The 54,694-nt window shown below is 47.5% G+C and carries 45 protein-coding genes; 28 read left to right on the top strand and 17 right to left on the bottom strand.

The window, feature by feature from the left end; translation table 11 throughout:
* The 3 genes from QUA42_RS08855 to panB all read left to right on the top strand — a co-directional run.
* The coding region (locus QUA42_RS08855; protein WP_333136947.1) for a tetratricopeptide repeat protein at positions 1–503 on the top strand (503 nt) is incomplete at its 5' end.
* A gap of 122 nt (positions 504–625) precedes the next feature.
* A complete protein-coding gene (locus QUA42_RS08850; protein WP_333136946.1) occupies positions 626–1,042 on the top strand; it encodes an aspartyl protease in 417 nt (138 codons plus the stop codon).
* A gap of 232 nt (positions 1,043–1,274) precedes the next feature.
* Positions 1,275–2,051: a 3-methyl-2-oxobutanoate hydroxymethyltransferase gene (panB, locus tag QUA42_RS08845; RefSeq protein WP_333136944.1), complete on the top strand. Its 777-nt coding sequence runs from the start codon at positions 1,275–1,277 to the stop codon at positions 2,049–2,051.
* Between the two features lie 61 nt (positions 2,052–2,112).
* Here panB and tatA read toward each other — a convergent pair whose 3' ends face one another.
* Positions 2,113–2,304, bottom strand: a complete 192-nt coding sequence (gene tatA, locus QUA42_RS08840; protein WP_333136942.1) for a twin-arginine translocase TatA/TatE family subunit — start codon at positions 2,302–2,304, stop codon at positions 2,113–2,115.
* Positions 2,305–2,432: 128 nt separating this feature from the next.
* On the opposite strand from tatA, the gene QUA42_RS08835 reads away from it, so the two are divergent.
* The 4 genes from QUA42_RS08835 (at position 2,433) to QUA42_RS08820 (ending at position 7,012) form a co-directional block, all read left to right on the top strand.
* Positions 2,433–3,170: a phycocyanobilin:ferredoxin oxidoreductase gene (locus tag QUA42_RS08835; protein ID WP_333136940.1), complete on the top strand. Its 738-nt coding sequence runs from the start codon at positions 2,433–2,435 to the stop codon at positions 3,168–3,170.
* 71 nt (positions 3,171–3,241) lie between these two features.
* Positions 3,242–4,885, top strand: coding sequence for an HlyD family efflux transporter periplasmic adaptor subunit (locus tag QUA42_RS08830; protein WP_333136938.1), 1,644 nt, complete (start codon positions 3,242–3,244; stop codon positions 4,883–4,885).
* A 171-nt stretch (positions 4,886–5,056) separates the two neighbouring features.
* On the top strand, positions 5,057–6,217 hold the full coding sequence (devC, locus tag QUA42_RS08825; RefSeq protein ID WP_333136936.1) for an ABC transporter permease DevC: 1,161 nt from the start codon (positions 5,057–5,059) through the stop codon (positions 6,215–6,217).
* 72 nt (positions 6,218–6,289) lie between these two features.
* Positions 6,290–7,012 carry a DevA family ABC transporter ATP-binding protein gene (locus QUA42_RS08820; protein ID WP_333136934.1) on the top strand — a complete coding sequence of 241 codons (723 nt, stop codon included), beginning with the start codon at positions 6,290–6,292 and terminating at the stop codon, positions 7,010–7,012.
* A gap of 17 nt (positions 7,013–7,029) precedes the next feature.
* Here QUA42_RS08820 and QUA42_RS08815 read toward each other — a convergent pair whose 3' ends face one another.
* Positions 7,030–7,941, bottom strand: a complete 912-nt coding sequence (locus QUA42_RS08815; protein ID WP_333075052.1) for a hypothetical protein — start codon at positions 7,939–7,941, stop codon at positions 7,030–7,032.
* Positions 7,942–8,260: 319 nt separating this feature from the next.
* Positions 8,261–8,503: a hypothetical protein gene (locus QUA42_RS08810; RefSeq protein ID WP_333136932.1), complete on the bottom strand. Its 243-nt coding sequence runs from the start codon at positions 8,501–8,503 to the stop codon at positions 8,261–8,263.
* Between QUA42_RS08810 and QUA42_RS08805 the strand changes: the two genes are divergently transcribed.
* Complete coding sequence (locus QUA42_RS08805; RefSeq protein WP_333136930.1) at positions 8,480–10,537, top strand: DNA polymerase III subunit gamma/tau; 2,058 nt, start codon at positions 8,480–8,482, stop codon at positions 10,535–10,537. The genes QUA42_RS08810 and QUA42_RS08805 overlap by 24 nt on opposite strands.
* Here QUA42_RS08805 and QUA42_RS08800 read toward each other — a convergent pair.
* The 4 genes from QUA42_RS08800 to tig all read right to left on the bottom strand — a co-directional run bounded on the left by QUA42_RS08800 (position 10,477) and on the right by tig (position 15,130).
* Positions 10,477–11,298: a GNAT family N-acetyltransferase gene (locus tag QUA42_RS08800; protein WP_333136929.1), complete on the bottom strand. Its 822-nt coding sequence runs from the start codon at positions 11,296–11,298 to the stop codon at positions 10,477–10,479. The genes QUA42_RS08805 and QUA42_RS08800 overlap by 61 nt on opposite strands.
* Before the next feature lie 26 nt (positions 11,299–11,324).
* Entirely contained in the window at positions 11,325–12,668 is a 1,344-nt protein-coding gene (clpX, locus tag QUA42_RS08795) for an ATP-dependent protease ATP-binding subunit ClpX (protein WP_333041646.1), read from the bottom strand.
* Positions 12,669–12,677: 9 nt separating this feature from the next.
* Positions 12,678–13,367, bottom strand: a complete 690-nt coding sequence (clpP, locus tag QUA42_RS08790; protein WP_333066788.1) for an ATP-dependent Clp endopeptidase proteolytic subunit ClpP — start codon at positions 13,365–13,367, stop codon at positions 12,678–12,680.
* Between the two features lie 347 nt (positions 13,368–13,714).
* Positions 13,715–15,130 carry a trigger factor gene (tig, locus tag QUA42_RS08785; protein ID WP_333136927.1) on the bottom strand — a complete coding sequence of 472 codons (1,416 nt, stop codon included), beginning with the start codon at positions 15,128–15,130 and terminating at the stop codon, positions 13,715–13,717.
* A 678-nt stretch (positions 15,131–15,808) separates the two neighbouring features.
* Here tig and QUA42_RS08780 point away from each other — a divergent pair.
* From QUA42_RS08780 to QUA42_RS08765, 4 genes are all read left to right on the top strand, one after another.
* On the top strand, positions 15,809–16,012 hold the full coding sequence (locus tag QUA42_RS08780) for a hypothetical protein (protein ID WP_333136925.1): 204 nt from the start codon (positions 15,809–15,811) through the stop codon (positions 16,010–16,012).
* 132 nt (positions 16,013–16,144) lie between these two features.
* Positions 16,145–17,188: an aspartate-semialdehyde dehydrogenase gene (locus QUA42_RS08775; RefSeq protein WP_333136923.1), complete on the top strand. Its 1,044-nt coding sequence runs from the start codon at positions 16,145–16,147 to the stop codon at positions 17,186–17,188.
* Between the two features lie 107 nt (positions 17,189–17,295).
* The gene (gene dapA, locus QUA42_RS08770) at positions 17,296–18,219 is read left to right on the top strand and encodes a 4-hydroxy-tetrahydrodipicolinate synthase (RefSeq protein WP_333136921.1); all 924 of its coding nucleotides are present in this window, start codon (positions 17,296–17,298) and stop codon (positions 18,217–18,219) included.
* 267 nt (positions 18,220–18,486) lie between these two features.
* The gene (locus QUA42_RS08765; protein WP_333136919.1) at positions 18,487–20,370 is read left to right on the top strand and encodes a ribonuclease J; all 1,884 of its coding nucleotides are present in this window, start codon (positions 18,487–18,489) and stop codon (positions 20,368–20,370) included.
* Between the two features lie 227 nt (positions 20,371–20,597).
* Here the strand turns inward: QUA42_RS08765 and QUA42_RS08760 are convergent, their stop codons facing one another.
* From QUA42_RS08760 to QUA42_RS08750, 3 genes are all read right to left on the bottom strand, one after another.
* The gene (locus QUA42_RS08760; RefSeq protein ID WP_006632924.1) at positions 20,598–20,873 is read right to left on the bottom strand and encodes a MoaD/ThiS family protein; all 276 of its coding nucleotides are present in this window, start codon (positions 20,871–20,873) and stop codon (positions 20,598–20,600) included.
* Positions 20,874–21,008: 135 nt separating this feature from the next.
* Positions 21,009–22,307 (bottom strand): threonine synthase, encoded by a 1,299-nt coding sequence (gene thrC / locus QUA42_RS08755; RefSeq protein WP_333136917.1) that lies wholly within the window; start codon positions 22,305–22,307, stop codon positions 21,009–21,011.
* 486 nt (positions 22,308–22,793) lie between these two features.
* Positions 22,794–23,054 (bottom strand): MoaD/ThiS family protein, encoded by a 261-nt coding sequence (locus tag QUA42_RS08750; protein WP_333136916.1) that lies wholly within the window; start codon positions 23,052–23,054, stop codon positions 22,794–22,796.
* Positions 23,055–23,548: 494 nt separating this feature from the next.
* On the opposite strand from QUA42_RS08750, the gene QUA42_RS08745 reads away from it, so the two are divergent.
* On the top strand, positions 23,549–23,836 hold the full coding sequence (locus QUA42_RS08745) for a hypothetical protein (protein ID WP_333041628.1): 288 nt from the start codon (positions 23,549–23,551) through the stop codon (positions 23,834–23,836).
* A 527-nt stretch (positions 23,837–24,363) separates the two neighbouring features.
* Here the strand turns inward: QUA42_RS08745 and QUA42_RS08740 are convergent.
* Positions 24,364–25,740: a cytochrome P450 gene (locus QUA42_RS08740; protein WP_333136914.1), complete on the bottom strand. Its 1,377-nt coding sequence runs from the start codon at positions 25,738–25,740 to the stop codon at positions 24,364–24,366.
* A gap of 138 nt (positions 25,741–25,878) precedes the next feature.
* Positions 25,879–26,484 carry a hypothetical protein gene (locus QUA42_RS08735; protein WP_333136912.1) on the bottom strand — a complete coding sequence of 202 codons (606 nt, stop codon included), beginning with the start codon at positions 26,482–26,484 and terminating at the stop codon, positions 25,879–25,881.
* Positions 26,485–27,164: 680 nt separating this feature from the next.
* On the opposite strand from QUA42_RS08735, the gene QUA42_RS08730 reads away from it, so the two are divergent.
* The 5 genes from QUA42_RS08730 (at position 27,165) to QUA42_RS08710 (ending at position 32,747) form a co-directional block, all read left to right on the top strand.
* Complete coding sequence (locus QUA42_RS08730) at positions 27,165–27,773, top strand: COP23 domain-containing protein (protein ID WP_333136910.1); 609 nt, start codon at positions 27,165–27,167, stop codon at positions 27,771–27,773.
* A gap of 132 nt (positions 27,774–27,905) precedes the next feature.
* Positions 27,906–28,397 carry a serine protease gene (locus QUA42_RS08725; protein WP_333136908.1) on the top strand — a complete coding sequence of 164 codons (492 nt, stop codon included), beginning with the start codon at positions 27,906–27,908 and terminating at the stop codon, positions 28,395–28,397.
* On the top strand, positions 28,394–29,617 hold the full coding sequence (locus QUA42_RS08720; protein ID WP_333136906.1) for a COP23 domain-containing protein: 1,224 nt from the start codon (positions 28,394–28,396) through the stop codon (positions 29,615–29,617). The genes QUA42_RS08725 and QUA42_RS08720 overlap by 4 nt, the downstream gene beginning before the upstream one ends.
* A 210-nt stretch (positions 29,618–29,827) precedes the next feature.
* Positions 29,828–32,068 (top strand): phosphoketolase, encoded by a 2,241-nt coding sequence (locus QUA42_RS08715; RefSeq protein WP_333136904.1) that lies wholly within the window; start codon positions 29,828–29,830, stop codon positions 32,066–32,068.
* Positions 32,069–32,147: 79 nt separating this feature from the next.
* Complete coding sequence (locus tag QUA42_RS08710) at positions 32,148–32,747, top strand: Uma2 family endonuclease (RefSeq protein ID WP_333136902.1); 600 nt, start codon at positions 32,148–32,150, stop codon at positions 32,745–32,747.
* A 596-nt stretch (positions 32,748–33,343) separates the two neighbouring features.
* On the opposite strand, the gene QUA42_RS08705 is transcribed toward QUA42_RS08710, so the two are convergent.
* Complete coding sequence (locus QUA42_RS08705) at positions 33,344–34,162, bottom strand: methyltransferase domain-containing protein (protein ID WP_333136900.1); 819 nt, start codon at positions 34,160–34,162, stop codon at positions 33,344–33,346.
* A 306-nt stretch (positions 34,163–34,468) separates the two neighbouring features.
* Here QUA42_RS08705 and QUA42_RS08700 point away from each other — a divergent pair, with 306 nt between their 5' ends.
* The 7 genes from QUA42_RS08700 to QUA42_RS08670 all read left to right on the top strand — a co-directional run bounded on the left by QUA42_RS08700 (position 34,469) and on the right by QUA42_RS08670 (position 47,222).
* Complete coding sequence (locus tag QUA42_RS08700) at positions 34,469–35,140, top strand: response regulator transcription factor (RefSeq protein WP_333136898.1); 672 nt, start codon at positions 34,469–34,471, stop codon at positions 35,138–35,140.
* A complete protein-coding gene (locus QUA42_RS08695; protein WP_333136896.1) occupies positions 35,140–37,095 on the top strand; it encodes a CHASE2 domain-containing protein in 1,956 nt (651 codons plus the stop codon). Before QUA42_RS08700 ends, QUA42_RS08695 begins: the two co-directional genes overlap by 1 nt.
* A 181-nt stretch (positions 37,096–37,276) precedes the next feature.
* Positions 37,277–38,050, top strand: coding sequence for a DUF928 domain-containing protein (locus tag QUA42_RS08690; protein WP_333136894.1), 774 nt, complete (start codon positions 37,277–37,279; stop codon positions 38,048–38,050).
* Positions 38,051–38,077: 27 nt separating this feature from the next.
* Positions 38,078–40,894: a CHAT domain-containing tetratricopeptide repeat protein gene (locus QUA42_RS08685; RefSeq protein ID WP_333136892.1), complete on the top strand. Its 2,817-nt coding sequence runs from the start codon at positions 38,078–38,080 to the stop codon at positions 40,892–40,894.
* 427 nt (positions 40,895–41,321) lie between these two features.
* Entirely contained in the window at positions 41,322–42,107 is a 786-nt protein-coding gene (locus QUA42_RS08680; protein WP_333136890.1) for a calcium-binding protein, read from the top strand.
* Positions 42,108–42,491: 384 nt separating this feature from the next.
* Positions 42,492–44,210, top strand: a complete 1,719-nt coding sequence (locus QUA42_RS08675; protein ID WP_333136888.1) for a S8 family serine peptidase — start codon at positions 42,492–42,494, stop codon at positions 44,208–44,210.
* 318 nt (positions 44,211–44,528) lie between these two features.
* Positions 44,529–47,222, top strand: a complete 2,694-nt coding sequence (locus QUA42_RS08670) for a CHAT domain-containing protein (RefSeq protein WP_333136886.1) — start codon at positions 44,529–44,531, stop codon at positions 47,220–47,222.
* Positions 47,223–47,376: 154 nt separating this feature from the next.
* On the opposite strand, the gene QUA42_RS08665 is transcribed toward QUA42_RS08670, so the two are convergent.
* Together QUA42_RS08665 and QUA42_RS08660 are read right to left on the bottom strand one after the other, a co-directional pair.
* A complete protein-coding gene (locus tag QUA42_RS08665; RefSeq protein WP_333136884.1) occupies positions 47,377–49,335 on the bottom strand; it encodes a cation:proton antiporter domain-containing protein in 1,959 nt (652 codons plus the stop codon).
* 492 nt (positions 49,336–49,827) lie between these two features.
* Positions 49,828–51,108, bottom strand: coding sequence for a GH25 family lysozyme (locus QUA42_RS08660; RefSeq protein WP_333136882.1), 1,281 nt, complete (start codon positions 51,106–51,108; stop codon positions 49,828–49,830).
* Between the two features lie 113 nt (positions 51,109–51,221).
* On the opposite strand from QUA42_RS08660, the gene QUA42_RS08655 reads away from it, so the two are divergent.
* Entirely contained in the window at positions 51,222–51,716 is a 495-nt protein-coding gene (locus tag QUA42_RS08655) for a DUF427 domain-containing protein (RefSeq protein WP_333063476.1), read from the top strand.
* Between the two features lie 398 nt (positions 51,717–52,114).
* Complete coding sequence (locus QUA42_RS08650) at positions 52,115–53,227, top strand: diguanylate cyclase (RefSeq protein ID WP_333136880.1); 1,113 nt, start codon at positions 52,115–52,117, stop codon at positions 53,225–53,227.
* Between the two features lie 18 nt (positions 53,228–53,245).
* Here QUA42_RS08650 and QUA42_RS08645 read toward each other — a convergent pair whose 3' ends face one another.
* On the bottom strand, positions 53,246–53,485 hold the full coding sequence (locus QUA42_RS08645) for a helix-turn-helix transcriptional regulator (protein WP_333041566.1): 240 nt from the start codon (positions 53,483–53,485) through the stop codon (positions 53,246–53,248).
* A gap of 150 nt (positions 53,486–53,635) precedes the next feature.
* On the opposite strand from QUA42_RS08645, the gene QUA42_RS08640 reads away from it, so the two are divergent.
* Positions 53,636–53,815 carry a hypothetical protein gene (locus QUA42_RS08640; RefSeq protein ID WP_333136878.1) on the top strand — a complete coding sequence of 60 codons (180 nt, stop codon included), beginning with the start codon at positions 53,636–53,638 and terminating at the stop codon, positions 53,813–53,815.
* A gap of 106 nt (positions 53,816–53,921) precedes the next feature.
* Here the strand turns inward: QUA42_RS08640 and QUA42_RS08635 are convergent, their stop codons facing one another.
* Positions 53,922–54,587: a class I SAM-dependent methyltransferase gene (locus QUA42_RS08635; RefSeq protein WP_333137019.1), complete on the bottom strand. Its 666-nt coding sequence runs from the start codon at positions 54,585–54,587 to the stop codon at positions 53,922–53,924.
* Positions 54,588–54,694: the final 107 nt, after the last annotated feature.

Below are 54,694 nucleotides of genomic sequence, written 5' to 3'. Positions count from 1 at the left end.
TAGCTATTCACCTCAACAATTTAGCCCAACTTTATAAATCCCAAGGAAGGTACTCGGAAGCGGAACCGCTGTTTTTGGAAGCTGTGGAAATAGGTAGGCGATCGCTTCCTGAAGACCATCCCAGTTTAGCTATTCACCTCAACAATTTAGCCCAACTTTATAAATCCCAAGGAAGGTACTCGGAAGCGGAACCGCTGTTTTTGCAAGCATTGGAAATAGACAGGCGTTCGCTTCCTGAAGACCATCCCAGTTTAGCTATTGACCTCAACAATTTAGGCGGACTTTATGAATCCCAAGGAAGGTACTCGGAAGCGGAACCCCTGTATTTGCAAGCTGTGGAAATTTTTCGCAGCAAGTTGCCTGCAAACCACCCCAACATTCAGGTTGTGTGGAAAAATTATGTTGGGCTGTGGCGTCAAGGAATAAGTAAAGGACATTTGACATTTGATCAATTGCAAAAACATCCTTTCGGGGAACAGTTATTAGCAGAACTTCAGGAATAAATTAAAATATCGCTCTCAGTTACAAATATTGTTAAAATGTCCAATATGCAACCGAGATTGTAGATAATAATTTAGTCAAAAAGAAACGGAAACATTCTATAGCAAAACAAAAGGATAAAAAAATGGGCAGAGTCACCGCAACAATAACCGTCACCAATCACATCGATGAAATTCTGGGAGAAAGAGGGTTCATCCCCGCAGAGCAAATACGCTCTATCACCATCGATAACGTCTTAGTCGATACAGGAGCAACTCGACTCTGCTTACCAGCAGATATTATCAGTCAGTTGGGTTTGCCAATGCTAGGTGAAATCGACGGATATACGGCAATAGGAACCAGAAATTTTCGTCTGTTCAAAGATGTCACTCTTGCGGTAGCTGGCAGGGAAGGCAGGTATGATTGTGTAGAAATTCCTGCAGGAGAAGAACCTTTACTCGGCTTAATTCCCCTCGAAGATTTGGGTTTAGAACCAGACTTGAAAAATCAGCGGTTGATTGTTTTGCCAGCAGAGGGAAGCCAAAGTTATATTCGGGTGTAAAATTCCTCTGGTTTTTGCCATAAATACACTGCCCATTGTCTTTTAGTCTCGCGTTGCGCGGACTGAGGATGAGGGGGGCGGGTTTACTATATACTTAGTTTTAAACATAGATGGTTGGTAAAACCCGCCCCTACATCGCGCAAATTGTACAGCGCAAATTATACAAGGACGAATTAACCGGATTTGATATAATTAGTAATACCCAAAAATAATATTATATTTTTGCACTAAAATGTCAGTCACTACTCATCAATTAATACAGTGGAAACAGCAAAGGCGACCAATTGTGGCACTGACAGGTTATGATTATGCGATCGCCCAACTACTCGACCAAGCAGGCACAGACATCATCCTAGTTGGCGATTCCCTCGCAATGCCAGTCTTAGGCTACGAAACAACCCTACCCATAACCCTCGATGAAATGCTGCACCACGCTAAAGCAGTGCGCCGTGGTGTTAAACAAGCATTAATTGTTGTCGATTTGCCGTTTTTGACATACCAAGAAAGTCCCCAGCAAGCCATCCACTCTGCCGGGAGAGTTTTGAAAGAAACCGGCGCTCAAGCTGTAAAATTAGAAGGTGGATATCCAGCAATGGCCGCCACAGTTTCGCAGCTAACATCCGCCGGAATTCCGGTGATGGGGCACGTCGGTTTAACTCCGCAGTCGGTACACCAACTCGGCTACAAAAAACAAGGAAAAACGGCCGAAGCAGCCGATCGCATCATAGCAGAGTCGATCGCGCTTCAAGAAGCCGGTGCCTTTGCGATCGTGCTAGAACACATTCCCGCAGACTTAGCCGCTCAAATTACCCAAAAATTAACTATTCCCACCATTGGTATCGGCGCCGGGCCGCACTGCGACGGCCAAGTTTTAGTTACTTCCGATTTGTTGGGACTTTCCGAAAAACAGCCGCCTTTTGCTAAAGCTTACGCCAATTTGCGAGAAACAATTACCCAAGCTGTGAAAGATTATTCCCTTGAAGTTAGAGAAGGCAAATTTCCCGAATAGGTTCGTAGTGAGGGCTTGAAACCTTAAAAATGAGGACTAAAATCCTCACTACAAACCTAATTTACACTTTCGGCTGACCCTCTTCCTCTTTATCCTTCTCAACAGCTTCATCGTCAGATTGACCAACCCCTTCCTTAAAACTCCGCAGCGTTTTGCCCAAAGCATTTCCCAACTCAGGAATCTTCTTGGGGCCGAAAATTAGTATAGCCACCACCGCAACAATGCCCATTTCAGGCAATCCCAGACCAAACATACAAAATCTCCTGTAAAACTTGCTCGATCGTAAGTCAATCTACTGATATTGTTAAAGTATCTACCTTTTTTCCTGCATCTTGCAACAGTAGAATCAAGTTTTATTAAGCTATCCCCCGATAAATAAGAATGTTAGAAATATCCCAGCCTTCTCTGCGCGACCAACAGCACCATCTCATCCGCGATTTAGCAGACCGGATGGAAGCAGTATGGCACCGCTATCTCGACCTCGAACCCTACCACCTGCCCGCTGAGTTGGGATACGTAGAAGGCCGCTTGGAAGGAGAAAAACTGATCATTGAAAACCGCTGCTATCAAACGCCCCAGTTCCGCAAAATACACCTCGAACTCGCTAAAGTCGGGCCCTTGCTTGACATTCTGCACTGCGTGATGTTTCCCAGACCGAATTATGCTTTGCCGATGTTCGGTACGGATATCGTAGCAGGCAAAGGCCAAGTTAGCGCCGCGATCGCAGACCTTTCTCCCCTCAATCGAGATCGAACTTTGTCGGAAACCTACCGAACCCAACTGGAAATATTGCCGCTCAAGCAATTTTCTTGTCCCCGGCAAATTCCCGAATGGGGGGATATTTTCTCAGAATTTTGTCTGTTCGTGCGGCCAGAGTCGATCGAAGAAAACAATCGGTTTTTGGATATTGTTGAATCCTACGTTGAAATTCACTGCAAACAGGCAGTCGCTTCCGAACCAGTCTCTGCCGCCGAAGCATCGGAAATTCTAGACGCTCAAATTTACTACTGCACCCAGCAGCAGCAAAACGACAAAACCCGCCGCGTACTCGAAAAAGCTTTCGGTCAAGATTGGGCCGAACATTACATGACCGAGGTGCTTTTTGATATCCCTAAATAGCTGAAATTGGTTTACAATACTTCACAGTGGGTGGAAAAAACTTAATCAGGAAATCACCTACTTTATAAGTCATGGGAAAGGAATCACCGGTCAAGGATAAATCATTTTTAAAACCCCCAGGACGAGGAATCATCGGTTTAGCGATCGTCGCCACTCTTATTACCACAGGAGTCGGTTTTTGGCAAGTATCTCAAATTAGAAAAGCCGAAGAGTTAAAGGCAGCGGCTGCAACGGCTGCTGCAACTCCCGCCTCCACCCGCACCAGCGTTACCGCTTTGGGTAGGTTGACTCCGCAGGGTGAAGTGATCAAATTGTCAGCCCCTTCGGCGTCGGAGGGAGCAAGAATTGAACTGTTGCAGGTGGAAGAGGGCGATCGAGTCAGTCAAGGACAAATCATAGCAGTTCTCGATACGCGCGATCGGCTCCAAGCAATCCTCCAACAAGCCGACAAAGAAGTCAAAGTCAAACAAGCAGAATTAGCGAAAATTCTAGCAGGCGCAAAAACAGGCGTTGTTGGCGCTCAAAAAGCAGAAGTTGGCAAGTTTGAAGCACAAGTGCAAAGGGAAACCGAAGCCGAACAAGCTAATGTCGCCCGCTTAGAAGCTCAACTGCGAAGAGAAACCGAAGCCGAACAAGCTAACGTTGCCAAATTCGAGGCACAACTCCAAAGAGAAACCGAAGCCGAACAAGCTAATCTTGCCAAATTTGAGGCACAACTCCAAAGAGAAACAGAGGTGCAGCAATCTAAATTGGCTAGGCTAGAAGCTCAATTGCGCGGCGAAATTGCCTCTCAAAACGCTACAGTCGATCGGCTAAAAGCCGAATTAACCAACGCCGAAGCTGAGGAACAACGCAATAAAGAACTCTCAGAAACTGGGGCAATTTCTGCTTCCGTCTACGACACCAAACGCTTAGCAGCAGAGACGGCTCGCCAGAGAGTAAAAGAAGCGCAAGCTGTATTAGAAAAAACAGTGCAAACAGTGCAAGAGCAAATAGTCGAAACCAAAGCAACAATCAAACAAACAGTAGAAACAGGCAAGCAGGAAATCAATCAATCCCGAGCGAATCTCCGACGCAAGTTAGAAACAGGCAGCCAGGAAATTAACCAAGCCAGAGCAACCTTAAATCAAAAGATAGAAACCGGTAGAGAACAAATCAATCAAGCCGAAGCAATACTCAAACAAAAAGCAGAAACTGGCCAAGAACAAATCAATCAAGCCAAAGCAAATCTAGACCAAATTTCCGAAGTACGTCCCGAAGACGTGCAAGCCGCCCAAGCCGCCGTCGAAAGTGCGATCGCCACCAAACAAAAAGCTCAAGTAGACTTAAACTTAAGCTACGTCAAAGCACCCGTATCTGGCTACATCCTCAAAGTTCACAGCCGACAAGGAGAAGCTGTCAACACTCAAGACGGAATCGTAGAACTAGGCGGCACCGATCAAATGTACGCCGTAGCAGAAGTTTACGAAACCGACATCGCCAAAGTGCGAAACGGCCAGCGCGCAACAGTCACCAGCCCGGTTTTTGCAGGCACTTTGGAAGGAACAGTCACTCGCATCGGCAAACAAATCGGTAAAAAAGATGTCCTCAATACGGACCCCGCAGCCGACACCGATGCGAGAGTTATCGAAGTAAGAATTCGCCTCGAGCCGGAATCGAGCAAGAAAGTTGCAACCCTAACAAACTTGCAGGTTGAAGTTAAAATAAATATCTAAATTTTACGTTAACAAGACTTACGCATGGGGAATCAAGAAACCGGGTTTTTTACCGATATTAAGGGTTTGAATCAAATATAAGGGTAAAAAAAACCGGTTTCTCAACACCCGTGCTTAAGCCCTAAAATAATTCAATTCCCCCCACAAATCTCAGAGATAAAATCGACTGTTATGGCAAAAATACCGCTAGCTTGGGCACAATTAACGCGCGAAAAAATGCGTTTAGTAATCGCGATAGCCGGCATTGGATTTGCCGACTTGCTGATGTTTATCCAGTTCGGATTTAGAGACGCACTATTTGAAAGTTCCACCACCTTTCACTCTCAATTAAAAGGGGATATTTTTATCACCAGCACGCAATCTACGGCTTTAATAGCCATGAAAAGCTTTCCCCAACGGCGTTTGTATCAAGCTTTGAGTTTTAATGGCGTTACAGGAATTAGCCCGCTATATTTAGGCTTTGGGTTGTGGAAAAATCCCGACCCAGACAAAAACAATACCCGCCAACTGATGGTAATCGGTTTTGACCCCGCTCATCCCATCTTTGAGATGCCGGAAGTCAAAAATAATTTGGACAAAATCAAAATTTCAGATGTCGTTTTATTTGATCGAGCTTCGCGCCCGGAGTTTGGGCCAGTAGCAGAATATTTCAACCAGGGAAAGCCTGTGGAAACTGAAATAGATAACCGCCGCGTTACTGTAGAGGGGTTATTTACTTTAGGAGCATCTTTCGGTGCTGATGGCAATATTATTACCAGCGATGTGAACTTTATGCGGATTTTTCATAGTAGAAGAAGTAAAGGTTTAATTGATGTCGGAATTGTTCACTTGCAGCCAGGAACTGATGTAAAGGCAGTTATTGAAAAAATGAGGGCAACTTTACCGCAAGACGTGACAATTGCTTCTAAAGAAGAGTTTATAGCTTTTGAGAGAAAATATTGGGAGGAAAGCACGGCGATCGGATTTATTTTCACTCTCGGCGCGGCTATGGGATTTATCGTGGGAATCGTGATTGTCTATCAAATTCTCTATACTGATGTTAATGACCATTTGCCAGAATACGCTACGTTAAAGGCGATGGGATATAAAGACGGTTACTTTTTGAGTGTGGTTTTTCAAGAGGCTTTAATTTTGGCAATCCTTGGCTATTTGCCAGGACTTGGGATTTCTGTGGTGTTGTACAATTTAGCTAGAACTGCTACGACTTTGCCGATGTACATGACTTTGACAAAAGTTATAACTGTTTTTGCAATGACAACGATCATGTGTTCTGTGTCGGGGGCGATCGCAGTTAGGAAGTTGCAGGCGGCTGACCCAGCGGATATTTTTTAACGAAGGAAGAAGAAAGAAAGAAAAAAAGAAAGAAGGAATAAAAAATTACCAATTACCAATTACCAATTATTAATGAATACTTTACCAGTAGTCTCAATTAAAAATCTCAATCATTCCTTCGGCGAAGGACAACTTCGCAAACAGACATTATTTGACATCAACCTCGAAATTTATCCGGGCGAAATCGTGCTGATGACTGGGCCTTCTGGGTCTGGTAAAACAACATTGTTAACCTTGATTGGAGCTTTGCGATCGATCCAAGAAGGTAGTCTGAAAATTCTCGACCAAGAATTGCGGGGAACGGGCAAAAATAAATTAGTTAAAATTCGCCGCGACATCGGCTATATTTTCCAAGGTCACAATTTGCTCAAATGCTTGACAGCTAGGCAAAACGTGCAAATGTCTTTAGAACTGCACAGCCATCTTTCTCGCCAAGAAACTAATGATAGAATAGAGGGAATGCTGCAAGCTGTAGGCTTGGAAGAAAGAATAGATTATTACCCGGACAGTCTTTCGGGGGGCCAGAAACAAAGAGTTGCGATCGCCCGCGCCTTAGTCAGCCAGCCGAAATTAGTATTAGCAGACGAACCCACAGCAGCCCTAGACAGTAAATCAGGTCGAGATGTGGTAGAAATTATGCGAGGTTTGGCCAAAGAACAGCACTGCACTATTTTGCTTGTCACCCACGACAACCGCATTTTAGATATAGCCGATCGCATTATTCACATGGAAGACGGCTACCTCGCACAAGATACATCAACAGCGGCTGCCACAGGCGTTCTTTCGGGAAAATAATATTAACCCACCTAAACTTATTTCCGAGAACCGGGACGCTTTGCTCCTACCTTGGCAGGACTTTTCGTTGCACCTTTGGCTGGAGTTTTAGAACTACTTTTGCCACTCTTTTGACCCTTAGCTCCTACCAATTGGCTATCATTGGCATTTGTAGGTCTGCCAGCAGGCGTTCTTGTAGTCCTAAAGGTAACATTCACCCCTTCATTCGACTGTTCCAGCACCAACATCGGCGTCGGCTTGGCTTTTTGATCCCACTCAATATGAACGATGCGACCTTGAATTGTCGGCTGCCAACTGTCGTGGTCGTCTGAAGGACTCAGATAAGTTTCCAAACAGTCAATAATTTGATTAATTGTCGCTGATGTTGCCTGAGTCGGCAGTTTCATCAACTTAATTTGAATCCGAAACAGCACGCGTTTTTCTATTTTTATTGCCGGATCGCCAGTTTCGTATTCGATATCAAACATCGAATCCACTTGCCTGCCGCTGCCCGCATTCCCATTTTTATCTCCCACTGCCCCCTGAGTCGGACGCAGGGCAATACTAATTTTTTCTTTAACTTTTACCTTGATCTGGTTCACAATGGCAAAGTGAAAGACCTCTTCCGCCATCCGCATTCTCAGGTAGTCTAAATTAAAGTCTCGCGAGTGGATAAGGTCGGGATTCTTTTCCATCTTTAACATGGTTTCCAGAGCCATTTTGTATTTTTTCTGGAGTTCTCGATTTCTAAACTCCTCAAATTTGAGCTTTTTACTCAAATCGTCGAGTTTTAGCTTGGTAAACACCGCTAAACCGATAAGCAATAACAACAGTAATCCTGACCCTCCCATTAAGAGTTGGTCTGAGGACGGATCTCCGGGTTTAGCCTTTTTAGGTTTGGGAGAGGCTACTGCCAACCTTGGTTCTACAAGGATTATTTGGGTTGACATGGGCTTTTAAAGGGTAAAATTTGACGCTATATTTATACAGGACTCCAGAGTAGAGCTGGTAGTGCAACTGGATCAACCAACATTGACATCATTCCACCATCATCTTGGTACAACTGGATTTCTGCAACTGGAGCACGCACCCTCTAATTAATACTTTATCTTTAACTGCAAGCAGGTTTCCGAAATATCGGAAAATCCCGCGCTGGCACTGGCCAATAGAAATGGTGAATTGTCTGTAAGATATTATACCAATATAGCTAAAAAAAATGTTTGTTCGGCGGTCTCCGTTTCTAGAAAAATAAAAAGAAATACACATAAATTAATAGTAACTCTGGGAGCGAGCAGCGGAAAACATCAAGCAGAACAGCCGATCGCCCGGACGATCGAGGGGCGGACGTTGGAGAGTGATAATTCCTACTGTTGGCTGACTCCCGCTGTGCCAGCCCACCGGGCGGTTTGCTGTGAAAGTCGAGCTCTCTTTGCGATCGAACAACGTCTCCTTAGCTAAGATTACAGCTAATACCACCAATATTCGATCGTGACCTACGAACCCCTGCATCACAAATATCGCCCTCAGACATTTGCCGAATTAGTCGGTCAAGAGGCGATCGCCCAAACCCTCACCAGCGCCATCCTACAAGAGCGCATAGCACCAGCATATCTATTCACCGGCCCCAGAGGCACCGGTAAAACCTCTAGTGCCAGAATTTTCGCCAAATCTCTCAACTGTATTTCTACGGTTGCCCCCACCCCCACACCCTGTGGCAAATGCAACGTTTGCCAAGAAATTGCCCGAGGTTCCACACTAGATGTCATCGAAATTGACGCCGCCAGCAACACCGGAGTAGATAACATTCGGGATTTAATCGAACGATCTCAATTTGCTCCCGTACAGTGTCGCTATAAAGTATATGTAATCGACGAAGTTCATATGCTCAGTACCCAGGCCTTTAATGCCTTATTAAAAACATTAGAAGAACCGCCCGATCGCGTTGTATTCGTTCTCGCAACAACCGATCCACAAAGAGTATTACCAACTATTATTTCTCGTTGCCAAAAGTTCGATTTTCGCCGCATACCCCTCGATGCAATGATTGCTCATTTGCACACAATTGCCAAATTAGAAAATATCAATATTGCCAGCGATGCAGTACAAATGGTTGCTCAAATCGCCCAAGGAGGTCTGCGAGATGCCGAAAGTTTGCTCGATCAACTAAGCTTATTTCAGGGTGAAGTAACAGTCGAAAAAGTTTGGGATTTAGTCGGTGCCGTCCCAGAAAATGACTTAATGAATTTGCTGCAAGCTATTGATACAGATAACGCTACAGCACTAATAGACATGACCCGCCATCTCATGGATCGCGGTCGGGAACCGCTAATCGTGCTGCAAAGTCTCGCGAGCTTTTACCGAGATTTGCTAATAGCCAAAGCTGCACCAAAGCGGTCTGATTTAGTAGCTTTAACATCTGCAACTTGGGAAAAACTGGGGGATTTTGCCCGCAATTGGGATGCCGAGTTGATTTTGGCAGGTCAGAAACATTTGCAAACCCACGAAGTGCAAATTAAAAACACTACTCAGCCGCGTTTGTGGCTGGAAGTAACGCTGTTGGGATTGTTGCCCTCAGCAATTAGAACTCCGCAGCAATCGGCAGCCGAACCAGCTAAAAATATTGCTCCATCACAAATTCACCCCCCCCAACCCCCCCTTGCTAAGGGGGGGAGCCAGATATCTAATATTGAACAATCTTCAGTTTCCAATTCGCAAAATCATCCTCCTCAGTCGCAGCCTGTGGCTAATCGAACAGAAAGCCCACCTCCTGCTGCGATTCCCGCACCTGTACCAACTCCTGAGACGCATCAAACAAATTATTCACAGACTAATTCAGCCGATGAAATCGATTTAAATCGAGTGTGGGAACAGGTACTTGAGCGCGTGCGGCCGCATGGAACTCAATCGCTGCTTCGCCAACATGGACAGCTAGTAATTTTTAGCAATAATACTGCTCATGTTAAGATTAGTTCGCAGCCGTTGCTCAATATGGTTAAAGACAAAGTAGCTAATATTGAAGAAGCTTTTTTGCAAATTTTTAACCGTCGAGTAACAGTAAAAGTGGGCTTGACAAATCCCGCTGAAACTAATAGTTCTCGCGCTAAGGATTTGCCAAGTTCTAACGGACGTGTTGCCGAAAATCCCAGGAATTCTCATCCTGCGGATGATGCGGACCAACAGGTGCAAAACTCGGCGGGCTCTGAGATTACAGATGATTTTTTGGGGAAGGGTGGAGAAGAACAAAAACACCCGCCAGCGACTGAAAATACCGCCGTTAATGTGCCGACAACTTCCGAATCGCGATCGCCCACCAACGGCTCTACAGAATCTCAAAATGACTTTAACGCTCAGGCTATAGCCGTGCGTGATGACGCTCAATATGTCGCGAATACGGCTAGGCAATTGGCTGATATGTTTGACGGGGAAGTAGTCGATTTGTCGAATGACTTGGAGATTTGGGAGTCGGAAACTTTTAGATTGGAATCTCAACCGGATTTTTCCGAGTTATCTTCTGAGTTAGGTGAGGATGATTTTATAGATTGGTAAATGTCTGCTTGCGGGAGCGAAATGTGCAAAATTTCGCCGCTCGCACAAAATCCAGCGCGGGTGTAAACTCGGAATCCCTCCTCGTGTCCCGGCATCAGAAACGCCACCGCAACACCCGCGTCGAAAGCTTCTCGCACCAGCCGGGCCGTCAAAGCCCCTGCTATGCCCCGCCGGCGAAAAGGGACGCGCACGCCGATACCGGCGATTTCTGTCGTCTGATTTGCCGGCACAGTAAACATTCCAGCCCCCGCAGGTTCGCCCGTTGCTGCTAGGCGAGCGAGTACGGCGATGCCACCTGCAGCCAGAGTTTTCCGAAGACTGTCTACGTCTTCAGGGCTTGGTGCAGCCTCTGTGAAAGCCTCGTGTTGCGCCACCGCTGTACCGAGGATCTCGGCCTCGGAAACTGGCACAATCAGTTCGATGTCCGCGGGGAGGGGAAACAATTTCTCGGAACCCGGAGTGCAAGTCATCAGCGGCAAGCGTCCCTCAACGGTGAAACCGGCGGATATCAGCGTTTCTTCGACAGCAGGGGCGAGTTTCGCGACGTACTCCAAACGCGGCTTTCGCCCGCGCACAGAGTACGCAGCGATTAGGGCGTTGACATCGGCGAAGGAGGGTGCGGCGCCGTCGTCGGGAATCGCATAGTTGAGATAAGGGTTGGGGCTGTGGCGACTGAAGGTAGCGAGGAACGGCCCGATCCGCTCGGTGTCGCGCTGCTGGCTCGCCGCAAAGCGCAGGTATGATTGAATGCGAGATTCCATAAGTGGCTGTGCTGAAAACCTTGCTTTTAAGCTGACTCTGGCTTGGGCAGCGAGGAGGGAAGTACCAACAGCTCGGCGGTCGATCGCTTCTCGACCATTTCCTTAGTAATCGTACACCGGGCAACATCCTTGCGCGACGGCAACTCGTACATCACATCCAACATCAATTCTTCGACAATTCCCCGCAGCGCCCGCGCTCCAGTTTTGCGGCGGTATGCTTCCTGGGCGATCGCCCGAATCGCCTCTGGCTTAAAGTCCAACTGCACATTATCCATCTTCAGCAGCTTTTGATACTGCTTAACCAAAGCATTGCGCGGCTCAGTCAAAATCGCCATCAGCGTTTCCTCATCCAGCGGTTCCAACACCGCCGCCACCGGCACCCGCCCAATAAACTCAGGAATCATCCCAAACTTCACCAAATCATCCGGTTCCAGTTGCTTGAGTACATCAGCAGCCCGCTTTTCCTTCGGCTGAGCTTCTCCGGGCTGAATAAAACCCATTGACTTTTTACCCGTTCTCTGCTCTATCACTTTTTCCAGACCGACAAAAGCACCGCCGCAGATAAACATGATATTGCTAGTATCAATTTGGATGCAGTCTTGGTAGGGATGCTTGCGGCCGCCTTGGGGAGGTACATTGGCGATCGTCCCCTCAAGCATTTTCAACAGCGCCTGCTGCACGCCTTCCCCAGACACATCCCGGGTAATCGAAGGATTTTCGCTCTTGCGGGCAATTTTGTCAATTTCATCAATATAAATAATTCCGCGCTGCGCCTCTTCCACGTCCATATCTGCCACTTGCAGCAGCCGCAGCAAAATATTTTCCACATCTTCCCCGACATAGCCTGCTTCCGTCAGCGTCGTCGCGTCAGCCACCGCAAAAGGCACGTCTAGCATATCCGCCAAAGTCTGAGCCAGCAGCGTTTTCCCGCAGCCCGTCGGCCCGATTAACAAAATATTCGATTTTTGCAGTTCTACTTCTTCCGGCGGGTGCTTGCCGCTATTTTTTGCATGGATAAAGCTCAGGCGCTTGTAGTGGTTGTAAACTGCCACCGAGAGCACCTTTTTCGCCTCATCTTGCCCGATCGCGTTTTCGTCGAGGTAATTTTTAATTTCCCTCGGCTTGGGAATTTGGCTCAGCGACATACTTTTGCCCGAGGTACCGCGGCGCTTTGGCGTCGTTTCCTGCTTCGGGGCCACCGCCGCTGCGGGCACTGCACTCGAATCAAACAACTCCTCATCTAAAATTTCATTGCACAAGTCAACGCATTCGTCGCAGATATACACCCCGGGCCCTGCGATCAACTTGCGTACTTGCTCTTGAGACTTGCCACAAAACGAACATTTTAGATGGGAGTCGTACTTAGACATAACAGCCTCTTAATTCAGTGCAGTGACATTCTCTCCCGCCGCCGGAAGGTTTTCTTTCGCGATAACTCGATCGACCAAACCGTAATTTTTGGCTTCCTCGGCTGACATAAAAAAGTCGCGCTCTGTATCAGCCTCTAATTTCTCGATCGGTTGACCCGTGTGGTGCGCTAGCAGTTGATTCAGCTTACGCTTATGATAAAGGATTTCTTTGGCTTGAATCTCAATATCAACTGCTTGACCTTGAGCGCCTCCAAGCGGCTGGTGGATCATAATCCGGGAACTCGGAAGAGACATCCGCTTACCGTGGGCTCCTGCTGTCAGCAGAAATGCGCCCATACTCGCTGCCAAACCGTAACAAATCGTCACCACATCCGGGCGGATTTGCTGCATTGTGTCATAAATTGCCATGCCGGCCGTCACCGAGCCGCCGGGGGAATTTATGTACATTTGGATATCTTTTTCTGGGTCTTCAGCATCCAGATACAATAGCTGAGCCACTATCGAGTCAGCAACTTCGTCGGTTACGGGAGTTCCTAAAAACACAATTCGCTCCCGCAGCAAGCGCGAGTAAATGTCAAAGGCCCGCTCGCCCATCCCCGACTGTTCTAGTACCATCGGCACTACATTGCTGGGGCTGGAACTGACATCAAAATCGTTATAGCTTGTAATTAGGTAATTGGAAGATTGAGATACAACCATAAGACACCAGTCAAGGATTCTAGACAATTTGCTGCTGCTGATGAAAGCTTTAAATTAAGCCGCCAGCTTTTAACTATTATGCCTCTTCTAAACGGATATCGGGGGAATGGGGAGTTTTGAGTTTTGAAAGTGCTTTCTGCGCTGGGCGCAACGCTGGAGTGACTCGCCAGGCTCGCGGGGTGAATGAGTTAAAATACTTACTGGTAAATCATCGCTGCTTCTAGCGGACACCCCGAGCTTTTAGTAAGGATCGGGCGCACCCGGAGCTTGTAGTTAAGTATCGGGTGCGCCTTTAAAATCGCGGTTGATTTCATGCCCCCAATTAGGACATTTGAACACATTAAGTTTTATTCTTCGCCTACGACTTCCACTTCAACGCTCGTGGCTGCTTCTGCTGAATCTTCAGCGTCTGATTCTTCTGATTCTGCTGCTGCGGGAGTCAGAGAGCCTTCAGGTACGAGTTCGATTGTCCCTTTTTCTTCCAACCATTTCAGGGTTTTTTGTTTGAGCAAGTCTTCTGCTACAAATTCCTGCAACCTTTGGGGGTCAAAATCTCCTTTGGGAAACTGCTTTCTGATTTTTGCTACTTCTGCTGCTACTTCTGCTGGTTCAACAGATAAGGATTCCAGCTTGGCTACTTCTGCCAAAGCTAAATTCTGCTTGAGGCGCTCGATTGCTTCCGGGCGCGAGCGTTCCCGCATCGGGCCCATATTTTCTTCCGTAAACAGTTGGTTGATATCTATGCCGTAATTTTTCAATTGCACGGCTTGTTGATTCAACAAATAATCGATTTCGCGATCGAGCATTGTTTCGGGAATTTCCACTTCTATTAGCTGCGCGAGTGCTGCTGATATAGCTTTTTCCTTATTAGCTGATGTCTTGTTTTCTTGGTCTGCTTTAAACCGAGTTTCGAGAGATTCGCGGAGTTCGGCTAAAGTTTCAAACTCGCTGACTTCTTGGGCGAAGTCATCGTCCAACTCTGGCAATTCTTTTTCCTTAAGTTCTTTGAGAGTAATCGTAAAGACTGCCGGTTTTCCTGCTAGTTCTTCACTGCTGTACTCATCTGGGAACTGCACGGAAACTTCTCTAGTTTCTCCCGGATTCATCCCGATCATGCCTTGGATAAAGCCCGGTACAAACTGATTTTCCGATAATTCTACTTGGAAGTCTTCTGCTTGACCGCCGGGAATTTCTGCGGGAGTTTCGCCTTCAGGTGCTTCGGCAAATCTACCGGAGAAATCAACCAAAGCCATGTCTCCCAACTGAGCCGGCCGGCCTTCTACAGGGATTAAAGCAGCTTTGTCCGATCGATATTTTGCCAGAACCTCATCTACCTGAGCCTCATCATACTTAGCTTCTTCTGCTTGAAGCTGCAAACCTGTGTACTGACCCATTTTCACTTCGGGTTGTACATCAACCTTCGCCGAAAAAATCAGAGGCTGTTCTGGATCGAACTTCTCTAGTAATTCTTCAAACTCGGTGCGAAGTTCAAAACTGCCAATTGCGGCAATTTTTTCTTGTTCGAGGGCTTTTTGCAGGGAATCATTAATCAAATTTTCCAAAGCCGTCGCCTTCAAACGAGTCTGGCCTAGGCGCTGTAGCAAAACTTGACGGGGAACTTTGCCTTTGCGGAACCCAGGAATATTAACCTCGCGAGCAAATTGTTTAATTACTTGCTCGTAAGCTTGTTTTGACTTTTCTGACGGTACTTCGATTTCCAGACCAATTTGGCTAGCTGGAAGTTTTTCCTGGGTTACTTTCATCGGCTTTTTTGATATTTAACAATAGTGTATTGACACTCCCTGACCTAAAGGACAGGGATTCTTAATTCAGCGACTGACCTGAAAATGTTGCGTCCTTTCGGCAATCCTCAAACTTTTTAACCGTAGAAATCCTACCAATTAACGAGCCTGATTCGCAGTCATCCCAGAGGGTCTATCTCCAAAAGCGTACTAGGATACTTACCTAGAGTTCGGGTATGCCCTACCCTACTTAACAAGACTAAATAGTTTGTTTCTCTGGTTAAAGGAACTGTGTTAAGCCCCTAGCTGTTTATAGAGTTTTCGCCGCTCTTTGTCCACCGGTTTACGCGCCCAAGTGTGTCGTTAACTGTTTTTATGCACTATGGGGCAGGAGTTTAACCTTGACTACTGTAGTCTACTAGAAATTTCCTGACTTTTAGGAAGGGATTTAAGAAATTAAAGCCGTCCTAAAAGGACAGGGTTTTAGACCCAATTTCCTTGATAAAATACATACAAATCTGACTTTGCCTGCATTTTAATTTTGTACGCTTTGACTCGTAACGGCACAACTACAACACCTTTACCGGATGAGACTGTAAGTCATTTCCGGCTACTTTTTTGGCTCTTGCCAAATAGTTTTGGTTTGAGGATACTAGCTTTTGCTGCTAGGAATGTGGAGGTTAAGTCCACTAATTGCCGATGCACCATAGCACATATCGCCCTGTGATGTCAATCTTGCCGGCCTCTGCGGCCAGTCAAAGTCAATGGATGCGCCTGCGAAAATGCAGATATCTCGCAAAACTTAACCGGATGCGGATTGGGCGTGGGCGATTGGCAAAAGATGCTAAACTGGCATTGGGTACGATCGCCCGGATAAATAGGGAAGTTCGATCGCCCTTTTAGGTTAACTGCACCATTGCTATCCTCTCATGCTCCTGATATCGCATAACATTAATTAAGTTTGATATTGAGAATTGCAGTTATTTAAATTTTTGATTTCGATCGTTTAGACTTTAATTTGTGGAGGAAACTAATTTGTCTCAATCCTATCGAGTTGCCATTTTAGGAGCTACCGGCGCAGTCGGTGCCGAGTTGCTAGAACTATTGCACAGCCGGAGTTTTCCGATTTCTAACTTAAAGCTGCTGGCTTCGGAACGTTCAGCAGGCACAACTTTGCCTTTTGGCGGTGAGATGCTGCCGGTCGAAGCAGTTTCGGCGCGATCGTTTGATAATGTAGATCTGGTGCTGGCTTCTGCCGGTGGCTCTACTTCTAAGTTATGGGCTCCGCAAGCGGTGGCAGCCGGGGCAGTGGTAATTGACAATTCTAGCGCTTTCCGCATGGATGCGACCGTACCGCTAGTGGTTCCAGAAGTCAATCCCCAAGCAGCAGCAGCTCACCGAGGTATAATTGCTAATCCGAACTGCACGACTATTTTGATGGCAGTTGCCCTTTGGCCACTTCACAAAGTTCGGCCGATACAGCGCATCGTTGTAGCGACTTACCAGTCTGCCAGCGGGGCGGGGGCAAGGGCAATGGAGGAAATGAAAGCTCAAGCAAGAGCAATTTTGCAGGGGGAAACGCCCAAAACAGATATATTTCCCTACCCCTTAGCGTTTAATTTGTTTCCGCACAACACCCCAATTAACGATTTGGGGTATTGTGAAGAAGAGATGAAAATGGTAAACGAAACTCGGAAGATATTTGGTACGGACGAGATTAAAATTACGGCAACTTGTGTGCGGGTTCCCGTACTGCGGGCTCATTCGGAAGCGATTAATCTAGAGTTTGCAGAGCCGTTTAGCGCGCTCGAGGCCAGGGAAATCTTAAAGCAGGCAAGCGGGGTTAAGCTGGTAGAAGACTGGCAAGCTAATTATTTCCCGATGCCCGCCGAAGCTAGCGGTAAGGATGAGGTGTTAGTTGGCAGGATTCGTCAAGATATTTCTCACCCCTGCGGGTTGGAAATGTGGCTGTCGGGCGATCAAATCCGCAAAGGGGCGGCTTTAAATGCGGTGCAGATAGCTGAGTTGCTGGCCCAAAAAGATTTGTTGCGAACCCAAGTGGCGGCGGCTTCTAATTAAGGGGAACCCTGGGAATTGGGAAATTCAAATTGGGGATTTTAGATAAACCTTTCATCTGAAATCAAAAATTTAAAATCAAAAATCAACAGTCTAAAATCGGAGAAAGTGTGGTAAAGTTTGGACGGGTTCTGACTGCAATGATTACGCCGTTTAAGGAAGACGGCAGCGTTAACTATGCGGTAGCAGAACAATTGGCAGTTCATTTAGCCGATCGCGGTACAGATAGCTTGGTAGTGTGCGGGACTACAGGCGAGTCTCCCACTATGACCTGGGATGAAGAATACGAATTATTTCAGGTGGTACAAAAGGCGGTGGTCGGTAAGGCGTTGGTAATCGCAGGAGCCGGATCGAATTCTACTTCAGAAGCAGTCGCAGCTACGAAAAAAGCAGCTAAACTCGGGTTAGATGGCTGTTTGCAGGTGGTTCCTTATTATAACAAACCCCCGCAAGAAGGTTTATATAATCATTTTCAGGCGATCGCGCAATCTGCTCCAGAATTGCCTATAATGTTATATAACATCCCCGGTCGCACTGGTCAGAATATGTTGCCGGAGACGGTGGCTCGATTGGCAGAAATCCCCAACATTGTGGCCGTAAAAGAAGCAAGTGGCAACTTGGATCAAGCAAGTCAAATTCGGTGCTTGACATCCCCTGAATTTGCCATCTATTCTGGAGATGATTCCCTAACTTTGCCAATGTTGGCGGTAGGAGGATCTGGTGTAGTTAGCGTAGCCAGCCATCTGGTAGGAGAGCAACTGCAACAGATGATCAAAGCTTTCGAGGCCGGTCAAGTTCAAGTCGCTACCCAGATTCACTTGCAACTTTTTGACCTGTTTAAAGCTCTTTTTCTCACCACAAATCCCATTCCCGTCAAGACAGCTCTCAAACTTCAAGGCTGGGATGTAGGTTCCACCCGTCCGCCCCTGTGCGCTCCGCCCGTTGAGGTAACTCAAAAGTTAAAGGACGTACTGAGTCAGCTAGCAGCAGTATCAGCTAGCAAGACGAGCGAGAACGAGTTTTCAGACAACTGAATATTGGTTGTTATCAGTCATTAGTTCTTAGTCATCAGTCATTAGTAATTAAGTGTTAGTAAGTAGCTAACAGTCAAGGATTAAAGACTGAAGATAGAAGAATGAATGCCAAAGACAACTGACTGTACGGGATAGTAAAACCCGCCAGGGAGTTTTCCATAAATATTTGGAAAAATATCGCCCTACCAACGAACAGTAGACAAAAGACGAAAGACGACAGACCACAGACCACAGACCAATAACAAAAATAACTAACAAAGGATACGCATGATCAAAAATACAACTGCATCTGCTCTAAAAGTAATTCCCCTCGGCGGGCTACACGAAATCGGTAAAAACACTTGTGTGTTCGAGTACGGCGACGAAATCATTCTTTTAGATGCCGGTTTAGCGTTCCCGACAGATGGAATGCACGGGGTAAATATTGTCCTTCCCGACATGACTTACCTGCGGGAAAACAGCCACAAAATTAAAGGTATGATCGTGACTCACGGTCACGAAGACCACATAGGCGGTATCCCTTATCACCTCAAACAATTTGAAATTCCGGTCATCTACGGCCCCCGTTTGGCGATGGCTTTGCTAGCCGGAAAACTAGAAGAAGCCGGAGTGTCTCACCGCACAGAATTGAGAACGGTTCGACCCAGGGATACTGTAAGAATTGGCAAGAATTTCTTAGTCGAATACATCCGCAACACTCACTCGATGGCCGACAGTTTTACTGTGGCAATTCACACTCCCGTCGGAATTGTGATCCACACCGGAGACTTTAAAATTGACCACACTCCTGTAGACGGCGAGCATTTTGATTTGCAAAAGCTAGCGGAGTACGGTGAGAAAGGCGTGCTGTGCTTGATCAGCGATTCTACTAACTCGGAAGTTCCCGGTTTTACCGCTTCGGAAAGTTCTGTGGCGCCGAATTTAGACAGAATTATCGCTCAAGCACCGGGACGGGTAATGCTGACGACTTTTGCTTCGTCGGTACACCGATTGCAAATTGTTTTGGACTTGGCTAAGAAAAACAATCGGTATGTCGGAGTGGTGGGCCGGTCGATGCTTAACGTCATCGCTCACTGCCGCAATCTCGGCTACATCAAATGCGAAGATAGTATTTTCAAACCGCTGAAAGAAATCCGCAATTTGGCTGAAGACAAGGTACTGATTTTAACTACAGGTTCCCAGGGCGAACCGATGGCGGCGATGACTCGCATTGCTAACGGCGAACATCACGAACTGAAAATCAGAAAGGGCGATACAGTCATTTTCTCAGCTAATCCGATTCCGGGAAATACGATCGCAGTGGTAAACACGATCGATAAACTGATGATGCTGGGAGCACACGTGGTTTACGGCCGCGACAAAGGCATTCACGTTTCCGGCCACGGCTGTCAAGAAGACCAAAAGTTAATGATTAACATGACTCGTCCCAAGTTCTTCTTGCCAGTACACGGGGAACACCGGATGCTGATCCAGCACTCCAAGACGGCTCAAAGCATGGGCATTCCCGCTAGCAATATGGTGGTTATTGATAACGGCGATGTCGTAGAATTAACTGAAAATTCAATGCGAGTCGCTGGTCAAGTGCCTTCAGGAATTGAATTGGTAGATGCTTCTCGATCGGGCGTTGTCAAAGCTAGTGTCCTCAAGGAACGTCAGCAGTTAGCCGGAGATGGCGTTGTAACTGTAGCAGCCGCTTTGAATTGGGAAGGCAAATTAGTTGCCAAACCAGAAGTTCACTTGAAAGGTGTAGTGACATCAGCCGATCGCGCGGAGGTGATCAAATTAATCACTCAAACCATTGAAACAGTTTTGAGCGATCGCTGGTCAGAATTTGTCAAACCAGCCACTGCTGACTCCCAAGTTGACATTGACTGGGTAGGAGTTCAAACGCAAATAGAAAAGGCTATTCAGCGAGTGATGCGCCGGGAACTTCAAAGCAATCCGCTGCTGGTATTCCTGATGCAAATTCCAGAAGAAGCAGTGCGATCGGAAAAGGCAGCAGTATCTCCCGGTTCCCTGGAAGCACCTAAGCTATTATCCTCGCAATCATCGCCCTCGCAATCATCGCCATCATCCCCATCCTTGCCATCTCCTGCCAATCAGGTGACGGGCCGCCGCCGTCCCCGGACTGCTGCAAGGGCAGCTTCTTAGGGCGATAATTCTCGGACGCACTGCGAACCAAGAAAGGAGTTTTATGTTGTGTAGTTGCGCTTGGACGCCCAAGCGCAACTACAAGCCTAGATTTGATTTCACAAATAGATTTCCTCACTAAGTGAGGGAATAGTTTTTAACCGCCGATAAACGCAAATGAACGCAGATAGTAATTAATTCTATCTGCGTTCATCTGTGTTTATCTGCCACCATCTGCGGTTGCAAAATCAGCCACCAGCAACAGCAGGAACAATGCTGACTTCATCGCCATCTTGGAGGGCTGTTTTTGAGCCATCCAAAAAGCGGATGTCTTCGCTGTTGACGTAGAAGTTGAGAAATCTGCGGGGTTCTCCCTTTTCGTCGCACAGGCTTTTTTTGATGCCGGGACAATTTGTTTCCAGCGATTCAATTAGTTCGGAAATGTTATCGCCGGCGCATTCGATGGTGGCTTGATTGTTGGTAAATTTTTGCAGGGGAGTGGGAATTAAAACTTTGACGGTCATTTTTTTAGTCCTTAGTCAGTAGTCATTTATTAGTTATTAGTCCTCAGTCATTAGTCATCAGTAATAAGTCAGTAATCATCAGTCAACAGCTTAACAACCAATGACTAATGACTACCGACTACTGACTAATAGCTGTTAAACCGAAACTTGTTGCCATTCTAAGCGTTCGAGCGTGCGGGCGCGTTCTAGGGCGCGCTCGAACGCTTCTAGTTTCGGTTCGAGGGTGATGGGTTCGCCGATGTAGCCTTGAACTGCTTCTTGCGTTTTCAAACCGTTGCCGGTAATGTAAGCGACGGTGGTTTCCTCGGGATTGATTTTACCTGCTTCTACGAGTTTCTTCAAGACTGCGATTGTCGTGCCGCCTGCGGTTTCTGTGAAGATGCCTTCAGTTTCTGCTAGCAGTTTCATGCCTTCGATGATTTCGGTGTCGCTGACGGATTCAATGTTGCCGTTGGTTTTGCGGGCGATTTCCAAGGCGTACATACCGTCGGCTGGATTGCCGATCGCGATCGACTTAGCAATTGTATTCGGTTTCACCGGTTTGACGAAATCACGTTCTTCGCGGAATGCTTGGGCGATGGGGGAACAGCCGTCAGCTTGGGCGCCGCTGAACCGTACTTTCTTTTCATCAACTAAACCGACTTCGATGAATTCTTGAAAACCTTTGTAAATTTTTGTGAACAAAGAGCCGGAAGCGAGGGGAGCGACGATGTGATCGGGCAATTGCCAGCCTAGTTGTTCGGCAACTTCGTAGCCAAGGGTTTTTGAGCCTTCGGAATAGTAGGGACGCAAGTTGATATTGACAAATCCCCAGCCATGTGTATTAGCAACTTCGCAACAGAGACGGTTAACTTGGTCGTAGTTGCCGTGAACTGCCATGACAGTTGGATTGTAAATCAGAGTGCCGAGGACTTTGCCTGCTTCTAAGTCGGAGGGAATGAAGACTACGCAGTCAAGTCCGGCGTGGGCGGCTATCGCAGCCGTAGAGTTAGCTAAATTGCCGGTGCTGGCACAGGATACCGTTGTGAAACCCAATTCTCTCGCTCTGCTGAGGGCGACTGACACCACTCTGTCTTTAAAGCTGAGAGTGGGCATATTGACGGCATCGTTTTTAATATAAAGATTTTTTAGACCGAGGCGACGCGCCAAGCGGTGGGATTTTAATAGAGGAGTCATGCCGGTGCCGACATCAATGACGTTATCTGTAGCGACTGGTAAAAATGCGCGGTAGCGCCAGATCGAGTTGGGGCCGGCTTGGATGGTTTGGCGAGTGACGCTGCGGCGGATGGCGTCGTAGTCGTACTTGACTTCAAGCGGGCCAAAACAGCAATCGCAGACGTGCTTGGCTTGGAGTTCGTACTCTTCACCGCATTCTTTACATTTAAGGGCTGTGAAGGTTGCTGCTGTGGATTGGGTTCTGGTCGCCTGGGTCATAGCTCAACTCTCTAGTTTTGCGATGTTTTCTAATTCTTGTGCAAGATTAGCACGGTCAATTTACCCCGTCAACCATACCCGATTTTTTTAGTCGGGATTGATTTTTTAGTTAAACAGTGGTGTATTTAACTTTGATATTTGGGCGGGCGGGACGCCCACCCCACAAGGATTTGGCTTGTTTTCTGGATCGGGCTGGGAATTCAGATTGTCAGGCCCGCACGCGAGCCCGATCGAGCTCAAGGATGATTTACCGACGGAATTGTTACAAAACTTAATAAATCTTTTTTGGGCGAACAATGGGGTAGTCGTGCGATCGAACACAACTACAAAACCTCGAATTTTTGATTAACTGAGATGTTGCACCATTCTCAAGAACAGGCTTTTCGGCCTGTTCCACAAAATTCATCTCTTGTGGAACAGGCGGAAAAGCCTGTTCATAAAAAGCTTATTGAGAATGGTGCAACATTTCAGATTAACCAACTTAGCCTACCCGCCGCTGACGGGAGGGATGAGTACAACTTCGTCGCCCTCTTGGAGGATGGTGTCGGGGGAGACGAATTCCAGGTTGAGGCCGAAGCGGGTGCGATCGCGCCATTGTTCTAATTGAGGATATTGGGCGATCGAGCTTTCGAGCACTTGACACACTGGGGTTTCGGGAGGAAGTTCTAATGTAAGTTCCGAAACGCCGTAGGCTTCACCGAAGGCGGCGAACAGTTTAACTGTGACGGTAATTGAAGAGTCAGACACGGTAGTTTAGTGCGATCGACGGTTTGGCAATTATCAACTACACCATACAATTAATTAGGAATTACGCGCGCCGAGGCTTAGAATTGAAAGCGGCCACCTCTAGTTAAGTTTTACCCCATCGGGTAAAGATAATAGTTGATTGCAGCAAAAACTCTTAACAGGATTGTATGCCGATCGCTCTCACCAACCAGTCGTTAGAAGCAGTTGGCATCCACTTAGATACAGCTAGCTAAGGTCGAGTTGGCTGCTGTTGAGGCTAATGCGAGAATAATTTTTGAGGATGCGGTATAGATACTTTACGGTAATTGTGGGAGAGTACAAAAAGCTCGCACTACATTTAGCAGGCAACAACGCAGACAAGACCCTACCAACCCGATTCTCCTGACTAAAAATCAGGTTATCTAGTGCGGCTTGGGATTGTCAAACCTTTGCCCTGCTTAGCAAGCTAGCCGTTCTATCTAAGAAGAATACTGAAGTTAACGCGATAGAAATATATGGCACATAACGATTTTAAAGTGCTTCAAATTATTGAAGCTAAAGGCTGGTATGCCTTTGGGAGTACGAAGCAAAGCCAGCACGTTGAGAGATGGGTAAGACCTGTCGTGTGTTGGGTTTTAATAGAAGATAAAAAAAAGCGACGGGTTGTGACGGCTACCGCTAGCTATCAGATTCAGATTGACGACAAAGAAGTCGAGTTTTTTGCCCACGAAAGCGAAATTCAAGATCTGGATAGTCTCCCGAAGTCTGTCTCGGTATCGGAATTTCTGAAAACAGAAGATTGAGAGAAGGGCAAAAGGAGCTGATTTAACAAGTTATTAATTATTCCTTAAACTTGCTGTCGGATTCTATTGGAATTAGAGGCAGAAGCTCTAGATTGGGGAGAGGAACAGATGGGGACAGGGGGAGAATTTATATTTTTGCCTTGCCTTCTGCATCTTGTACCCCATGCCTGAAGTAGCCCAAAAAATAAAGAGGCCGGAAGATTGCTGGCAATGCCAACACGCTTCCGACCTTGCTGAATAACAGGGTATGCATATGTTTTTAAAGTATGGCAGGGAGGCTTTTGAAATATCAAGAGGACTATTGCAATCACCCACTTTTGCTTTCAGGCTGGGTTTGCAAGGTTCATATCATTTTAGACTGAGAATTTGAAAATTGAGAGGGGGAGGCTTACAGGTTAAGGATTATAGCTATTTATCTGTAGCGGGTGCTACAAAAAATGGTGGCATTTGCGGACGATCGCACATTCTCGCTAAATTGTTTGCACTCAAAGCTGAAAGTTCGATCGCCCTTTGCAACTGCTGCGACTTTAAACCCCACTCAGAACAGGTTCAGGCTTCTGCCGTGGCATCCGCCGCCCCAGCAGAGCCATCCGCACGCCGCCTGCAGGCCCTAAAGTCACCCCTCGGCGTTTGGCCTGTACGGGCTTTTTCTCGACCAATACTAGGTCGAAATCCCGCAAAATGGTTGCCAACACGAGTTTCATCTCCAACTGCGCCAGCGCCAAGCCGATACAGCGGCGGCTGCCGCCTCCAAAGGGCAAATACTCGTAAGGCGAGAATTGCCTCTCCAAAAACCGTTCCGGTTTAAATTGCAGCGGTTCTGGATACAAATCCTCCCGTCTGTGGGTCAAATAAATCGAGCCGAAAACAACCGTACCCGGTTCGAGTAGATGTCCCATCAGTTCCACGGGCGATCGTACCACTCGCGGAAACGTCAGCATTCCCACCGGGTAAATTCGCAGCGTCTCCTGACAAACTGCACTCAGATAAGGCAAGCGGGAAAGCTCCATCGGGTCGATATTTTCCCCCAAACTGTCCAATTCTTGCAGCAGCTTTTGGCGCACTGAGGGCAAACTGTGAATCCAGTAAAATGCCCAAGCTAGGGCAGTTGCTGTGGTTTCGTGGCCTGCAAACAGCAGCGTCATCAACTCGTCCCGCAATTCTTCATTGGTCATTGGTTGCCCGTTTTCGTCGCGCGCGGCCATCATTAAGCTGAGAATGTCGGTGCGGTTGGCATCAGGTTGCAGTCTGCGTTCTGCAATTTCGCCGTCCATCAGTTCGTTAATTTTCCGCTGCTGCTGTTTCATCCGTCCCCAAGGACTCCAGGGCCCCCAATCTTGCTGCATCCAGCCTAGAAACAGCATACTCGATCGAAAAGGAGAGCCGATCGTATCGATAATCGCAGCCAGCAGCGGGGAAAGTTGCTGCAACCGTGGCCCGTCATCCAGACCGAAGACAGCCTGCAAGATTACCCGCATGGTGACTTCCTGCATGGCGCTGCGGGCCACAAAAGGTCGATCGACCGACCACTTGCTAGCGACATCAGCAGCGATATCGCAAATTAGTTGGCCGTAATTCCGCATCCGTTCCCCATGAAAAGGTGGCATTAATAATTGCCGATCGCGTTTGTGCTTTTCTCCAGAGAGTACAATCATGGATTGTTCTCCCAGCAAGGGTTTAAGAATACCGTTGATCTCGCCTGGAGCGTCAAAAGCTTTGCTGTTGAACATTTCCTGGATCGCTTGCGGGTTGTGGATCATCACGAATGGTTTGAGCTTGTTCCATCGAGTCGTGAAAATCTCCCCGTACTTCTTGGCACATAGATCGAGGTATGTCAGCGGATCGCCAATCCATTGAATTAGCTGCACAAAGCGGGGGCTTTTGGGGCCGTCAGGTAGTGTCATAGGAATTACCGGGGTTTTGGTCACAGGACTTAGCAGCATCAAAAAACCTTAAAGGGTTTGAAGGTTTATTCAATCCCTCCCAACCGTTTTTTTTTAGGGGAGAAGTGCGTCAGTCCCATCTCCAATAATTTTAATAGCTTATTCTTTAACCGTGTTCAAAATGTCCTCTCCAAGCTCTGTAAAACGCACAGTTTTGATTTGCCAAGGAGCATAACTGGTTAAAGTTTGGCGCACGCCCCCGAACAAACCTAACATCTGACAACTCGACAGATTTTGCAATTTCTGCCGCGAATTTCCGGAGGCTCGCAGATCGACGGTAGCTATTCCGAGGTCGCGATCGATCTTGAGGCGATAACCAGCCAAACCAAGACTATCGAAAATCTGCTGCTTTAACACTTCATTAAGCGCCGACGACATTAACTGGTGCTCTGGGCCTGTAACTGTTTCCGGCTTCAGAGTTTGACACAAATTATCTACCTTATAAACCGTAACGGTGGCAGTATTTTCTGAGAGGGCAGCACTGCCTAAAACTGAGGCAACAGAGTTAGAAGGCTGCGTTAATTGGCTCGATCGAGCCTCAATTTGATTTCCCGTTAGCTGTAGGTGTTGGAACTGAGGGGCGCTTGCTGAGAGTTGCCTCTGGTTTTCGGTTGAGGTAGCTGCATCTGAGCTAGAACAACTGCTACCGCCTATCAAAATTAACCAAACGCCTAAATATCCTAACTGTTTGCAGATAGGGTTCATAGTTTTTAATACTCTACTAAACGTCAGTGTATGGAGGGTGAATTTTGGTGGTAGAAAGCACTTAGACCCTGATTACACTCACTTAGAAGTATTTCCCGCAGTACGGAGATGAAAACAAGTTAAGAGTTCTTGTTAATACCTGGATTTTAGTGTTAGATCAGGTAAGAGGGGCTTTACCCCTCACGGGTGTAACCCAGCAGTTTACCTGTCTCAGCAGATCAAGCTCGCGACCCAGCTCGTAAGTGATATCAAATACCTTGTCAGTGGTGTGATGTACCGTTGCAACTCGATCCCTTCCAAGGTCTGAGGTGAAAAGCCTCTTTCCGGTTGGTAAAAGCCTGAGTTTGATTAGTAGTAATGAGGACAGAATTCCGACTTGCGCGCGCATTTTAAGCTCGGCTTCGGAGCGCTTTTTTAACAGCGCCGAAACCGCGGTTAGAGGGAACGTGCAAATCGCCAACAATATCAAAACTTACGAATCAAGAGCAAAAAAACCGGGTTTTTTAACCAGGCATAAGGGCTGCAACGAAGTGTTTTCGTAAAAAAAACTGGTTTCTGGTCAAGTCGCGAATCACATAATTCCCCAGTCCGCGGATCTGTAACGAACAGGCGTGTCAAGGGTGTTATCGCAGCATTCGGTGATTTTTGTGCCGAATCTCATAAAACACAGTGAAAAAATCATGAAACAGCAATTATTGACAAAAGTTTTGGTGGCAACAGCGATCGCCCTCACCGGCCTGACGGTTGCTTCTCAACCGAGTTACGGTAGGCAAGCACAGGGGGAAAGTGGATTTTGGTGCAGTACCTCGACAGGTGCGCCGGTGACGGTGTACCAAAACGCTCAAGGTGCCGTAGAGCCTTGGATTGAGTGGACTTCCGATTATTTCTCAGGTTCTGGGTACGATCCGGCAACTCGGTGTGAATTAGTGAGTCAACGCCTCGAAACCTATCGCCGCCGACGAATGCTTAAGTACATTACTGCAGGCCAGATGAACGGCCAGAACGTTATCTGCACGGCGAATCAAGTCAATGGGCTGTGTCAAAATTTGATTTATACCCTCAGACCCGGCCAAGACCCGATCGGCTCTTTGTATAATTTGTTGGCTTGGCGCCAAGGATATGTCGGGATGCCGTCTTTTGATGAAACCAGTAAAATTCCTTACATTGATGTCAGCGAAAAGCTAAGGGAACACACTGCCAATGAGGCGCAACTGCCCCCTTTTTCGCACCGTTCGGACAGCCTTAAAGATTGGCAAATTTTCCATCCCATCACCAATTCCCAGGATTGAGGTGGAAAATTTGGCGCGTCAAACAGCGGTACGCATCCCGACGGGGAAATCTTCTGCTTCCGGGACGATCGTCCGGCAGCAGGGCCAAACCTATACAGTGCTTACTAACTAGCACGTTGTGGCGATCGGACAATGGTCAGCGACGACGGTTTCCTCCACCCACTGCTAGGAGTTCGGAGGCGGCTGGGCAATAGCGATCTGGCGATCGTTGAGTTTCGCAGCGCGAGCGAGTATAACATAGCACCATTCAGCATTGAGCCAGGAGCGGTGTCTGATTCAGTGTTGGCAGTCGGCTTTCCTGCGGCTGCTGAGGTTGGGGCTTTGGCCGTGACGCGGGCCTCGTTTCGGTGCTGCTACCCAAATCTTTGCCTCAAGGTTATATTGCGCTATACAAATGAGGTTAAAATCGGTATGAGTGGTGGCCCGATTTTTAATGCCAAAGGTTTCTTAGTTAAGATTAACGGTAGGGGCAAGTATCGAGAGCCAAATTTTGGCGTCTATGCTTTTGAAGATGGAAGTGAACCAACAGCGGAATTATTGGAGAAAATGGTTAAATCCCGTTGGGGAATTCCGATTAGTATATATTTGCAGTTTGCCTCGTTTCATCTAGGGAGTTATCGATGAATGTGTGGAGTTTGCGGTTTGACGCGCTGACAATCATCTTGACAGGTGCATTAACAGTGACGGCGGTTGTCAGCCAACCATATGCTGCCTGTGCCAAAACAGCAGAAGAAATTGCCCAGCTAGCGACGTTGACAACTGTGGAAGTCAACAATACGCTGGGGTTTTTTGCTAGTGGATCGGGAGTAATTATTGCCAAACAGGGCAATATTTACACGGTTCTGACAGCTAATCATGTGGTGGCAAGCCTCGCTCAAAAATACAGCATTCGCACTCATTTGGAGAAGGATTATGCTGCGATTAGAATACAGCGACTCCCGAAAAATGACCGGGATATAGACTTGGCTTTGATACAGTTTCAGAGCCGAGAACAGTATCCAGTAGCACCTATGGGCGAGTCAGAACGTGCTGTTGTCGGCTCTGCTATTTACGTTTCTGGCTATCCGCTGCCAATTTCGGGATTTGAACGAAAACTTGAGTTTACTGCTGGTATCATCTCTTCTCGCTTGGGCAGCGCCTCATCGGGGTATCGTCTGCGCTACCAAGCTGTAACCAGGCGCGGGATGAGCGGCGGGCCTGTATTTGATGCTGATGGCAGGGTGGTAGGAATTCACGGCCAGGGGGATACTGTTGGCACAATTAGGAGTCCGTGGAACGGTCAGATTGAGGAGATAAAAACGGGGTTGAACGCGGCAATCCCGATCGATGCTTTTAGGGAGTTGCTATCACAAAATAAGAATAACGGCTTTGATATTCTCAGCAATCTTTCTATCAGCACGGCCTCTGGTCAAAACCAGCCGAGTCTGGGTTATGGAGGATTTGTCTGCGATACCTCGACGGGCGAGCCGGTGACTGTGTATCAAAACCCGCAAGGGTTCAGGGAGCCTTGGATTCGCTGGAATTCTAATTTCTTTTCTAGTTCGGGCTACGATCCTCTAACTCGCTGCCAACAAGTGACTCAGCGCCTGGAAAATTATAACCGCAATAAACAGCTAAATTATGTCACGGTGGGTATTGTAAATAACCAGAAAGCGATTTGCACGACTAGCCGCGTTAATGGGCCTTGCGAAGGTTTGATCTACACGCTGCGCCGCGATCAAGATCCGACTCCTGCACTTAGCAGTTTTTTTGTTTGGCTGGGGAATCAAAAGGCTGTGCCTTCTCTTTCTGAAAGCGGTACTGTGCTTTATATCGATGTTCGGGAACGGCTGGAACAATTTTAGATTTGGGATTGGAGATGGATTAGTAATGGGTAAACACAGAAACCCGACTTATTAAAAAAGTCGGGGTTCTCAAATAACTACTTATTAGCTTAAAAATTGAGATATTTTACTTATTTATCACTGACATAATAGAACTCATGATTTTTTGGAACACGGAAGCTATAAAATTACTCTTACATTAATCGAATTCAAATTTTTTAGGTATCAAGCATGACAGCAACTACCCCGCAGGCAACGTCAACAACGCCCGCTTTTTGCGAAGGCATTCAATATTTTTCGGAAACACTCCCTGGTTTTGAGACTTATGGGAAAGCACCTGCGATCGCCGAGGGGAGCAAGTCGATCGCCGATCCTGCCGATCCCGTCGCCGTCTTTCAAACGATGCTGGGAGCAGACGCCCTGCGCTACCTGACGCTGCAAGTTACCGCCAGCAAGGCATCGGGACATCCGGGGGGTTTTGCTAGCCAAGCTGAGGCTTATGCCGCTTTGGTAATGCTCGGACACAAAAACATTGTCACCGAAGTCGGCCATCACGCGCCGGGATTTTACAGTGCGATGTTTCTCGATCGATCTTTGGAGGATATGGGAATTTTCAACGTGCAGCAAGTGCGCGATAAATTCCGAGAAAAAGACGGTTTGTTAGGACATCTTTCCGGTTTCATTCCCGGCCTTTTAGCACCGGCCGGCCCCCTCGGACAAGGGCAGCATTTTGCAATGGCTGGAGCGCTTTTGCACCGGGAAAAACTGTTTGCTTTCACAATAGGCGACGGCGGCATGGGCGAACCCTATCCGATGAGCAGCATGGGGCATTTCCACACTGCTTATCCCAGCGTTACTAACTTTTTGCCTGTGTTGGTTTGGAACGGATATTCTCAGGAACATCACAGCATGGTTTCGACTAAAACTAATGCTGAAATGATTGCTTATTGGCAAGGCAACGGTTTTGAAGAAGTTATCTTAGTTGATGCTAAGGAATTTGACGATAAAAATCAACCGGAAGATTATGTTGACAGCACTGCTTTTTCGCTCGAACAGCGCATGGCATTTACCAAAGCTGTTTTACAAGGAGTTGACAAAGCGGCAAAATCTGCTCTCGGCGGCAAATTAACTGTGTTTATTATCAAACAGTTGAAAGGTGCCGGCGTCCACGCGCGCGGAGCAAAATCTCACAACCTTTATCCGAAAGATACGCTGGATGCTCCGCACATTATCAGTGCTTTAAAAGAGCGGGCTTTGACTGCTGCTGCTTGGGAGTTGGTGCGGACAAATGCTGAACGCGCGGGCGGCGGGCCGGCGGCGAAAACAGTTGTTACTGAGTTTACATTGCCGCTGCCAGATTTAGGCGAATTGCCTTTAGAAGAATTTGCAGTTGGGGGAGAACCGAAGATTTCGACAACAGCAATGGGGGTTTTGGTAGGGAAAGTGGGCGAGCGCGATCGTAATTTTCTTGTCACTAATGCTGACGGCAATGAAGCATCGGCAATTGCCAATATCAATCAAGCTCTCAAAATTATTCACCCGACGACAGATGACCTGTACAATCAATCGCCAAACGGTCAAGTTTACGAACCTTTGAGCGAAGATGCTTGCGCCGGTTTAGCCGTAGGCTTATCGCTATTTGGAGCGCGGAGTTTGTGGTGTTCCTACGAATCTTTTGCCATCAACGGTTTACCAATTTGGCAAACTGTAACCCAAGCAATGGCAGAATTACGCCGTCCAACTCCGGCAACTGTCACCTTATTTACAGCGGGTGCATTGGAACAAGGCCGCAACGGTTGGACGCACCAGCGGCCGGAAATTGAGGCTTATTTTGCGGCGATGATGCGGAACGGAAATGTGTTTCCTTTGTTTCCACCGGATGCTAACAGCATTCAAGCTTGTTACGAGTGGGCTTTGACTGCTAAAAATAAGGGAGTTGTGATTACTGCAAGCAAGTCGCCGCTGCCAATTCGCACTACTTTTGAACAGACTCGCCAAGCTTTACAAGACGGTGCAATAGTGCTGCACGAAGTCGATTCCCCGCAAGCTTCCCAGAATCAAGGGGGGAGCAAGAAAGTTGTGTTTGCAGTTGTCGGCGACATGACGTTAATGCCAGTGTTTGAAGCGGCGGCATTTTTGGAAACAGAAGGGATTGGAGTGCGGATTGTTTCTGTTGTGAATCCCCGGCGTTTGTATCGTGCTAGCGATGTTGCTTGGGATACTTGTTCGGAAGCTGACGGCGGCTTTTTGAGCGATGAGAAATTTGCTGAATTGTTTGGCGGAGATGCCTTGATTGGCGTGACAGGCGGTGCTTCTGGGATGTTGGAACCTGTGATGCTCCGCAGCAATTGCAAGCGGGATACTTTCGCTTGGAAGCGGGGGGAAACTACTGCTAGTGCTGGTCAGTTGATGGCGTTTAATGGGTTGACTGCTGAGGCGTTGACAAAAAGGGCGATCGAGCTAGTTCATTAAGTTAGAATGTGAGTGAATGCCCCTGCCTGGTTTGTGCTGGGTAGGGGCTAGTAATATTTAAAATAGGATGGTGATACCTATGACAGAAAAAATTTTAGAAGAAATAGGTACGCTTGCAGAACAGCGATTTATTCTCCCCGGTTATTATACTTGGGAGCAATTTGAGGCGATCGAATCTTTGATGACCGACTCTCCGGGTTTGCGGATAACTTATCTTGATGGGTGGATCGAGTTTATGACACTGGCCGAAGCACATGAGACAATCAGTTGTATTCTTAATTTTTTGCTACAACTCTACTTTTGTGAAATGGGAATTGAATATATTCCTGTAGGAAGCGCAACTCGCAGAGACCGGGGAAGAGATGTATCATTTGAACCAGACGAGTCTTATTATATAGGTTCAAGAAAAGAGCATCCCGATCTCGCAGTCGAAGTAACCATTACTAGCGGGAGTACAAATAAACTCGCTAAGTATCTGCGACTTCGCATTCCTGAAGTCTGGTTTTGGGAAAATAATCAGTTGGCTGTGTATGGGTTGCGGGAGGATAATTATGAGCAAGTTTCAAGAAGTGAGTTGCTGCCGGAATTGGATTTAGAATTGCTGGTGCGTTGCGTTTTAATTCCTTCAAGGATTGAAGCAAGGACAGAGTTTATTAATGGGGTTCGGCAAGTGGGTTGAATGCTGAGGAGTTGGTAAAAAGTGCGATCGTCTACGAGGGCTTCGCTAAGGGCTTGATTGGTTAAGCTAAAATATGACAGACAACCATTGGCTCTCACAAACAGCCTTTGCGCGATCGGCTCCAAGGATTTGTTAGACTGGTATGCGTAAAGTTACTAAGCTCAAAAATATGAAAACTTATAGCTTTTATATGAAATATTTTAGAATCGGAATTATTCCTCTCTCTTTTCTCTTGATCAGCGTGAATCAGCGTCAATCCATTGTCATCTGCGGTTAAAAAATTCTCTTTTTTTAACCGCAGATACAGGCAGATAAACACAGATTAACGCAGATGAATTATCTCAATTACGGTGGCACCGTCCGTGATTTTTGACTGTTGACTAGATTTGACGCCCGACGATGCTACCGGATTTGTTCTGCTCAGATTCTAGAGCTATACCTGCATCTTTAACCTAATTCTGAGGGGATAATTTATTCTGAACTTTTTCGTATTTTACTGTTAGATAACTTGGCTTTGTTAGCTCTAAATTTAGCGATAGTGCTAGAGGTTTTGCAGCGACAAAAAATCAATATTTTGTGAAAAAAATGTCTTAATTTTATTCATTTTTTTCCCCACAAGCCATCAACCAAAAACTCATCATCGATCGATCGCCCGCAGCTACAAACTCATCCCGCGAAACCAGATAGCTTTCTATTTCAGACTCGGAAATTAACCCTTGTTTGGCCATTTGCAAAATGGGTCCGGAGTCCAGCAAAGGTTCAAATGCTTCAATTCCAATTAAATCGCTGTGGCTGACAACCGCTTCTAAATCAACGCTACCAAACCCAGCTTCTTTGAGAATGCGGCACAGATTTCGCCCGACGCATAAATTGCCGCCCCGCGATGCCATTACCTGCTTGAATTTCTCCCTGACAATCTCGACTGACCAAGGTGGATTTGTCAGCCAAAACAAATCCGCGTCGCTATCAATAATCACCAGTTTGCCGCCCGGTTTCAAGATGCGGAATATTTCTCTAGCTGCGGCGACGGGATCTGGGAGGTGAACGAACAGCAAACGGGCGATCGCAAAGTCAAACGTGTTATCATCCAAGCCAGTATCCGCCACCGATGCTGGAATGCGATTTACTCGATCGCCCCCTTTGCCGTGCAAATATGCTACTGCTTTTTCGTGCAGTACCGGGTCAATTTCTACCGCTGTTACCGGACTGTTTGGCAGCAATTCTAACAGTTTTTCGGTAAAAAACCCCGGCCCGCTACCCGCTTCCAAAACATTCATCCCGTCAGCTAAACCGAACCAAGTTAAATTGCGCGCCTCCTTTTCCCAACTGAGGAGAACTTGACCTTTTAACCGCTGGATTTCTGCGTCAAGTTCCAGATTGTACGTGCTGGCTTGATACGAACCTTCTGCTACCATAAAATCATCCTTTTTCCTGCTGCGACACTTAGATTATAATAGACCTGCGCTTTAGCGCAATTCTCGTTGCGGACATCCACAACCCCAGTTGGCGGACAGATGCAGGACGGGAGCCAGGTAATTCCTCTATTGTAAGAAGATGACCGAGACGATTTTAGATTGGGAATTTGGGATTTTGAATGAGAATTTCAGCGGTTGAAAGCTCCTAGTTTCAACTAGGTCACAAATCGAAAATCGTAAATTCCCAATCTAAAAGGGGTGGACGGATTACCTAAACTGACGATGTTGTGTGGCAACGAATAAATTATGCCCCAGACTTTACCTCAACCGGAGAAACGAACATTTTTAGTTGTGGATGACCATGCGATGGTGTTAGGTGGCACGCTTAACATTCTGAAGCAAGAATATCCAGAGGCAGACATTCTAACGGCTCCGACGGCTCAGGCAGCCCTTCAGCAAATAGCGCAGATGACCCCGGATTTGGTGATTGTGGATCTGGTGATGCCAGAGACGAGTGGCGAAACAGCTCAAGCCAATTCAGGGCTTCAACTCCTCAAAACGTTGATGGAGCAGTATCCGAGTCTGAATATTGTGGTGCAGAGTGCCCATGTTCGGACTTTAGTTTGGCTGAAACCGTCGATCGACAATCACATGGGCGGCTTCACAGTTGTCGATAAGAGCCAGCCGATGAAAGACTTGCTGGCAATGGTTGATTGGGCGCTGCACGAGCGGATTTATACACCCAGAGAGATCCGCAACGGGCTGCAACTCAAACCCGCCTGGATGCAGGTGTTGCAGTTTGCTTTTCAAGAGAGCTTGCAGGATACTGCGATCGCCAAACGAATGAATGTTTCTGAACGCACTGTGCAACATTACTGGACTAAGATTCGAGATGTGCTAGAAGTGTATCCTGATGATAATAAGAATCTGCGGATTCAAACGGAAGTGCGAGCTAGGGAACAAGGATTGATTGATTAGTGAAGCCCGATCGATGGCAAGCAGTGAAAGCGGGCGTCACGACTTGGGGACGAGGATCGCTTCCAGGGGTGATGGTGATTGTCGCTGTGATGATGGCTCGATTGACCGGTGCGCTTCAGTTTTTGGAGTTGGTGACGTTCGATCGATTTCTGCGGCTGCGCCCCCCTGAGCCGATGGATGAACGGATTGTAATCGTAAGTATCACCGAGGAAGATATTCAACGCGCTAGGACTTATCCGATTCCCGATCGCGAAATTGCCGATTTACTCAAACGGTTGCAGACGTATCAACCGATCGCGATCGGGCTGGATATTGTACGCGATATTCCGGTTGAGCCGGGTAATGCTGAACTAACATCGGTGTTTCGCAGCACCAAGAATACGATCGGAGTGGAGATTGCTCTGCCCGATCGCAGTGGCTTTACCGTCGCACCTCCGCCCGCGCTGCCATCGGAACAGGTTGGCTTTGCAGATGCCGTTCTCGATGCAGATGGCTATCAGCGCCGCAGTTTATTGGGCACTAGCAACGCTCGACAGGAATACCGTTTTTCCTTCGCGATCCGGCTGGCAGAACGCTATTTAGCAGCCCGAGGAATTGAGTTTGGTAATGGAATTCGCGACCCAGACGCGAAGCGCTTTGGCAGCATTGAATTGACCAGAGTGCAGTCAAACTCTGGCGGATATGTGGGGGCGGATGCTGGCGGCAACCAGATTTTGCTGAATGTTCGCAGCGGGAAAATGCCGTTTCGCGTGCTTTCTCTCTCGCAAATCAAATCGGGACAGGTCAACCCGGATTGGATTCGAGGCAAAATTGTGCTGATTGGGATGATGTCTTTTAGCGCGAAGGATTTGGCAAGTTCGGGCGCGATCGTTGGCATCAATCCAGGACGGATTTACGGAGTCGAAATCCAGGCACACGCCACTAGCCAGATCGTTAGTGCGGTGATCGATGGGCGATCGTTGCTTCGGGTTTGGGCAGACGCATGGGAATATCTCTGGATTGTGGCATGGGGACTTTTGGGGATAAGTCTGGGACGGTTTTTGCGAGCGCCCTGGAAAATTTTGTTGGGGCTCTTAGTCGCCAGTGTCAGCTCGATCGCACTCTGTTACTGGCTGATTCTTTTGGGATGGTGGGTGCCGATCGTACCTGTCTTGTTGGTGCTGGTGTTGAATGGGGCTGGCTTGATGGCAGCGTTATTTTATCGCCACGAACAGGAACTCCGACTGCGCTTGGAGGAACGTCAGTTTGCGATCGAGCAGACCTTTAATGCAATTCATAGCGGCCCGTTACAAACATTGGTTGGAATTTTGAGAACTGCTCAAGAACAAGCCACACCGCCGTTATTTCTACCGGAGTTGCAACGCTTGAATCAAGAATTGCGGGCAGTTTACGGCTCTGTGCAACGAGACGCGATCGCAGATGAACCGCATCTCCGCATGGGGAGTGCGATCGAATTAGCCCTGCAGGCTCCATTGCATGAATTGCTCTACAAGGTCTATTCCAACACGCTCGAACAAGAATTGCCCTACCTCAAAACGATCAAATTCAAAATTGTGCAGTTCGATCCCTTGAACACCTCGCATCTGCGGTTGGAACACAAGCGAGCACTCTGCCGCTTTCTGGAAGAAGCGCTCTGCAATGTCGGGAAACACGCGATCGAAGCCACTCGCTTGACTGTAATTTGCACTCAAGAAGGCGATCGGCAGGTGATTCGGGTGGCGGATAATGGTAGGGGGAAACCGTCTCAGTCAGAAACGCTTAGCTTGGCCCAAATGGATCGAGAGAGGGAAACCACCGAAGAGCCAAACCCTAAACTTCAATCTTCAGGATTAGGAACCCAGCTTGCAAACAACTTAGCCAAACAGTTAGGCGGAGCATTTCGGCGCTACCCGAATCAACCGAAGGGGACAGTGTGCGAGTTAACCTGGCCAGCAAAACGGCGGTGGTTCTGGTGATTGCTTCCTCAGAGTTAGGGAATTATTCGTCTCTCTCTCTTCTCTTCCTCTGTCTTCTCTGCGTTCTCTGCGGTTAAATCATTCCCATCGAACCATAACTGTCAACTGTCAACTGTCAACTGCTATCTTTGCACCTTCCCGCAAACGACGCTTGCGGGCAGTCCTCTATTGTGTTTGTGTATTGTTGATTACTGTAGAAATAGTTACAGAGGGGATTGCGATGATGACTCACGAGTTGAAGCGTCGAACCATTTACTCTGCGGGCATTGCGAGTTTAATGCTGAGTGTTTCGTTCTGGATCGCTCCTGTAGCGCTGGCAAAATACACTCCTCCTCAAAACCCTTCTAAACCGAAAGAAACGGGGACGAATACCACTCGCGGCGGCATTTGTGAAGGTAATTCATCGGTGAGATTGACTGCCTTAGTGCCGTTTAGCCATGTGGCAGAGACGATTTCTGGGCATCCGACCTTTACCTGGTTTGTACCCGATAGCCCTCCTCGTCCGCTGCAATTCCGGCTGTTTACTCGCACGGGACAACTGCTCTACAGAACCGAGATGCAGAGTCAGCCAGGAATAATGTCGCTTGCTTTGCCCTCAAATCTCCCCCAACTGTCGATCGGGCAATCCTATCAGTGGCAAGTGGTGTTGGTCTGCGATCCGGATGATCCTCCGAGCAATGTGGTGGCGGCGGCAGAAATCAAAGTCGTTGGGCCTGCTGCGTCGTTGCAGTCTCAACTTGCAGCAGCCCAAACTCCCCAACAGCGGATCGACTTGTATGCGGAGGCGGGGCTATGGTATGACGCGATCGCCGAAGCGCGCAAAGCCTCTGAGACTTCTCAAAGCCAAGCGGCGGTGCTGGAATTGCTAGATTCTCTCGCTAGTTCGGAAGCCGAACCTTTGAAAGATTGGAGCGATCGATTGCGACAAATTAGGGCGATCGAACAACAACGATAACCCCCACAACCCAAACCCTAAAATCCCATGAAGCCTGACTCGCTAAAACTGCTTAAATCCAGCGATCGTAAAGTGCGATCGGGCTTCCTCTTTCCCCTCGCCTTTTGCCTGTTGTCTGTTGCCTTTTACATTCCTCGGCACTCTCAACTCCCGGTTGTTGCTCAAACTACGGATGCTCGTCAAGCAGAGGGCGATCGGCTAATACAGCAGGGGATTCAACAGCATCAGACTCGCCAATTAAGAGCAGCGTTTAATTCCTGGCAACAGGCGCTCCAAATTTATCGCGCCATCAAAAACCGCCAAGGGGAGGGTGTAGCACTGGGCAATTTGGGAGATCTTTACCTCTCTCTGGGCAACTATGCCAAAGCCATTGAGTATGTACAGCAGAGTTTAGCGATCGCCCGCGAAATTAAAGACCGCCGATGGGAAGGTATAGCACTGGGCAATTTGGAAGCCGCTTACTACTCTCTGGGCAACTATACCAAAGGCATTGAGTATACACAGCAGAGTTTAGCGATCGTCCGCGAAATTAAACACCGCCAAGGGGAGGGTGTAGCACTGGGCAATTTGGGAGGTGCTTACATCTATCTGAGCAACTATGCCAAAGCCATTGAATATTCACAGCAGAGTTTAGCCATCGCCCGCGAAATTAAAGACCGCGAAGGGGAAGGTGTGGCACTGGGCCATTTGGCAGTCGCTTACAACTATCTGGGTAACTATGCCAAAGCCATTGAGTATTCACAGCAGCGCTTAGCCATCGCCCGCGAAATTAAAGACCGCGAAGGGGAAGGTGTGGCACTGGGCCATTTGGCAGGCGCTTACAACTTTCTGAGCAACTATGCCAAAGCCATTGAGTATTCACAGCAGAGTTTAGCCATCGCCCGCGAAATTAAAAACCCCCCAGGAGAAGGTGTAGCACTAGGCAATTTGGGAATCGCTTACGGCGCTCTGGGCAACTCGGCCAAAGCCATTGAGTATACACAGCAGCGCTTAGCCATCGCCCGCGAAACTAAAGACCGCCGCAGTGAGGGTGTGGCACTTGGCAATTTGGCAGCCGTTTACATCAATCTGGGCAACCATGCCAAAGCCATTGAGTATGCACAGCAACAGTTAGCCATCGCCCGCGAAATTAAAGACCGCTACGGGGAGAGTGAGGTACTGGGCACTTTGGGAGGTGCTTACATCTATCTGGGAAACTCGGCCAAAGCCATTGAATATTCACAGCAGAGTTTAGCCATCGCCCGCGAAATTAAAAACCGCAAAGGGGAGGGTGCAGCAGTGAGCAATTTGGGAATCACTTACCTCTATCTGGGCAACTATGCTCAAGCCATTGAGTATACACAGCAATATTTAGTCATCGCACGAGAAATTAAAGACCGCGACGGGGAAGGTACGGCGCTCAACAACTTGGGAGCGGCGTTCTTGAGAGCTGGCAACCCCACAGAAGCTGAAAAAATGCTCGTGAATGCGATTCAAGTTTGGGAATCCATGCGTCAAATGCTCGGCTCCAACGACGCTAATAAAGTCTCCATCTTTGAAGAACAAGCTCGCACCTATCGCCTTCTACAAAAAGTCAGGGTGGCTCAGAATAACCCGATCGCCGCTTTAGAAATTGCCGAACGGGGACGTGCTCGTGCCTTTGTTGATCTCCTGACAGAGCGCTTATCCTCAGGTTCTACCAATCCGGTCATTACCGCTGCTCCCAACCAGGATCAAATCCGCCAAATCGCCAAAGCACAGAATGCCACTTTGGTGCAGTATTCCATCATCTACGACGACTTTCAGATTCAGGGAAAAAGCGAACCGCGAGAATCCGCGATTTACATTTGGGTGATTCAACCGATGGGTGAAATCACCTTCCGAGAGGTAGACCTCAAACCCCTTTGGCAGAAGCACAACGCCTCTCTAGCCAGCTTGATCGTTGGCAATCAAGAATTCCTCGCCGTCCGCAGTCGCAGCAGTCTTGGCTCCACCCAACCCCAACCCGACTTACCCACCCTGCATCAACTGCTGATCGAGCCCATTGCCAGCCTCCTACCCACAGACCCCAATGCCCATGTCATTTTCATTCCCCAAGGTTCCCTGTTCCAGGTGCCTTTTCCCGCTCTCCAAGATGCCAGCGGCACTTACTTAATCCAAAAACACACGATTCTCACCGCCCCCTCGATTCAAGTATTGGATTTGACTCGACAACAACGACAGAAGTTAGCACAGAAGCCAGTCAACAGCAGCAGGGCTCTAGTCTTGGGCAATCCCACCATGCCAAGCGTGTCTCTCTCTCTGGGAGAGCCCAAACAGCAATTGTCTCCTCTACCTGGAGCCGAAGCTGAAGCGATCGCGATCGCCCCTCTGCTCAATACTCAAGCCATCACAGGCGCTCAAGGTACAAAAGCCCAGATCGTCCAAAAAATGCCCCAAGCATCGATTATTCACTTAGCAACGCATGGATTGCTGGATGATGTGCGCGGATTGGGAAGTGCGATCGCCCTTGCTCCTTCTGGTAGCGATGACGGCTTATTGACTGCAGAAGAGATTTTCGATATGAAACTGCAAGCAAGCTTAGTTGTTTTGAGTGCTTGCAACACTGGAGAAGGCAGAATTACCGGGGATGGGGTGATTGGTTTGTCGCGCGCTTTGATTTCGGCAGGAGTGCCGAGTGTGATTGTTTCTTTATGGGCAGTTCCCGATGCGCCGACCGCCGAATTGATGCAGGCATTTTATCAAAACTTGCAAAATAATCCCGACAAAGCACAGGCATTGCGGCAGGCAATGTTAACCACGATGAAAACTCATCCCCAGCCGCGAAATTGGGCGGCATTTACTCTGATTGGGGAGGCCGAGTAAGTTTTTAGGAATAGCGAATTGGCTCAATGTTTTTTTCCTAAATTTTATCCTAAATTATATCAATTCCGGTTGTACCGGAATCATAGAGCAGAAGGCAGTGCGGTTTCCCTACCCAAAATAACATTCTAGGGAAACCGCACTGCCGTCTCCTTTTCGGATACTAATAATTCCCATGCAATCGGAAACAAGCTTTATTCTTTAGTCGGCGCAGGCCGACTTTGTTTGTGTAGACCGGGTTTCAACCGCCGAGTCATCTTCTCAATCTCAAAACTGATGGAAGTGAACCATCTACTCTACATATTCACATACATTGCACTTTCCCGCAATCTATTTTGCACTTCATACTTCATCAAGTCTGTGGGTAGAACGAATGATTTCCCAATCTGGGTTGCTTAAGATTTAAGTCAAGTGTTAAGAGGATTTTTTTATGGCTTTACAACCCGCTCCGTCAGAATCTCGACTATTAATTGGCGACAATACATCCGAAGTTGTTACTTTGTCGATCGCAGATGCAACTAATTTTCCTTTGGGAGTTTGGATGCTTGCAGGTGACGATGTAGTCACTGGCTCAACAGCTAATGATTTGGTTTATGGCAATGATGGAGAAGATTTTCTCAGCGGGGATTTGGGCAACGATTCTTTATTCGGAGGCAAAGGTAGAGACTTCCTGACTGGAGAAGAGGGAAATGACTCTCTCAGTGGCGGTCAAGATGCAGATTTTCTAATAGGTGATGCAGGAAACGATATTCTCTTGGGCGGCAGAGGCAATGATTTATTAATCAGTGGTAGCGGAAATGACACTCTGGTGGGAGGTTTGGGTCAGGATATTTTAGCAGGTTTGGATGATAATTATTCAATCAAAATCGGGGGCAGTAACTTGTACGTCATCCAAGCAGAACCCGGAGTTACAGATGTCAATAATGCCGATTTTATTCTAGGTTTCCGAGTTGGCGTCGATCGAATTGGATTGGCAGGTGGTTTGAATGCTACCGATGTAGACTTACAATACGTGACAAACATCACAGTTTTATTGGACTTTGATGCACCAGAAATTTTTAACCTATTGACCCCGCTGGGTACATTAGATTCTCAACCGATACAGACTCAAGGCACTCTAATTAAAGTTAGGAATTCCGGCGAGATAGTAGGCTTTGTGGAAAATGCAAGAGTGGCCGATATTCAAGGTAGTATTATCTCTGCTCCGGGATTTTGATCGCTTTTTACAGCTTCGTAGCGAGGAATAAATTCCTCATCAATGGCTCTTGAAAACTTCAGTGCCTAAAAGCGACATTTATATCTGAAAGAGGACTAATGAGTTATATTCTTCAGTCCTCTTTTAGAGGACTTGCCCTATGAGACAGGGAATTAATTCCCTGGCGGACTGTGGAATGGATCTTTGTTCGCGATCGCGTCTCAATAATCTTAACACTGATGGAAGTGAACCATCTATTCTACATATTCACCTACATTGCACTTTCCCGCAATCTATTTTGCACCCCGTACTCGATCAAGTCTGTGGGTAGAACGGATGATTTTTCTATCTGTGCTGCGTAAGATTTAAATCAAGAATGAATCTAAATATCTGAGGTTTTAAATTATGTTAGACATCACAACTAATCCTAACGAGTGCCTTTATTTCAATCCACAGTCAAACGATCTCGCCCAATCAACATTTCCGGCTAACAGCGACTTGCTCAACCCAGCGATCAATCCATTGAATATTCCTGGTTATAGTCCTGAATCTAGCTTGACTAATTCCACAGCATCCAGCTTCGACCCACAGACACAGATAGCAGATTTTATTGTAGCTAATGTAGGCGCTGGCTTCAGTTACTCTGCGAGCGATCGAGTTAGTGGCGATGTTGCCGATGCTCAACTCAAACCGCAGTCACAATCGGCGATCGCCAACGCAGATCCGCTAACAGGAACGATATCTGCTTCCCAGTTGAATTTCGCCGATCCAGGGAACTCTCTGTCGATAGCTCGTAATATTGTTGGTGTTGAAAATGGTAGCATCAACTTAACTGATTTTGTCGGAGTTGGAGCTTCCAACCATTTCTATCGATTCGATATCAACACTAAGAGCAATTTTAGCCTGCGTCTAGACGGTTTGAGAGCGGATGCTGACGTAAAGCTAATTCAAGATAGAAACCGCAACGGTGTAGTTGATTTTGGGGAAACTATTGACTACTCTCTTGAGAGTGGCATCGTCCCCGATGTCATTAATGTATCCAATCTGGCTCCCGGAACATACTATGTCCAAGTCTCTAGCTTCTTAGGCAACTCTACTAATTACAACCTGAATCTTTCTGCCACCTCTATTCCTGAACAAAATCTTCCCACACCTAGCGGTATTTTTAATAGTAATTACGGCTACGGTTTGGTGAATGCAAATGCAGCAGTTTCCACCACCTTAAACCGCTCAAATCCTTTTCCAGATATTCCCGATTTAGGCGGGAATAATTGGGTGCTAGATGCCATAAATACACCGGAAGTTTGGAATCAGAACATTACAGGAAATGGGATTGTTGTAGCTGTCGTGGATAGTGGTGTTGACTACACCCATCCTGACTTGGATGAAAATATTTGGCAGAACCCTGGTGAAATTGCTGGAAACGGCATTGATGACGATCGCAATGGATATATTGATGATATTCGGGGTTGGGATTTTGTGGCTAGCGACGACAACCCAATGGATCTGGATTTATACGGTCACGGGACTCACATAGCAGGTGCGATCGCGGCGGAAGGAAATGATTTTGGCATCACAGGAGTTGCGCCCAATGCTAAGATTATGCCTGTCAGAGTGTTGGACGCCTCCCTTTACGGCGAGTTGAATAATATTGCTGCTGGAATCCGCTATGCTGCTGATAATGGAGCAAATGTAATTAACCTCAGCTTGGGAAATGAGTTTTCCCCGTCCACCCAGGTGAATGAGGCAATTGAGTATGCAAATAACAAAGGCTCTGTTGTGGTTATGGCAGCCGGAAATTTGGGTCACATCCAACCAGCTTATCCAGCTCGTAATGCCGATCGCTTGGGAATTGCAGTGGGCAGCATTGATATAAACGGCAGGATGGCTGACACCTCGAACCGTGCGGGTTCCACACCTTTAGATTACCTAGTTGCTCCGGGAGTAGACATTTATTCTACAACTCCCTATAACACCTATGACACCCTAACTGGCACATCTATGGCAACGCCACAAGTAGCGGGTGTAGCGGCTTTAGTTTTGAATGCCAATCCGACTTTAACTCCAGCTCAAGTTGAGTATATTTTGACGACAACAGCTAATCGGAATGGGTTGATAGGATAGCATTGCAAATCCCGACTTAAGTCCTGCGGACATTAATCGAGCATTAGAGCAGACGGCTCTGGATATGGACGATCTAAACACGCCAGCTTTTGATTTTGGATTTGACTATGCCAGTGGGAAATGGTTTGATTTAAACCGATCGGGGGATCGCTAAAATTGTCGTCTAATTCAGATTAGAGTCCTCATCCCTGCGGCGAGATCGGGGAGGCAGAGTAAGCTTCTATGAAGGTCGATCGCCTGTGGCAGATGGAGGCGATCGCACGACGACGGCAGAAAGAGCGATCGGGCTAATTCTCTAAATTCCAACTCTAGAATCCTATGCTGTATTCCCCATTTAAGCGACTCAAATCAACCCACTCTAGGCTCACTAATGTTTTCCTAGCTTCCATTTCCCTATTCCTGCTTGCCACTATCCCCCTATTAACTACTCCTGACTCTCTCTTGCCAGCGATCGCTCAAACTACCGATGCTCGTAAAGCAGAGGGCGATCGGCTAATGAAGCAGGGGATGCAACAGTCTCAGACTGGCCAATTAAGAGCAGCGCTGAATTCCTGGCAACAGGCACTGCAAATTTATCGCACCATCAAAAACCGCCTTGGGGAGGCTTTGGCACTAAACTTTTTGGGAGGTGCTTACCGCTCTCTGGGCAACTCGGCCAAAGCCATTGAGTATTTACAGCAAAGTTTAGCCATCGCCCGCTCCATTCAAGACCGCCCAAGTGAAGGTTTCGCAATGGGCAATTTGGGAGTCGCTTACTACTCTCTGGGCAACTATGCCAAAGCCATCGAGTATTCACAGCAGAGTTTAGCCATCGCCCGCTCCATTCGAGACCGCCAATGGGAGGGTACAGCACTAGGCAATTTGGGAAATGCTTACCTCTCTCTGGGCAACTCGGCCAAAGCCATTGAGTATTCACAGCAGAGTTTAGCCATCGCCCGCTCCATTCAAGACCGCCAAGGAGAAAGTAGGGCGCTGGGCAATTTGGGGAGCGCTTACCAGTCTCTGGGCGACTATGGCAAAGCCATTGAGTATGGGCAGCAGTGGTTAGCCATCGCCCGCTCCATTAAAGACCCCCAAGGAGAAGGTAGGGCGCTGGGCAATTTGGGAGGTTCTTACCTCGATCTGGGCGACTATCGCAAAGCCCTTGAGTATGGGCAGCAGAGTTTAGCCATCGCCCGCTCCATTCAAGACCGCAAGGGGGAGGGCGGGGTACTGGGCAATTTGGGAGGTGCTTACCGCTCTCTGGGCGACTCTCGCAAAGCCATTGAGTATGGGCAGCAATATTTAGCGATCGCCCGCTCCATTAAAGACCGCGAAGGGGAAGGTGCGGCACTGGGCAATTTGGGACTCACTTACTACTATCTGGACAACTATGCCAAAGCCATTGAGTATTTACAGCAAAGTTTAGCCATCGCCCGCGAATTTAAAGACCGCCAGAGGGAGGGTGAGGTACTGCGCAATTTGGGAGGTGCTTACATCTCTCTGGGCAACTCGGCCAAGGGCATTGAGTATATACAGCAGAGTTTAGCGATCTCCCGCGAAATTAAAGACCGCCTTGGGGAAGGTGTCGCGCTCAACAACTTGGGAGCGACGTTCTTAAAGGCTGGCAACCCAACAGAAGCTGAAAAAATGCTCGTCAATGGGATTCAAGTTTGGGAATCGATGCGTCAAATGCTCGGCTCCAACGACGCAAATAAAATCTCCATCTTTGAAGGACAAGCTCGTACCTATCGCGTTCTACAAGAAGTCCGAGTGGCTCAGAATAACCTGATCGCCGCTTTAGAAATTGCGGAACGGGGACGTGCCCGTGCCTTTGTCGAGATCCTGACAGAGCGCTTATCAACTGGTGATGCCAATCCGGTCATCGCCTCTGCTCCCAACGGCGAGCAAATCCGACAAATCGCCAAAGCACAGAACGCCACTTTGGTGCAGTATTCCATCATCTATCAGGACTTCCAGATTCAGGGCAAACGAGTAGGGCGAGAATCCGCGCTCTACATTTGGGTGATTCAACCGACAGGCGAAATTACCTTCCGCAAGGTAGACCTTAAACCGCTCTGGCAGCAACACAACGCCTCCCTAACAAGCTTGATCGTTGGCAATCAAGAATTCCTCGCCGTTCGCAGTCGCAGCAGTAGGGGTTTTGTTCACCCGCAACCCAACTTACCAACACTGCATCAACTGCTGATTGACCCAATTGAAACGCTTTTGCCAAAAGATCCCAATGCCCATGTCATTTTCATTCCCCAAGGTTCCCTGTTCCAGGTGCCCTTCCCCGCCCTGCAAGATGAAGGCGGGACTTACTTAATCGAAAAACACACCATTCTGACCGCCCCCTCGATTCAAGTATTGGATTTGACTCGACAACAGAAGTTAGCACAGAAGCAACCTAACAGCGGCAGGGCTCTAGTCTTGGGCAATCCCACGATGCCAAGTGTGTCTCTTTCTCTGGGAGAACCCAAACAGCAATTGTCTCCTCTACCTGGGGCCGAAGCTGAAGCTAGAGCGATCGCCCCTCTGCTCAACACTCAAGCCATCACGGGCGCACAAGGGACAAAAGCTGCGATCGTCCACAAAATGCCCCAAGCATCGATTATTCACTTAGCAACGCATGGATTGCTGGATGATGTGCGCGGATTGGGAAGTGCGATCGCCCTTGCTCCTTCTGGTAGCGATGACGGCTTATTGACCGCAGAAGAGATTTTTGATATGAAACTGCAAGCAAATTTAGTTGTTTTGAGTGCCTGCAACACTGGAGAAGGCAGAATTACCGGGGATGGGGTGATTGGTTTGTCGCGGGCTTTGATTTCGGCAGGAGTGCCGAGTGTGATTGTTTCTTTATGGGCAGTTCCCGATGCGCCGACATCCGAATTGATGCAGGCATTTTATCAAAACTTGCAAAATAATCCCGACAAAGCACAGGCACTTCGGCAGGCAATGTTAACCACGATGAAAACCCATCCTGGGCCCCGCAATTGGGCAGCGTTCACGTTAATTGGGGAGGCAGAGTAAGGACGATCGCTCTAATCTGCTTGTCGCGATCGATCTGGTATATGTTGTGCATTGAAATTGTATATTTCAATCCCATATCAAAAATTGTCAAATCCTCTCCCCCTCTCCCTCTCTAATACCAGAGAAAATCTAGCTCCACGAGAGCTTAGTGCCCCTATCGCGAAACTGGCGGTAGCAAAACTTCTGCTTCTTTCTCGATTTTAGCTTCCTCCAACATCGGCTCTAAAACCGGAGAAGGAATCGGCACTTCTTCAACTACCTGATGCTTTTCCAAAGTCAAACGAGACTGAGACGAACCCGACAATCTTTTCAACAATTTGGGTGTCGGATCGTACAGCAAATAAATAATTCGATCGCCTGCTTGCCAAATCTGGGTCGCCGACACTACTTGCAAGTATCCTTGCCTTTCCAGCAGCAGCGGCGCCAACTCCCCGGCTTTGACCAAAGCTTGTAAGTGATCAAGCTGAAACTGCAAGCCCTCACTTTTTAACTCAGTTTCCCCCAATTTAACTTCGCCGTCGCTCAAATATTCGTTCCAATCCTTCAGCGACAAATCGGAGACAAAAGCTTGATTGATTTTACTCTGATTAGCAGGCGTATTTGCTTGCGGATCTTTGGGGAATATTGCCAAAACCCTCGGCGGTGCAAACTCTTCGGCTGCTCGCTGAGCTAACACTAAGTTTACCTCGCCGTTGTTAGTCATTGCCAGAAAAGTCCCCATCGACTCCAGTCCGGCTTCTTCTAACACGCTGTGATCCAGAGCACTGCTCAAAAACACACGCAAACCCTCTCGTTCTGCTTGTGCACAAGCTTCCGGGTTGGTGTCGATAATTGCCACAGATTCGCCGCGTTCTTGAAACAAGCGAGCAATTAATCTGCTCAAAGGATTTGACCCGACAATTGCAGCACCGGTTGCAGATTTTGAGGTGATGCCCAACAGTTGAGCGATCCGTCCGGCTGTTAGTCCTTGGACGAAAACTGTCATAATAATTGTTAGGAAAACTAAGGCTTTAATCGAGTCGCCCCCGTTGATTCCCCGCTGGGTGAGCAAAATTGCAAATAAAGATGCGATCGACGCTGAGACAATTCCCCTCGGCGCTACCCAACAAACAAATAATTTCTGTCGCCAATTCAGTCCGCTGTTCCAAGTACACAGCCAAACATTGATCGGCCGCACTACCCACATTAAAGCTAAAACTGTAAACAAACTTCCCCAACCGAGGGCGACCACACTAGCGAGGGATAAATCGGCCGCCAGCAGCACGAACAGCATGGAAATAGCAAGGACTGTCAGTTGACCTTTAAACCTCCTCAGCAGCCTTTCTTCCGGCACAGCAGCGGCTCTGAGGACGATGCCGGAGAGGACTGTTGCCATAAGTCCCGATTCGCTGCGTATTTCTTCTGCTAAGCCGAAAAATCCCCACAAACCAGCTAAAACTACTAAGTTTTTGAGGTCTTCTGAGAGAAATTGCGATCGCTTGAGAATGAATCCCAGCAGCCAACCTCCGGCAGCCCCGATGACTGCACCAACGAAGAGTCGGACGATTAAATCTCGGAACACAACCAGCAAATCAGCATTGCCGTTCAAAATAATATTCAGCACCAATACTGCCAGAATTGCCCCGACAGGATCGATTAAAACGCCTTCTGCTTCTAGCAAGGCGGCAACTTGTTTGTCAACGGATACTTGTTTGAGCAAAGGGCCGATTACCGTCGGGCCTGTGACGACTACTAGAGAAGCATACAGAAATGCGATCGGCCAGGGAAATTCCCCCAACCAGTGTGCGGCCATTCCGCCGCCAATTAGCGTAATTAAAGTGCCTACTGTAACTAAATTGCGGATGCTGCCGGAAACTTTGCCCAAATCTCGCAATTCCAAATTCAAGCCGCCCTCAAACAGAATTAAGGCTACGCAAAGCGATACCATAACTTCCAAACCGCTGCCCAGCAGATTCGGGTGCAGCACTCCGAAGCAGTCTGGGCCGGCTAAAATGCCAAACAACAGCAAAAAGACGATCGCCGGAACTTTCAGATAAGCGGCGAGAACTTGAGCGCTGATGCCACAGATGACGGTCATGACCATCAACTGGGTGATGTTAAAGGGAATTTCCATAGATACAATTGTTACAGGCTGCCCGCTTAGTTTTAAAGGTGGGATCGCGGGTAATTGGAGTGCAGGCGCTATTTTCGGCGCAGCTTACAAACTCGGCACGGCCCTGGATTTTTGCGAATAAGATTAAAAAACCTTGATATTGGCTCTAACTTTATCAGATAATTCTCTTGGCGTCAAAGATGGGAGTAAGCTGTAGCTAAGCGAGAGATTGTCTGTTATGTTCGAGAGTCCGATGGGATGAGAGCACAGAGGGAGAGGATTTGACGAATTTTGATGGGGAGTCAATTTCAAATCTCAAATAGCAAGATTTGCCAGCTTTTCTATTATAGAGCCTTTCAACTTCGAGATTCATCTGTGGAGTCAATGTCCAATCAAAAAGCTCACATCTCAAATCGAGCACCCTCAGACTCATCTTTAGAGTAGAGTTCTCATCTAAAATCTCAAATCGCAAGATTCATCTGTAGAGTCAATCTAACATTTAAAATCTATAATCTATAATCGACTGGCATTCTGCCACCTGCGCAAAAACTCCGATAGAATAGTCGGCGAAATTCGCCCTTCCAGCCAATCTAAAGCCTGGTTTTGGTTTGGTGCGGCCCGATAAAATTTGCACGCATCTATTAGCCGAATCGGAGAATTAGTGACAATAGATTGAGAGCGCCATTTTTGTGCAAACTCGGCAATAATAGCCGGAGAAATTTGTTTTTGCAGCCAATCTAAAGCTTGGTCTTGTTGTGCTAAACCGCGATAAAATTTGCCCACATCTATCAATCGCAAATTACTGTCTGGAGGTAAGGTAGTTGCCCGCCATTTTTGAGCAAATTCCCCTAAAACAGAGGTAGAAACTTGACTTTGCAGCCAAATTAAGGCAGTATCTTGGCTAGCCTTAGCTTGATAAGACGAGAATACCTGAGTCAGCCGCACGTCTGATATGGGAGTGGGAGTCGGAGCAGGAGTCGGCTGCGGGACGGGTGTCGGGGCTGGAGGGGGAACGATTACTTTGGGAGATTTTCGCATCAAAGCTGCCCACGTTTTGAGGCTGGCAATGCCGTCTGGATTGAGACCTTGAGATTTCTGAAACGAGATGAGCGCCGCTGTGGTGGTGGCTCCAAATTTACCATCCATCGCGCCTTGATAAAAACCTTTAATTCTTAATTCCCTCTGGATGTCTGCAACTTTATAACTTAGGGCGCCTTCTCGGACGCTTTCAAAAATATTGGTGTCTACATTGCCCGAGACGCCGGACACGCTGCCGGTGTCGCTGTACTGCCAAAAAGTCCAAGTTTTCCAGCCGCCGGGAACCCAAGGTTCTTCAGCACTGGTATAGTGAGCAATCCACAGTGGGTAATCGGCAAACCGTTTTGTCCCCAGGTTGTCCCAGAAACCGGGGTAAGTGTAGATAATAGGCCGCATCAAGGTGGCTTTTTCGACCGCTTCTAACCAAATTGCGGCTCGATCGCACAATTGATCCACACTCAAACCGCCTGTAGTTTCCACATCCAAGACTGGCGGCAAATCCCCCGGTTCGAGTTTTACAGTTTTCAAGAACAAATCTATTTGCCCTTGAACGCTGCTTGCAGGTCGAAAAAAGTGGTAAGCACCGCGTTGAATCCCCGCCGCTTTCATCGCCGCCCAATTGCGGGCGAAACTTTGGGCAACTAACGTTGCACCCTCGGTCGATTTGACAAAACTAAAGGTAATACCATCCCGGGCAACTGCTTGCCAATTGACATTGGGCTGGTAGTCGGAAACGTCTATACCGCGAATACTCATATTACGAAAAGTTGGAAAAAGCTGGTTTGGTCTGAAGCAGCGACTCGATTAAGGGTACATTAAATTGTAATGCTAAGTCGCTAAGTGTTTTTTTTGCAGGGGAGATAGTGCAAATGAAATTCGATCGAATAGATCCCGGCCCTGGTGAAGAGTCTGTTTGGGATTACCCGCGTCCCCCTCGCCTTGAGGAATCGACCAAACACGTACAGATAATTTTTAATGGAGTGACGATCGCCGACACGCGCCGTCCTCAGCGGGTATTGGAGACAAGTCACCCTCCTGCCTACTATATCTGCCCCGATGACATCAAAATGGAATATTTGCACAAAACTTTACGGGGTTCTTGGTGCGAGTGGAAGGGACAAGCCGGTTATTACACTGTGACGGTGGGAGAAAAGGAAGTAGTAAATGCTGCTTGGTTTTATCCCAATCCTAATCAGATTTTTGTAGCTATTAAAGATTATGTGGCTTTTTATCCCAGCAAGATGGATGCCTGTTATGTGGATGGAGAATTAGTGCAATCTCAACCAGGGGATTTTTACGGGGGCTGGATTACCAAAGATATTGTCGGCCCGTTTAAGGGAGGGCCAGAAACTTGGGGGTGGTGAGGGAAGGTTGAGTTTTGAATTTTGAGTTAAGAACAGGGGCAGAAACCACGTTTTTTTAGGGAAAACCTCGTTACAGCCTCGACCCAGGGTTAAAAACGCGGTTTTTTGAGTTTGTGAACACCGTCCATGAGCGGAGGACTGGCGCAGAAATCGTTTTTTTTACGCCGTAAAAAGCCCATAGTAAAAAATTGAGTAAATAATGAGAATTATTCAATAAATCTTTAATTTAGTGAGCATGAATCAAGGCAGTGCAGCTACAAAAAATAACGCAGCAGCTTCTTCCCTTATAAAAAATAGTGTAGTAAATAATACAACCAATGGTAACAAATAAATACTAATCTAAGTTAATAGTTGACACTAGCTTCGTTGCTGCTTTATTATTTATTCGGATCTGCGCTGTGTCTGTTGAATTTATTGAGCCGTCTAACTCGGCAGAAAACTCACCCAAAAATTTATCTTTAGAGTCTACTCTTAAGGATCTAGATCTATTCAATTTTAAGGTTGACTCCTCATATCTCGCCAAAGAAGTAGCTCGGTTTTTTCAAGCTCACCCGCTGCTTCCGGGAGTTATCTTGACCGTAAATGGGGAATTTTTAGGGATGATATCGCGTCGGCGATTTATGGAACGCATGAGCCGCCCTTACGGAGTAGATATATTTGCTTGCAGACCGATTATAGCCTTGTATCAAATAGCTCAAACCGATATTTTGATTTTACCAGGAGTAGCCTTAATTGTCATGGCAGCTCAGCGAGCCGTACAGCGACCGCCGGAACTGCTTTACGAGCCAATTGTTGTGCAGTTAGAACCTCAAGTTTACCGATTGTTAGACGTGCATCAACTGTGGGTAGCTTTATCCCAAATTCACCAACAAGCTACTTGGTCTATGAGCGAACTTTATTACAACTTATCCCTCACGCAATCCGATTTAGAAGCAGCTAATTCTCAATTAAAAGCAGCTAATTCCGAATTGTATCGCCTTGCCAACTTAGATGGCTTAACTCAGGTTGCCAACCGTCACTGTTTTAACGAATACTTAGAGAAAAAGTGGCAAGAGTTGGCGGAAGCAGCGGCAGAAATATCTTTAATTTTATGCGATGTAGACTTTTTTAAGAAATACAACGATACTTATGGACATCAGGCGGGAGATACTTGCTTGCAGCAGGTAGCCCAAGCTATTTTGGAAGCGGTAAATTACTCAACAGGCGAAGTTTCGGGCGAGAGTCTGGTAGCCCGTTACGGAGGCGAAGAATTTGCAGTGATTTTGCCTCGGACTTCGCCTGAAATAGCTGTCTGGATTGCAGAGCAAATTCGAGTGTGGATCAAAGAACTAAAAATTGAACACGTTAATTCAGAGGTGTGTTCTCTCGTGACGCTGAGTTTGGGGGTAGCGAGTACGGTTCCTCGATCGTCGGCAGCACAAAAAAACTTGATTGCAGCGGCAGACCGCGCGCTTTATCAAGCTAAAAACCGAGGGCGCGATCGAGTAATTTTAGATGCCGATAGATTTTAGATTGGAAAATCGTTTCGATCACAGATTGTCTGGCAAGTCGCCGATCGACCTCCCGATGCTAGACAGCAATTTCTCCAAAGCTTTCATCTGCTTGACGGTGAACGTGGGTACGTTTTTCCCCAACTCCCAACGGCTGATGGTTTGCGACGAAACGCCAAGCTCTCGCGCCAAATCTTCCTGACTCATCTCCAGTTCTTCCCTGAGCTTCTTCAAATGCGACTCTTCATCTTCTGGTCGCGGAACGGGCTTTTTCGGCATAACTTTGAGCGCACATTTTTTCTATAAGATGCTTAAGCATCTTGACTAAACAATAAATTGATTAGACAATATGTTTAATAGCCAGCCCAGAACCGTGGAAAGTACAAGGACTGGCTCTAAAACCCCTTTGGAAAGGAGCATGAATCGATTATGCCTTACAAACAGCGTCTGAATTCCTGGATTATTGTTCGCCTGCTTCCCAATTTACAAAGAAGCGTTGTGGGTCGGTTTCGCAGTTGGTCGGATGCAGACGGTCAGATCCGCATTTTGCGGCAGTTACTGCCGGAGGCGAGCCTAATAGTCGTGTTCGATCCGGGCGATCGCTCGTAGAGTAGTTTGGAGAATAGAAGCGATCACGCAACGGTAAGGCGCATAGCTGGAAAGGGGCGCTCGCTTCTATTCTCATTGGAACTGTTATCGGGCGATCGTACCCAGTCTACAAAGACTCGCACCAAGCACGTTCTGCCGTCCAGTGTCTGTCTGAAGATTCATAAATCCTCAACCCATCCAATCCGGCATTTTGGATCATCTCCTCAACTTCATCCAGCGTAAATGCTGCTTGCAACGAATCGCTGAATAACTGTTTCTGATGGGCGTTGCAATCTCCCGCATACAGATTGACTAAATTATCCCTGATTTCTGATGTTTCCGGCCGCAGTAAATCCCGCAAAAAAATTGCTCCTTGCGGCTTCAACACCCGCTTGACTTCCTGCAAAAAGGGCAGCGGATCGGGCAAATGGTGGATAATGCTGTTGGAAATCACCATGTCAAAATAGTTGTCAGGGTAAGGCATTGCCTTAGCATCAATTAATTCGAGATTAATTTGCGATCGCGCGCCCGCCTTTTCCACATTTTGGGCCCCGACTTTCAGCATATTTGCCGACAAATCGATGCAAGTCAATTTCCATGCTGGCCGGAGTTGAAAAAGGGCGATCGGAATTCTCGCCGTACCCGTCCCCACATCCAAAACGTTTCCAAAAACCGGTCCCAACGCCGCCGCACTCTGAGCAAAAGCAGCATTAACCTCAGCAAAGTCCATCGAATCGTATTCGATCGCCTCTTCCAAGGAATCCATCACTTCCGGTTCCAAAACTCGCTGCATAAAATTTATCTCGTTATCTGGCATTTTCATATATAGCAATCCTAAATCATTATCAAGACTAGGATACAATTATATGCAATACTTGATTGTGACAATAAAAAGATGAA

It is taken from the genome of Microcoleus sp. Pol11C2 (genome assembly GCF_036701505.1).
Classification (GTDB): Bacteria; Cyanobacteriota; Cyanobacteriia; order Cyanobacteriales; family Microcoleaceae; genus Microcoleus.
Note: the sequence above shows the minus strand (reverse complement) of the source record. Positions and strands in the feature narration are given on the sequence as shown.

Excerpts from the sequence above, each read along its gene's own strand:
- QUA42_RS08660 (WP_333136882.1), bottom strand. The coding sequence starts at position 51,108 with ATGAGTATTCGCGGTATAGACGTTTCCGACTACCAGCCCAATGTCAAT.
- clpP (WP_333066788.1), bottom strand. The coding sequence starts at position 13,367 with ATGGTTGTATCTCAATCTTCCAATTACCTAATTACAAGCTATAACGAT.
- QUA42_RS08665 (WP_333136884.1), bottom strand. The coding sequence starts at position 49,335 with ATGGAAATTCCCTTTAACATCACCCAGTTGATGGTCATGACCGTCATC.
- thrC (WP_333136917.1), bottom strand. The coding sequence starts at position 22,307 with ATGACCCAGGCGACCAGAACCCAATCCACAGCAGCAACCTTCACAGCC.
- QUA42_RS08780 (WP_333136925.1), top strand. The coding sequence starts at position 15,809 with ATGCACCATAGCACATATCGCCCTGTGATGTCAATCTTGCCGGCCTCT.
- panB (WP_333136944.1), top strand. The coding sequence starts at position 1,275 with ATGTCAGTCACTACTCATCAATTAATACAGTGGAAACAGCAAAGGCGA.
- QUA42_RS08720 (WP_333136906.1), top strand. The coding sequence starts at position 28,394 with ATGAATGTGTGGAGTTTGCGGTTTGACGCGCTGACAATCATCTTGACA.
- QUA42_RS08715 (WP_333136904.1), top strand. The coding sequence starts at position 29,828 with ATGACAGCAACTACCCCGCAGGCAACGTCAACAACGCCCGCTTTTTGC.
- QUA42_RS08730 (WP_333136910.1), top strand. The coding sequence starts at position 27,165 with ATGAAACAGCAATTATTGACAAAAGTTTTGGTGGCAACAGCGATCGCC.
- QUA42_RS08670 (WP_333136886.1), top strand. The coding sequence starts at position 44,529 with ATGCTGTATTCCCCATTTAAGCGACTCAAATCAACCCACTCTAGGCTC.
- QUA42_RS08765 (WP_333136919.1), top strand. The coding sequence starts at position 18,487 with ATGATCAAAAATACAACTGCATCTGCTCTAAAAGTAATTCCCCTCGGC.
- QUA42_RS08710 (WP_333136902.1), top strand. The coding sequence starts at position 32,148 with ATGACAGAAAAAATTTTAGAAGAAATAGGTACGCTTGCAGAACAGCGA.
- QUA42_RS08640 (WP_333136878.1), top strand. The coding sequence starts at position 53,636 with ATGCCTTACAAACAGCGTCTGAATTCCTGGATTATTGTTCGCCTGCTT.
- QUA42_RS08645 (WP_333041566.1), bottom strand. The coding sequence starts at position 53,485 with ATGCCGAAAAAGCCCGTTCCGCGACCAGAAGATGAAGAGTCGCATTTG.
- QUA42_RS08760 (WP_006632924.1), bottom strand. The coding sequence starts at position 20,873 with ATGACCGTCAAAGTTTTAATTCCCACTCCCCTGCAAAAATTTACCAAC.
- tig (WP_333136927.1), bottom strand. The coding sequence starts at position 15,130 with ATGAAAGTAACCCAGGAAAAACTTCCAGCTAGCCAAATTGGTCTGGAA.
- clpX (WP_333041646.1), bottom strand. The coding sequence starts at position 12,668 with ATGTCTAAGTACGACTCCCATCTAAAATGTTCGTTTTGTGGCAAGTCT.
- tatA (WP_333136942.1), bottom strand. The coding sequence starts at position 2,304 with ATGTTTGGTCTGGGATTGCCTGAAATGGGCATTGTTGCGGTGGTGGCT.
- QUA42_RS08815 (WP_333075052.1), bottom strand. The coding sequence starts at position 7,941 with ATGTCAACCCAAATAATCCTTGTAGAACCAAGGTTGGCAGTAGCCTCT.
- QUA42_RS08705 (WP_333136900.1), bottom strand. The coding sequence starts at position 34,162 with ATGGTAGCAGAAGGTTCGTATCAAGCCAGCACGTACAATCTGGAACTT.
- QUA42_RS08655 (WP_333063476.1), top strand. The coding sequence starts at position 51,222 with ATGAAATTCGATCGAATAGATCCCGGCCCTGGTGAAGAGTCTGTTTGG.
- QUA42_RS08635 (WP_333137019.1), bottom strand. The coding sequence starts at position 54,587 with ATGCAGCGAGTTTTGGAACCGGAAGTGATGGATTCCTTGGAAGAGGCG.
- QUA42_RS08700 (WP_333136898.1), top strand. The coding sequence starts at position 34,469 with ATGCCCCAGACTTTACCTCAACCGGAGAAACGAACATTTTTAGTTGTG.
- QUA42_RS08830 (WP_333136938.1), top strand. The coding sequence starts at position 3,242 with ATGGGAAAGGAATCACCGGTCAAGGATAAATCATTTTTAAAACCCCCA.
- QUA42_RS08725 (WP_333136908.1), top strand. The coding sequence starts at position 27,906 with ATGGTCAGCGACGACGGTTTCCTCCACCCACTGCTAGGAGTTCGGAGG.
- QUA42_RS08800 (WP_333136929.1), bottom strand. The coding sequence starts at position 11,298 with ATGGAATCTCGCATTCAATCATACCTGCGCTTTGCGGCGAGCCAGCAG.
- QUA42_RS08685 (WP_333136892.1), top strand. The coding sequence starts at position 38,078 with ATGAAGCCTGACTCGCTAAAACTGCTTAAATCCAGCGATCGTAAAGTG.
- QUA42_RS08745 (WP_333041628.1), top strand. The coding sequence starts at position 23,549 with ATGGCACATAACGATTTTAAAGTGCTTCAAATTATTGAAGCTAAAGGC.
- QUA42_RS08740 (WP_333136914.1), bottom strand. The coding sequence starts at position 25,740 with ATGACACTACCTGACGGCCCCAAAAGCCCCCGCTTTGTGCAGCTAATT.
- QUA42_RS08680 (WP_333136890.1), top strand. The coding sequence starts at position 41,322 with ATGGCTTTACAACCCGCTCCGTCAGAATCTCGACTATTAATTGGCGAC.
- QUA42_RS08820 (WP_333136934.1), top strand. The coding sequence starts at position 6,290 with ATGAATACTTTACCAGTAGTCTCAATTAAAAATCTCAATCATTCCTTC.
- QUA42_RS08835 (WP_333136940.1), top strand. The coding sequence starts at position 2,433 with ATGTTAGAAATATCCCAGCCTTCTCTGCGCGACCAACAGCACCATCTC.
- QUA42_RS08850 (WP_333136946.1), top strand. The coding sequence starts at position 626 with ATGGGCAGAGTCACCGCAACAATAACCGTCACCAATCACATCGATGAA.
- QUA42_RS08675 (WP_333136888.1), top strand. The coding sequence starts at position 42,492 with ATGTTAGACATCACAACTAATCCTAACGAGTGCCTTTATTTCAATCCA.
- QUA42_RS08735 (WP_333136912.1), bottom strand. The coding sequence starts at position 26,484 with ATGAACCCTATCTGCAAACAGTTAGGATATTTAGGCGTTTGGTTAATT.
- devC (WP_333136936.1), top strand. The coding sequence starts at position 5,057 with ATGGCAAAAATACCGCTAGCTTGGGCACAATTAACGCGCGAAAAAATG.